Genomic DNA, 57504 nt, shown 5'->3' with positions numbered 1-57504 from the left:
CTCGGCCTGCAGTCCCCCGCGCCGGTCACGCCGCTGACCCTCGCGCCCCATGGTATGGCCAGCTGACGACAACGGAGCCGACAGCCGATTCACGGCGGCAACTGTCACCGTGGATCGGGTAAGCTGAGCGTTCCCCGTCACGAGTTCGTCTGCCATGTTGACCCTCGGCAACCTGTTCATCCTGATGCTGCTCGGCGCTGGCGCTGCCTGGCTTTGGCACGGCCACGGCATTCGTGAGCGCGCGCTGACGCGGGTCAAGCAGCACTGTGCCAAGCTGGATATCGAACTGCTCGATGGCAACGTGGCCTTTCAGCGCTTCGGCCTGGTCCGCGACGGCCGCGGCAACCGCCGCTTCGCGAGGGTCTATGGGTTCGAATTCACCGTTACCGGTGAGCAGCGCCACAGCGGCCGCATCGTCATGTTCGGCGGGCATCTGGGCACTATCGAGCTCGACCCCTACCCGTTCCGCGAACCACCAGCGGCCCTGCCGCCGATTGTCGAAGCGGCCCCGGCACCGGCACCACGCAAGGCCGCCCAGGTGATCGAACTGCAGCAATGGCGCCGCGACCACCCCGCCTCACGGGACTGAAACAAGCCTGAGGCTCAGCGAGCCCGGCAGGCTGCCATGCCGGCCTGCAACGCTGCCTGATCCTGAGCATGGGTAAAGATCAATTCCAGCCGCGAATCCTTACGCCACTCGCTGTTCTGCCAGTGCAGCACCTGGCCTTCCAGGGCATTGGCCGACAGCCAGCCGGCGTTGCTGTGCAAGACCAGCTTGGCGCGCCGCCAGGGCAGTGTCGCCAACCATTGCTGAATGGCCAACAGGTCGAAATGCTGGCTGGGGTGCCAGCGCCAACCGATGCTCCAGCCTTCGGGCTGATCCTGGATCAGGCAGATCGGCTGATCGGCATTGCGCCACACCATGGCCGGCGGTGCCGGGCCGTCCGGCAGAGCGCTACCGGCCGTCACCACAGCTGGCGCGGAAACCCTCGGCAACTGGCTGAACGGCAACGTGCCCTGGCTCGTCCAGTAACAGGCCTGCTGAATCTCGGATTCGAGCCGCGCGCGTGTCATCTCATCGAGCCCTTCGCTCTTGTTCAGCACCAGCAGCCCGGCGTGGGCCAAAGCGTCACGCTGGGTGTCGGCGAGCGGTTGATCGGCAGCCAGCGCCGCGGCATCGAGCACCATCAGCAGCGGCTGCACGGCGAGCACACCCTCCCAGGGCGGCTGGCGCAGTTGCTCCAGCAGCGCCAGGGGGTGGCCCAAGCCGGACGGTTCGATAAACAGCCGATCCGCCTTGGCCTTGCGCAGCAGCCGGCCCAGGCCGACCTGGAACGGCACGCCATTGACGCAGCACAGGCAGCCACCGGCCACCTCGCTGAAACTCAGGCCCTCTTCGTCGCGGGCCAGCAGGGCGGCGTCCAGGCCGATCTGGCCGAACTCGTTGATCAGCACCGCCCAGCGCTCGTCCGCGGGCCGCTGCGCCAGCAAGTGGCGGATCAGGCTGGTCTTGCCGGCGCCCAGGGGCCCGGCGATCAGGTGGGTGGGTATCTGTTTGAGCATGGCGCTATGGTGAAGGCTTGGCGACGCGGGGAAAAGCCCGGCTTGCGCCGATCGAGCGGCAGACGAAGGACCTGTTGGCGTTTCAAGGCGAGCCGCGTTGCCGCGAAACCTCAACAGCCCCTAAAATCGCTGCACCTTTTCTGGAGTTGGATCGATGCGCCGTCTGCTGCCCCTGCTGTTGTGTGGATTGTCCGGCTTGGCCTGGGGCGAAGCCTGCGTGGTGCATAGCCAGGCCGAGCGGCTGGACGTGAAGGTCTGCCAGCAGAACCGCAGCATTCCGCCGAACCTGTTCCGCAGCGGCTTCTGCCAGCCCCAGCTCAAGGGCCAGAAGGTCGATGTCAGCTTCGTCGAGCAGTGCCCGGTCGGCGCCTTTGGCGTGTGCCGCAACGCCAGGGTCGGCGGCACCCCGTACCAGCAGGACATCCACTACTACGGCGTGGCCGATGACGCCGCCTACCTCAAGCCCTTCTGCGAAAGCCAGAGCAAGGGCGTGTGGATGGCCTACTGAAAGCCTGTTCATGATCTTTCCGCCCAGGTTCGTCGATTTTGGCGGCTAAGTGGGCGATACCCGCTGTTCGCGATCTCGTGGGAGGAGCTTTAGCCCCGAGCTCTTTGCGCCTAGGCTGGCACAATCGAGGCTAAAGCCTCTCCCACAGAAGCTCCGCCCCCGTCCGTTTTTGCCTTGTAGTTCGTAGGGTGGACGACGCTTCACCTACGCGGCCCGAACCGTCCACCGCGCTGCGATCGCAATGGTGGACAAAAAGAGCGTTGTCCACCCTACGGTGGGAGCGTGCGTTTTTGCCTTGTAGCTGCTCCTTCGTGCACATGCAGGTCGTGAACAGGTTAAGCCGTCATTCAATCGTCATCTCTATCGGCGTAAATACAGTCTCTCTTGGCTGCCGGACAGGCCCGGTGGCGATGTTGCTGCGCTCAGGCGCAGCATTTTTTTGCCTGCCGTTCAGGCCAGCCAGTCCAGGGTCAGTAGCAGGCGGCGCTCACCGGCAGGCAAGGCGGGCGAGCGGTGGATCAGGCCACGCCCTTCATTACCCTCCCAGCGCTCGCCCTTGACCAGCGCCACATGACCATAGCCGATCTGTTCGACCCGCGCGCCCTCCCCGGGCTGCGCCTGCGCGCTGCCCAACAGCTGGCGCGGCAACTCGCCTTCGGCCAGCCACTGGCTGCCGGGGCCGGCGTAGCTGGTGATCAGCCGCAGCGGCACATGGTCGACGTGAAAGCGCGGGCACATGGCGCCATCCAGTGCCCGCAGGCGCAAGCCGATGCGCCGGGCATCGAGCAGGCAGGCATAGGCGCGCACCAGCCAGGCCACATCGGCAAGAAACGCTGCCTGGCCAGGCAGGTCGCTGTAGCCACTCAACAGCCCGTGCAGCTCAGGCTCGGCGTCGCTATCGGCCAGCTCGATGCTCAGCGATTCGGCCAGCGGCTCGCCCTGGGCCAGCAGGCTGCTGGCGAACGCCGCCAGGTGCTCGGGCAGGCTGCGCTGCCAGACCGCCAGGTTGACGTCATCACGCAGCGCATCGCCGAGCACGTCAATCCGTTCGCTGCTGATCTGTAGCGGCTGCGCCGGTGTCTTCAATGCCAGCATCAGGCGGCCTCCTGCCAGGGGCCGAACGGGTCGGGCAGACGCAGCCAGGCCTCGGTGCCGGCGGCCATTTCCGCATCGCTGAGCAGGCAGGCGTCCAGCTCGGCGTGCAGCCGGGCGAAGTCGATGTGCTGGCCGATGAACACCAGCTCCTGGCGGCAATCACCACTGGCCTTGTCCCACTGGCGGATGATGCCCTTGAGTTCATCGTCATCCTGGGGCCACTGGCTTTTCGGCACGAAACGCCACCAGCGCCCGGCCAGCCCATGGCGCATCAGGCCACCAGCCTGGGACCAGCTGCCGGCTTCCTGGTACTTGCTGGCCAGCCAGAAGAAGCCCTTGGAGCGCAGCAGCCGGCCGTTGCTCCACTCGCGGCTGAGAAAGTCGAAGAAGCGCTGCGGGTGAAACGGCCGCCGCGCCCGGTAGGCGCTGGAGGCGATACCGTACTCCTCGGTTTCCGGCACGTGCTCGCCACGCAGCTCCTTGAGCCAGCCGGGCGACGCGGCGGCGCGTTCGAAGTCGAACAGGCCAGTGTTGAGAATGGCGTCCAGCGGCGCCGCGCCCATGCTCATCGGCAGGATCCTGGCGCGGCTATTGAGGCGCCGCAGGATGGCACTCAGCTCTTCGCGCTCGGCCCTGCTGATCAGGTCGATCTTGCTGATCAGCAGCACATCGGCGAACTCGATCTGCTCGATCAACAGATCGGTGATCGAGCGCTCGTCCTCCTCACCGAGGGTTTCGCCACGGCTGGCGAGGCTCTGCGCGGCCTGGAAGTCGGGCAGGAAATTCACTCCGTCGACCACCGTGACCAGGGTGTCCAGCCGCGCCAGGTCGGCCAGGCTCTGGCCTTGCTCGTCGCGAAAGGTAAAGGTCTCGGCCACCGGCAACGGCTCGGAAATGCCGGTGGACTCGATCAGCAGGTAGTCGAAGCGCCCATCGCGGGCCAGCTTGCCGACCTCTTCGAGCAGGTCCTCGCGCAGGGTGCAGCAGATGCAGCCGTTGCTCATCTCCACCAGCTTCTCTTCGGCGCGGTTGAGGCTGACGCCCTTCTGCACCTCGCTGCCGTCGATGTTGATTTCACTCATGTCATTGACGATCACCGCGACACGCAGGCCGTCGCGGTTCTTCAGCACATGATTGAGCAAGGTGCTCTTGCCGGCACCGAGAAAGCCGGAAAGCACGGTTACGGGAAGGCGGTCGGGCATGGCGGGATCCTCATCGGCATCAGGGTCTACAGGTCACGTTGGTGGCGTTCGCGCTGTTCTTCGCGCTCTTTCGCTTCGATACACAGGGTGGCGGTGGGCCTCAGCAGCAGGCGCTGCAAACCGATCGGCTCGCCGGTTTCCCGACACCAGCCGTACTCGCCACGGGCCAGGCGCTCGAGGGCCTGATCGATCTTGTCGAGCAGCTTCTTTTCCCGCTCCAGCAGGCGCAGTTGCCACTGGCGCTGCTCTTCGCGGCTGGCGATGTCGGCTTCGTCGGCGGGCCGTTCCTGCTCGCGCAACTCGCCGAACTCGGCATCGATGCGCTGCTGCAGTTCCTCGCGCTGACCAACCAGCAGGTCGCGAAAGAACGCCTGCTGGGCATCGTTCATGTAGGCCTCGACGGGCTGGGCCAGCAATTCATCGGACGTCATGGTGGGCTCACGGACAATTCAATTGTTATAACATAACATTTAATTGTCAATGCGACGATCTCCGCAGGATCAACCGGCGGACCAGGCTGCCCGATATCGCTGCAGGTGCTGCAAGGCGAGGAGCCGATCAGGATGCAGGTAAACCCCTGCTGTCCGCGGAAACGGAGGTTCCGCGATCTACTCTGGGCGCGGCCGGCGAGGCCTGGTCAGGCGCGCCGATCACGGGTGTCGAGCAGGCCCGGCACTGGCCCACCCCCACTGCCGTCTTGGCGCAAAAAAACCCCGATCAGCCGGGCGAGCTCGGCTTGCCCTGCTGCACCATCGCCGCGGCCGCGGCTTTCCCGGCAACCCGGGGCTTGAGCTGCCAGATGCCGAACATCACCAGCGCCAGCCCGGCCATCTGGTACGGCGAGATGGCTTCGCCGAGCAGCGCCCAGGCAGCGAAGATGGTCAGCACCGGGCCGAGATTGCCGACGGCGGCGGTATGGGTGGTGCCGATGCGCTGGATCGCCAGGGCCATCCAGTACACCGGCAGCACGGTGGAAATCAGCGCCATCAGCGCAGCGCACAGCCATACCTGGGCCGGTTGCGCGAGCAGGCTGTCGAGCGGCTCGGTAACGGCGAAGTGCGCCAGCACCATCAGCGACGATGCGCTGCCGGCCAGCCCGGCCAGGCGCATCGAACCGAGGCGCTTCACCATCACTCCGGTGCCCAGGTAGTACAGCGCGTAGGTCACCGCGCTGGCGAACACCCAGAGCGAGCCGATGATCACCTGGCTGCCCATGTCAGTGGCACCGATGTCGTGTATCAGCGCCACGCCCAGGCCCAGGTAACAGACCGCCATTGCCAGCAGCGTGCGGCGGCTGGGGCGTTCGCGAAAGGCGATCATCTGGAACACCAGCACCAGGGTCGGGTAGGTGAACAGGATCAGCCGCTCCAGGCCGGCACTGATGTACTGCAAGCCGTAGAAATCGAACAGGCTCGACAGGTAATAGCCGAACAGCGCCAGCACCACCACGCGGGCGCCATCGGCCAGCGTGAAGCGCCCACCGACGCCGCTGCGGCTCAACCAGACCAGCCACAGGAACAGCGGCAGGGCGAGGGTCATACGCATCGCCAACAGAGTGATCGCCTCCACCGGGGCGGCGTCGTAGGCCAGTTTGACGAAGATCGCCTTCATGCTGAAACCGGCAGCAGCAAGGATGGCGAACAGGCTGCCGTTCCCGGCGCAGCGCTGAAAAAACGCAGTTGGATTCATGACAGTCTGGATCAGGGGCAGGGAACGGTTATTCTGATCCGCATGGCGCCAGTCAAGAATCGGTATTTCCCTAAGGCTGCCTTCTGTTTTGGAGAACCCTGTGCATTTCGATCTTGTGGACGTGCGCCTCTTCGTCGCGATCGCCTCGACTGGCAGTCTCAGCAAGGCCGCGGCCAGCTTTCCGGTGGCGGTGTCGGCGGCCAGCACCCGGCTGCGGCAATTCGAGCAGCGCTGCCAAGTCACCCTGTTCACCCGCAACGCCAGCGGCATGACAGCGACCCCGGCCGGGCGCCTGGTGCTCGAAGCCTGCCAGCGGATCCTCAACGAAACCCAGCGGCTGACGGACAACCTGCAGGAGTTGTCCGGCCAGCAGCGGGTGGTGCTCAAGCTGTGCGCCTCCACCGTGGCCAACAGCACCTTTCTGCCGGCGGCACTGGGCCCCTTCCTGGCCGACTACCCGGAGGTGGACCTGCAACTGACCGAAGGCACCAGCCGCGCCATTCTGCGCAGCGTACAGGCGGGCGAGATCGACCTGGGCGTGTTCGACGGCAACCAGCCAACCGGCGGGCTGCTGTCCCTGCCGTTTCGCCATGATCGCCTGGTGCTGCTGGTGCCCCGCGGGCATGCCCTGGCCGACCGCCGACAGGCCAAGCTGGTGGAAGCGTTGGGCTTTCCCTATATCGGCCTGCCCGGCGAACGGGCCATGCAGCGCTTCATCGAAGACAAGGCGATCGCCGCCGGCATCGCCCTGCGCGTGCGGGTGCGCGCGCCGAGCTTCGACGCCATCGCCCAACTGGTCGCCCAGGGCGCCGGCATCGCCATGCTGCCCGAGGCTGCTGCATCACGGCTGGCCCAGGAGCTGCCGCTGACCCTGGTCGACATCGCCGACAGCTGGGCCAGCCGTGAACTGCGCCTGTGCATCCGGGACTGGCAAAGCCTGCCCTCCCACGCCCGCCAACTGGTCAGCCACCTTTCCGGCGTCGCCCACCCGGGCTGAAAGGCCTGACGCGAGGCCCGCGGGCACCTGCCAGGCACTGCGAAACGCGCCTTTTACCGAAAAGCGCTTGCGAACGGAGCATTCTGCGGGTACTAATTTGTACATGATTAGACAGGTTCGATTCGACAAGAAAACCCGCGTGGTGCGTGCCCTGGCCGAACGCATCGAGCAGGGCGTGCTCGGCGCAGGCGAGCGACTGCCCGGCGAACACGAGCTGGCGGCGGCATTCGATGTCAGCCGCGGCACCCTGCGCGAAGCACTTTCCGAGCTCAAACGGCGCAACTACATCGGTACCCAGCCGGGCGTCGGCTCGGTGGTCACCTATGACGGCGTGCCCCTGCACCAGGGTGGCGGCTGGGCGCAGGCCCTCGCCGCCGGTGGCGTGCAGATCCAGACCGAGCTGCTGGGCATCGCCAGTGTGGAGCGCGAAGAGTTCGCCGAACGCTTTGGTCGCGCCCGCTTCATGCTCATCGAGCGCCGCCGGCGGGCCGCCGATGGCAGCCTGGTATCCCTGGAGCGCGCGCTGATTCCGGCCTGCGACGGCCTGGAAAACCTCGTCGAGGAAGGCCTGCTCGACGACTCCCTGACCGCCACGCTGGCCGCCCACGGCTATCGCGCCGGGCAGGGCAAGCAGTGGATCGGCGCCGCGCCGCTCGACGACGAAGCGGCCAGCCAGCTGCAACGCGCGCCGGGCAGCGTATTCCTCAGGGTGGTCAGGGAAACCTTCGATAGCCGCGGGCGTTTCATGGAGCGCGTCGAGAGCTACCTGGACCCGCTGCACTTTCAACTTCATCTCGAGTTCGGGGACGCCCAGTGAACCAGTTTTCCACCGCGCGCGACCGCGCCCTCGGCGCCTTCCACGGGCTGGCACTGGGCGATGCGCTCGGCATGCCGACCCAGTCGCTGTCACGCCAGCAGATTCGCGCACGCTACGGCCGTATCGACGGCCTGATCGCTGCCGACGCCGATCAACCCATTGCCCCCAACATGCCGGCCGGCGCCATCACCGACGACACCGAGCAGGCGATACTGGTGGGCGAGCTGCTGGTTGCCGGCCAGGGTCACATCGACCCCACCAGCCTGGCGCAACGTCTGATCGACTGGGAAGCGGCCATGCGCGCCAAAGGCTCCCAGGACCTGCTCGGCCCCTCGACCAAGCGCGCCATCGAGATGATTCTCGCCGGCGCCAGCCCGGAACAGGCCGGGCGCTTCGGCACCACCAATGGTGCGGCGATGCGCATCACACCGGTGGGCATCGCCGCCGATGTGCGTGACCCCGAGCGTTTCATGCAGCAGGTGCTGCAGGCCTGCCAGGTGACCCACAACACCGGCCTGGGCATCGCCAGCGCGGCCGCCGTGGCGGCGGTCGTATCGGCGGGTATCAATGGCGACAGCCTGGCCAAGGCCCTGGATAGCGGCGTCGAGGCGGCGCGCCAAGGCCAGCAGCTCGGCCATTGGGTGGCCGGCGGCACTATCGCCGCCCGCATCGAGTGGACAGCGCGACTCTGCGCCGAAGCCACCCCCGAAGCGCTGCCCGACTTGATCTACGAGGTGATCGGCACCTCGGTGGCCTCCCAGGAATCGGTGGTCGCTGCCTTCGCCCTGGCACGCACTGTGGCCAACGGCCAGCTGGCGCCCTACCAGGCCCTGTGCATGGCCGCCAGCCTGGGCGGCGACACCGACACCATTGCCGCCGTGCTCGGCGCCATGCTCGGCGCCACCTTTGGCCTGGACGCCTGGCCGAACGAGGCGCTGGCGCAGGTCTGCGCGGTCAGCCAGATCGACCTGGCGCCCCTGACCGACCAGCTGCTGGCCTTGCGAACGCCCTGAAAACCCATGGATGGCCGCCCGTGCGGTCATTCAGCCCTGCCAACAACAACTAACGCAGGAGTCACGCCATGCGCGCATCCGAACAGGTGGGCCAGCTGGAAACCCGCGGCATCGAGCCGGTGCCCGAACATGAATGCAACGGGCACCCGTTGCAGCTGTTCTGGGTCTGGTTCGCGGCCAATATCAGCATCCTCGGCTTGCCGCTGGGCGCCACCCTGATCGCCTTCCAGGGCCTGTCGATCTGGCAGGCGCTGATCGTCGCCATCCTCGGTGCCGGCGGCTCCTTCGCCATCGTCGGCCTGCTGTCGATTGCCGGCCGCCGCGGTCGCGCGCCGAGCCTGACGCTGTCACGGGCGATCTTCGGCATGCGCGGCAATATCGGCCCGACCCTGGTGTCGCTCGGCTCGCGCCTGGGCTGGGAGACGGTCAACACCACCACGGCGGCCTTCGTGCTGCTGTCGTTGGTGTCGATCATCCAGGGCACGCCCGTCGAAGCCAAGTCCGCGCCCTTCCTCACCCTGCTGTTCATCGGCCTGTTCGTGCTGCTGACCCTGTGCGTATCCGGCCTCGGCCATGCCACCCTGCTGGTGATCCAGAAGTGGGCCACCTGGGTGTTCGGCGCGCTGAACCTGGTGGTCGGTGGCTTTCTCGCCCTGCATATCGACTGGGCCCTGGTGTGGGCGGCCACCCCGGCGCCGCTGTCCGCCGTGCTGATCGGCGTCGGCACCATGGCCGCCGGTACGGGTATCGGCTGGGCCAATGCCGGCGCCGACATGTCGCGCTACCAGCACAAGAGCGTGCGGGCCGCCGGGTTGGTGGCTTCCGCCGCCTTTGGCGCAGGGATTCCGCTGGTGCTGCTGATCACCCTCGGCGGCCTGATCTCGGTGGGCAATGACCACCTGGCCTCGGCGACCGACCCCATCGTGGCGATTCGCGAACTGCTGCCGACCTGGATGGCCGTGCCCTACCTGATCACCGCGTTCGGCGGCCTGCTGCTGTCCAACAACCTGTCGGTGTACTCCGCGGGCCTGACTACCCTGACCCTCGGCCTCAAGGTCAAGCGGGTCTACGCCGTGGTGGTCGATATCGTGGTGATCTTCATCGGCTCGATCTACTTCATGCTGATCGCCGAGAGCTTCTACGGCCCGTTCATCACCTTCATCTCCATGCTGGCCGTGCCGATCACCGCCTGGGTGGGCATCTTCCTGGTCGACCTGCGCCATCGCCAGCGCTATGAGCCGGCCGACCTGATGAACGTCAGCCCGAGCAGCGCCTACTGGTACAGCGCCGGCGTGGAGTGGCGCGCGCTGGGCGCCTGGGCGCTGGCGATCGTGCTGGGCTTCAGCTTCACCACCGTGAAGATCGGCGCCGACAACGTGCTGTTCCAGGGCTGGCTGGCCGACTCCTGGTTTGGCCAGAATGGCCTGGGCTGGATCGTCACCTTTATCGTCGCCGGTGGCCTGTATGGGCTGCTGGGCGGCTGCCGTGATCGTCGCGCTGCCGTGAATCACGAGGCTGCCCATGGCCGCTAGGTTGCTGTACACCGGCCAGGTGGTCGTCGACCTGGTGATGAGCGTCAGCGCCCTGCCCGCTGCGGGCCAGGATGTGCTGGCCAGCAGTGCCGCGTTCGAAGTGGGCGGCGGCTTCAACGTGATGGCGGCCGCCGCACGGCATGGCCTGCACACCTGCTATCTGGGCCGCCATGGGGTTGGCCGCTTTGGCGACATGGCGCGCCAGGCCATGCAGGCGGAAGGCATCGACTGCCGCCTGGCGCCAAGCACCGACGGCGATACCGGCCTCTGCGTTGCGCTGACCGATGCCAGCGCCGAGCGCTCGTTCATCACCCGGGTCGGCGCCGAAGGCGTGTTGCAGGCCGAAGATCTACACGGCGAAACCGCCACGGCGCAAGACTGGGTGATGGCCAGCGGCTACAGCCTGCTGCATGCCGACAAGGCCGGCCCGCTGCTCGGCTGGCTGCAGCAGGGCGGCGCTGCCGGCGCCCTGGTGTTCGACCCCGGCCCGTTGGCCTGCAACCCGCAGATTCCTGGCGCCGAGCAATTGCTGGAGCGGCTGGCGATCTGGAGCAGCAACCGTGAAGAAGCCCTGCAATTCACGGCGGCTGCAAGCCTGGAACAGGCGCTGCAACGGCTGACGGCGCGCTTGCCTGAAGGCGCGCTGGTGATTCTGCGCGACGGCCCCCAGGGCTGCTGGCTGGCCCGTGATGACTGGCGCCTGCAGGTGCCAGGTTTTGCCGTGAAGGCCGTGGATACCAATGGCGCCGGCGATGCCCATATCGGCGTGTTCCTGGCCAGCCTGGCGGCCGGGCTAACCGAGCAGGAGGCCGCCACGCGCGCCAATGCCGCAGCGGCCATCGCGGTCACCCGCCATGGCCCGGCGACCTGCCCGCCCGCCAGGGAGCTCGATGCCTTTGTGGCCGGGCAGAGCCTGACCTGAGGATTGACAGGCTGCACCTTCGGCCGCGCTACCTCGGCTGGTAGTCCCCTGAGGCCAGCGCATGGTTGCGGGCAGGCCGGCGACCGTCGCTGGCGGCTGGAAACCCCGTGTTTCACGTGAAACGCTGTCTATCGGTGACGACCCATCGATAGCGTGGTCTATGTTGGCACAGCAGCCAACAAGCGAACGGCAATGGAATTCGGCATCGAGCATTTCTTCGGTTATCTGATAGCAGCGATCCATGCGCTCGGTGCACTCGCCGCCGTGCACGCGATTCTCAGCGTACGCACCGCCCAGGGCGCCATCGCCTGGGCACTGTCGCTGTTCTTCATGCCCTACCTGACCTTGCTGCCCTATGTGGTCTTCGGGCGCAGCCGCTTCTATGCCTATATAGAGGCGCGTCGGCTGGTCGACAAGCAGATGCACAAGGCCATGGCCTCGCTGGACTGGCGGCCCTGGGTGCAGGAGGCCATCGCTGCGGGCGAGTCGGAAGCCTACGGCCAGCTACGCGCGCTGCCACGGCTGGGGCGCATGCCCTGCCTGGCCGGCAACCAGGTCAGCCTGCTGGTCGACGGCAAGGCCACCTTCGAGGCGATCTTCCAGGCGATTGGCGAAGCGCAGCAGGTGATCCTCATCCAGTTCTTCATCGTGCATGACGACAAGCTTGGCCGCCGCCTGCAGGAAGCCTTGCTGGAGCGCGCGGCGGCTGGCGTGCAGGTGTACTTTCTCTACGACGCGGTCGGCAGCCACGCCTTGCCACGCCGCTACATCAAGCGCCTGCGCGAAGGCGCTGTACACATGCACGCCTTCCCCACCGGCGGCGGCGTACTCAATCGCTTCCAGCTGAATTTCCGCAACCACCGCAAGATCGTGGTGGTCGATGGCGAGCGTGGCTTTCTCGGCGGCCATAACGTCGGTGACGAATACCTGGGCGAAAAACCGCGCCTGTCGCCGTGGCGCGATACCCATGTCGAGGTACATGGCCCGGCCGTGGCCTGCCTGCAGGAGTCCTTTGCCGAAGACTGGTTCTGGGCGACCCGCAAGTTGCCACCGCTGCTGCTGCCCGAGCGCTACCCGGACGAAGGCATGCTCTGCCAGGTAATCACCAGCGGCCCGGCCGACGCCCAGGAAACCTGCTCGCTGCTGTTCGTGGAAATGCTCAACGCCGCCCGCGAACGCATCTGGCTGACCAGCCCCTACTTCATCCCCGACGAGGCGCTGTTCGCCGCCCTGCGCCTGGCGGTGCTGCGTGGCGTCGACGTACGCATCCTGCTGCCCTCACGGCCGGATCACCGCATCGTCTATGCGGCCTCCAACCTGTTCGCCCTGGAAGCACTGCGCGCCGGCGTGCGGATCTTCCGCTACCTGCCGGGTTTCCTGCACCAGAAGGTCGCGCTGATCGACGGAGACATCGGCGTGGTCGGCAGCGCCAATCTGGACAACCGCTCGTTCCGCCTGAACTTCGAAATCACCTTGGTAACGGTCGATACGGAATTCGCCCGCCAGGTCGAAGCGATGCTGGAGAACGACTTCAGCCAGTCCCGCGAACTGATCGGCGCCGACCGCCGCGAAGTGCATCGCCTGCAGCAACTGGGCATGCGCGTGGCGCGGCTGATCTCGCCGATTCTCTGAGCGTTAAGAAGGCGTCCACCAGTCCGAGAAATTGCCCAGAAAAGCGATTTGGTTCACAGGATGGTTCCCTTTACCCGACGAACTGCATGCCAAATGCGCAACTTTTCTTTTCTCGGTCTATCTCAGCAAACGTCGAGCCAAGCGAAGCGGCTAGTTAACCACTGTGCCCGCTCGCTCGCCTCATCGTCCCGTTGTCGGCCCACAAGGATGTGCCATGCAGTCACTCATTTCCTGTCGAGCCCGGTTTCGCCTGGCGCCCCTCGCCAGCGTTCGCCTGACGCTCTCCTGTCTATTGCTGACCGCCGTTGCAACGGTGCAGATCGCGAACGCCGCCACCCCTGAAGAGGAGCTGTTACGCCAGCGTGAGCGTGATCGTGTGCTACGCGATCAACTGGAGGCACGACCAGACGTACGCCTCGAGGCCCTACCGCAGGAAGAAGGATCGGCAACCCTGCCACGCGAGGAAACGCCCTGCTTCCGCATCGATAGAATCGAACTGGTGGGCGAGTCGGCCGAGCGATTTCAATGGGCTCTACAGGCGGCCAATCCCGCGGAGGATCCCGCCGTCGGTCGCTGCCTGGGGTCGCGCGGCATCAACCTGACGATGAAGCGAATCCAGAACGCCGTCATTGCCAAAGGCTATGTCACCACCCGCGTGCTGGCTGGCGCACAGGACCTGAACAGCGGCGTGCTGACATTGACCCTGCTGCCCGGGCGCATCAGCGGCATCCGCTTCGACGAGCAAACCAGCAGCCGCGCCAATGCCTTCAATGCACTGCCAGCGAGCCCCGGCGACCTGCTCAACCTGCGTGACATCGAACAGGCGCTGGAGAACTTCAAGCGCGTTCCGACCGTGGAAGCCGATATCCGTATCGTACCAGCCGCCGCCAGCAACGCCGGCCCGGGCGAAAGCGACGTAGTGATCGCCTGGCGCCAGCGCTTCCCTGCGCGCCTGAGCCTGTCGGTGGACAACGGCGGCAGTAAAAGCACTGGCAAGTATCAGGGCAGCGTAGCGCTGTCGCTGGACAACCCGCTGACACTCAACGACTTGTTCTACGCCAGCTTCAACCATGACCTGGGTGGTGGCGAGGACGGCGACCGTGGTTCCAAGGGCCATACGCTGCATTACTCGGTGCCTTATGGCTACTGGCAACTGGCGCTTACCAGCAGCGAATACGACTACCACCAGACCGTTGCCGGTGCGATTGCAGATTTCCGGTATCGAGGCGAGAGCCGCAACAACGAAATGCGCCTCTCGCGCCTGGTGTACCGCGACGCGGTGCGCAAGACCACGCTCTGGGGCAGCCTGTGGACGCGCAGTTCGGACAACTTCATCGACGATGCCGAAATCGAGCAACAACGTCGGCGCATGGCCGGCTGGCAGGCGGGTATCGGCCATCGCGAGTTCATCGGCCCGGCCACGCTCGACCTGGGTTTGAGCTACCGCCGGGGCACCGGTGCGCACGATGCCCTGAAAGCGATCGAGGAGAACTTCGACGATGGCACCTCGCGCTCGAAAATCATCCAGGCCGACGCGCAATGGCAAATCCCTTTCAATGCCTACGACCAGCGCCTGCGTTATATCGGCGCCTGGCGCGCGCAGTGGAACCGCACCAACCTGGTACCGCAGGACCGCTTCAGCATTGGCGGGCGCTACACGGTACGTGGCTTCGACGGTGAGAACATCCTCTCGGCCGACCGTGGCTGGACCTTGAGCAATGAGCTGGGCCTGGGTCTGGGCACCAGCGGGCAAGAACTGTATGCCGGCGTGGACTATGGCGAGGTTGGCGGCAACTCCGCCGACTACCTGATCGGCCGCCGCCTGGCCGGCGCCGTGGTCGGCCTGCGCGGCGGCTATCGGAACCTGTCCTATGACTGGTCATGGGGCACTCCGCTGAAGAAACCGGATGGTTTCGAAACCGCCAATTTCACCAGTGCCTTTACCGTCGTCCTGTCGTTCTGAGGATCGCCCATGCGCTTCGATACTTTCGAGATCACCGCCCCGGCCGTCTTCGACGAGCCATGGAACGAGGCCAATGTTCTGGGCGCCGCCACCTGGCTGTGGATGCACTCCGAGGCCCACCGCGACGCCCCCCTTCATAGCCTGTCGAGGCTGTTGCTGCCGGCCCTCAAACATCGCCAGTTCGTGCTCGGCAGCGAAAACGGCAAGCCGGTGTTCTACCTGGCCTGGCTGAGCCTGGACGAAGCCACCGAGCGGCGCTACCTGAGCCATTCACCTCTGGAAATGGACGAGGCCGACTGGCGCAGCGGCGAGCGCCTGTGGGTCAACGACTGGGTAGCCCCCTTCGGCCACACCGCCGCGCTCAGCCGCTTGCTGCTCAGCCACGTGTTCCCCAATAGCTGCGCGCGTGCGCTTTACCACCGCGGTGAAGCACGCGGCCTGAAGATCAAGACCTTTCATGGCATTGGCGTGATCCCGGAGCAGGCCAAGGCCTGGTTTGCCGCTCATCCAATCGCCACTGAGGGCTGATTCTCCAAACGTTATCTGCGGTCCGGTACCGCAAAGGGAATTGCACATGAACAAGCACCTGCATCGAGTCATCTTCAACAAGGCACGCGGCCTGCTCATGGTAGTGGCCGAAAACGTCAGCAGCCAGGGCAAGGCGCCCGGTACACGCGAAGCGAGCGGCACCAGTGGCAGCTGGGTGGCGACCCTGGCGCCCTTGCGTTTCGCCCTGATGGGCGCGCTGGGCCTGGTCAGCCTCGCGACCATACCTGCCTGGGCCAACGGTATCGTCGCTGATCCCAATGCGCCTGGTGGCCAACGGCCGAACGTTATGGAGAGTGCCAACGGCACGCCGCAGGTGAACATCGCCGCGCCCAGCGCCGCAGGGGTTTCACGCAACAATTACAGTCAGTTCGACGTGGATGGCCGCGGCGCGATCCTCAACAATTCCCCTACCAACAGCCAGACCCAGCTCGGTGGCTGGATCGAGGGCAATCCCAATCTCAGCGGTAGCGCCCGGGTGATCCTCAACGAGGTCAATTCCAGCAACCCAAGCCAACTGCGTGGCTACGTCGAAGTGGCGGGTCGCCGCGCCGAGGTGGTCATCGCCAACCCTGCCGGGATCACGTGCGACGGCTGCGGCTTCATCAACGCCGACCGCTCCACCCTGACCACTGGCCGCGTGCAGATGGAGGATGGGCGCATCACCGGCTACAAGGTCGAGGGCGGCACCCTGAACATCACCGGGCGGGGCCTGGATAGCCGCGACAGCGACTACACCGACCTGATCGCCCGCAGCGTGGAAGTCAACGCCGGTATCTGGGCCAAGGACCTCAAGGTCACTGCCGGGCGCAACCAGGTCAGCGCCGATAACAGCCAGGCCAGCGCCCTTGCCGATGACGGCAGCGACAAGCCGGAGGTGGCCATCGATGTCGCCCAGTTGGGCGGCATGTACGCGGGCAAGATCAAGCTGGTCGGCACCGAGGCCGGGGTCGGCGTACGCAACGCCGGGCAGATCGGCGCCATGGCCGGCGATGTGGTGATCGGAGCGGATGGCAAGCTGCAAAACCTGGGTGCCATCAGCAGTGCCGGCGATACTCGGGTGGCCAGCAACCAGTCGATCGACAACAGCGGCAGCCTGTACGCCAAGGGCGACACGCGCCTGAGCAGCCAAACCACTATCGACAACACTGGCGTAGTGGCCGCTCAGGGCAAGACGAGCCTGGAGGCTGACCGCGTGCGCAGCAGTGGCGAATCCCTGCTGGCTTCCGGCATCGACGCACAAGGCAACTCCGGCGCCGCCGCCGACCTGGAAATCAAGGCGCGTCACGTAGCAGCCAACGGCCAGAACCATGCCAGCGGCAAGCTCGATATCGAGGCCGATAACCTTGACCTGAGCCACAGTCGTACTCGTTCCACTGACCTCAGCCTGAATGCCCGCAATGGCGACCTCGACCTCAGCGCCAGCCAGATCGACAGCACCGGCACCCTCCAGGCCAGCGCCAGCGGCACCCTGCGCAGCGATGCCGCCAGCGTCAGCGCCGAGCAGCTGACGCTGAGCGCCAGGCACCTGTCCAACGTTGGCGGCGAACTGCTGCAAACCGGCACCGCCGCCAGCACGCTGAAGGCCACCGACAGCCTCGACAACAGCGCCGGACGCATCGCCAGCAACGCCCAGACACTCAGCCTCGAGGCGCAGACCCTGAGCAACCGGGGCGGCAAGGTCGAGCATGCCGGCGACGGCCGCCTGGCACTGAACGCCCAGCGCATCGAGGGCAGTGGTGGCAGCCTGCTGAGCAATGGCGAATTGCAGCTGAACGCCCAGCAGGTCGTGCTCGCTGACGGCCACAGCCAGGGGCGCCAGGTGCTGATCGACAGTCGTGAGCTGGACAACCGCGGCGGTACCCTCCTCGCCACCGATGGTGGTTTGCTGGAGGTGCGCGGTGCTCAGCGCCTCGACAACAGCGGCGGCAGCATCGCCAGCAACGGCGAGGTCAGGCTGACGGCCCAGGAGCTGCTCAACGGGGGCGGCGAACTGCTCTCAGGGCGCCTGCTCTCGCTCAACGCCGCCTACCTGCGTGGCAATGGCCGCGCCCTTAGCCTGGGCGATCTACTGCTGCGCCAGCAAGGCGACATGAGCCTCGCCGGCCAGATGCAGGCCAACGGTAAGCTGGACATCGAGGCCGGCGGTACCCTGAACAACGCCGGCCAACTGCAGGCCGGGCAATCCCTGCTGCTACGCAGCGCTGCGCTGAACAATTCCAGCGGTGCCGAGCTGAGCGCCAACCAGGTGGATCTGCGTGTCACCGGGCAGTTGCTCAACCGCGGCCTGGTCGATGGCCAGCTGGTACGCGTCCAGGCTGATGAAGTGCACAACCTCGGCACCGGCCAGCTCTACGGTGATCGCCTGGCCATCGCCAGCCGCCTGCTGTCCAACCGCGACGAAGGGGGCCGCGCCGCCACCCTGGCCGCCCGCGAACGCCTGGACATCGGCACTCAGACCCTGGAAAACCGCGAGCAGGCACTGATCTTCAGCGCGGGCGACCTGGCCATCGGCGGTGCGCTGGACGCGAACGACCGCGCCAGCGGCCGCGCCGACCTGCTGAGCAATGCAAGCGCCACCATCGAATCACTCGGCAACCTCGACCTGGCCGTGGGCGAACTGCGCAACACCAACGAGCATTTCAGCACCGCGCAGGTGGAGGTCAGCCGCGAGCAATTGCAGGAATACCAGATCAGCGGCTCGCCGAATCGCTACCGTCCCGACCAGGTCTCCGTACACAACGACGAGGTCGACCACCTGACCACGCCCGATGGCCGACGCGACAACTTCAACCGCTACGACTACGAACGGACCGTCACCGAAACCCGTGTACTCACTTCGGCCCCCGGGCAGATCCTGGCGGGAGGCAACCTGTCGTTCAGCGGTGACAGCGTGCTCAACGACAAGAGCCGCATCATCGCCGGAGGCCTGCTGCAGGTTGGCGCCACCCAGGTGACCAACGTCGAGGCGGACGGTCAACGCGTCATCAGCGACGCCGGCACCGCCACCAACTTCTACCGCATCCAGCGCAAGGGCCGCGACCGCCAGGGCACCAATGTCACGGCCTATACCCCGGCACCCCTGATCCAGGACATCGATATCTCCCCCACCGAATTCCGCGCCCAAACGGCCGTGAACGGTAGCAACACCCAACTGGCCGCACACCAGAGCGTGCAAATCGACCCAGGCGTCGAGGTGCAGCTCAACAACGGCCAGGGTGTTGCCGACCTGGTACGCACTGGCGGCCTCAACCTGACCTTGCCGAGCAATAACCTCTTTCAAACCAACCCGGAAGGTACCCGTGGCTACCTGATCGAGACCGACCCGCGCTTTGCCAGCTACCGACAGTGGCTGTCATCGGACTACATGCTGCAACGCCTGAACGTGGATCCGGCCCTGACCCAGCAGCGCCTGGGCGATGGCTTCTACGAGCAGAAACTGATCCGCGAGCAGATCGCCCTGCTCACCGGGCGCCGCTTCCTCGACGGTTACGCCGATGACGAAGCGCAATACCGCGCCCTGATCGACAATGCGGTCACCCTGGCCAGCGAATGGAACCTGGTGCCTGGCGTGGCCCTGACCGCCGAGCAGATGGCCCAGCTGACCAGCGACGTGGTGTGGCTGGTGGAGCGTTCGGTGACCCTGGCCAACGGCGAGTCACGCAAGGTACTGGTGCCACAGGTCTATGTGCGGGTACGCGATGGCGACCTCAACGGCAACGGCGCGCTGATCGCCGGCCAACAGCTCAAGCTCGACCTCTCCGGTGACCTGCTCAACAGCGGCAGCATTGGTGGGCGCAGCATCGTCTCGTTGAATGCGCGGAACATCGAAAACCTCGGAGGGCGCATTCAGGCCGACCGTGCGGCACTGATCGCGCGCGACGACCTGAACAACACCGGCGGCGTTATCGGTGCGCGTGACAGCTTGCTGGTCCAGGCCGGTAACGACGTCAACCTGAACGCCGTGACCCAGGACAGCAGTAGCGTGCAAGGCTCGCGCACCAGCCTCTCGCGTGTCGCTGGGCTGTTTGTCAGCGGCGACGCGGGCACCCTGCAGGTGAGCGCTGGCAACGACATCAATTTGAACGCCGCACAGCTGCTCAACGCCGGCCGGGGCGGAGTCACCCGGCTAGAGGCTGGGCGCGACCTAAACCTGGGCACCGCCAGCGAAAGCCATCAGCAGATGGTGCGCTGGAACGACAGCAACTGGCGCAACGAATCCAGCCACACGGAGGTGGGCAGCACGATACAAGGCACCGGCAACCTGCTACTGAGCGCAGGGCAGGATATCAACGCCCGGGGTGCCACGGTGCGCAGCGAACAAGGCATGCTGCTGGCCGAGGCAAGTCGCGACATTCGTATCGAGGCAGCCGAGCAACAGCAGTTCGTTGACGAGGCACATCGTTTCAAAGGACGCAGTGGCATGTTCTCCAGCAAGACCACGACCTTGCGTGACACGGTAGATCGTACTCAGGCACAAGGCAGCACTTTCAGCGCCGATCAGCTCTACCTGAACGCTGACCGTGACATCGGCGTACGTGGCAGTGACCTCGTTTCCAGCCGCCAGACCCAGCTGCAGGCCGGGCGCGACGTCGACCTGACAGCAGCCAGTGAATACAACCAGGAACGCCATGATCAGTCGGTGAAAAAGAGCGGGCTGTTCAGTGGCGGCGGCCTGTCGCTGACCATCGGTACCCAACGTCAGAGCGTCAGCGACCGCAGCGACGGCCAGAGCGCCCGCGCCAGCACGCTCGGCAGTACCGCAGGCAACGTGATTATCGAGGCTGGTAACAGCTATCGTCAGTCCGGCAGCCACGTGATGACACCAACCGGCGACGTAAACGTGCTGGCCGAACAGATCGCGATCACGGAGGCTCGGGAGATCGGTCGCCAGGAGCAGGAAACTAAGTTCAAACAAAGCGGCTTGTCGGTTGGCCTGAACGTGCCGGTGATCAACGCGCTGCAGTCGACCCATCGCTTGGTCAAGGCCACCTCGGAAGTAAAGGATGACCGCATGAAAGCCCTTGGCGGTGCCATGGCGGCGCTCACTGCCTACAATACCGGCTCGGGTATTTCAGCAGCGGTCAAAGAGGGCGACCCGAGCAAGGCCGGCGGTTTCGGTATCAACATCTCCATAGGCAGTAGCAGCAGTCAGAGCAACACCACCTACACCAGCGACAGTGCGGCAGGCTCCAGCATCAAAGCCGGGGGTAACGTTACCCTGGTGGCTACCGGTGCGGGCGAGGACAGCAACATCCTGGTGCGTGGCAGCGAAATCGCTGCCGGCCGTGATGCCACGCTGATCGCCGATAATCGAATTGATCTTGTCGCCGCACAGAATCAGCTGAGCCAGCACACCACCGAGAGCAGCCGCTCGGCCAGCCTCGGCGTAGGCCTGAACTTCGGCGGCCAGCAAAACGGCCTGAGCTTCAATGCCGCCGTTTCGCGTGGCCGTGGTCAGGCAGACGGCGAGGATCTGACCCACACCAACAGCTTGGTCAGCGCTGGAGATACGGCTTTGCTGATCAGTGGCGGCGACACCAGCATCCGCGGCGCCCAAGTCGCTGGTCAGAGTGTCAAAGCTCAAGTGGGCGGTGATCTGCTGGTCGAAAGCCTGCAGGACACCAGCACCTATGCCAGCCAGCAGAAGAACACAGGTGCGGGTCTTAGCCTGTGCATCCCGCCATTCTGTGTCGGTACCCCCGTAAGCGGTAATCTGAGCCTGGCCAAATCCAAATCCAATGGCGATTACGCCAGCGTGGTCGAACAGAGCGGCATCCGTGCTGGCGATGGCGGCTTCGAGCTTGAAGTACAAGGCAATACCGACCTCAAGGGCGCAGTCATCGCCAGCACCCAAGCCGCTATTGATGCCGATGCCAATCGCCTAACGACAGGCACACTGACCACCAGCGACCTGGACAACCGCGCCAGCGCCAGCGCCCGCAGCAGCGGCGTCGACCTCAGCAGCGACATGCTCACCCAAGGCAAATATGGCTTGAGCAAAGCGGTCATCGGCACAGCACTGAACAAGGGCGACGCTCGTGAAAGCGACAGCGGGCGCACGCTCGCGGCAGTCAGTGGGGGCGCCATCGAGATTCGCGACGAACAGGGGCAGCTCGACAAGACCGGGAAGAGCACCGAAGAGACCATCGCCACCCTCAACCGTGACGTCGCGGGTAGCCACATTGGTGTAGAGCGCCTCGATCCCAAGGAGCTGGAAAAGCAGGCCGAGGCCGAACGCATCATCAAAAATGCCGTGGCAGTGGAAGCCTTCAAGTTCAGCGACGACGCCTACCGCACCATGTTCGTCAAGGAACACCCGATGTACGAGGTGATGCTGAATGAAGACGGCAGCGTCAAGATGGAGAATGAAAAGCCCGTACTACGCCTGCTTAGCAATGAGGAGAAACTCGCGCTCAAAGCTGGTCCGGACGGACGGATTCGCATTGGTGTCAACGGCATCTTCAATGACGAGAATGCCGCCGCCGGCTACGCAGCTCAACATAATGAGGGTCGTGCCGCACCGCTCTATATCGTGTCCTTCCCCCAAGCCTCTAATGCTGTGGCCGAGCTGATGGTGGCAGGCTATCAAAAACACCTGGAGAACGAGTTCTGGGGCCTGAGCAGATCCACCGCGGAGATTACGGATTTGCTCAGACACTATGGCACGCAAGGCTTGGAGCTGGACGCCCACAGCCGTGGTTCGATGACAGTCGGAAACGCGTTGGAAGCTCTCAAGAATGGCAATGCCGCGGCGGGCACATTGAGCGAGACATACTTGAAGTTCTTCGGGCCTGCTTACAACGCTGAAAAAGCTGCCAGCTTGCTCTACCAGCTCAGTGGCGGTGCTCAGGACACTGTCAGCCTGCAGAACCATCGCGACGACTTTGTCGGCTCAATCATTGGTGGAAACCCAGCCACGCATGACCAAGTCGGCGCTGGCAGCACCAAGGTCAAGGAATGGCTCAACATGTTCGGCGGCACGGCTACCGTACACAACTGCTACGGAGCCTCGTCGACCCGCAACGGCTGCGGTGCCTATGGCACACCGAATACGTTGGACATTAAGGCCAAAACACGACCATAAGATAGTAGATGCTGCTCGCCGTATACAGCGAGCAGCATCCCAGAACTATCGCTACCGACTAAAGAACTACGTTTCGCCATGGATAAAAGGTATCCATCCACAAAACCAATATGACCATCCTCAGCGAGAGGCTCGTTATGCGACTTCTATTTGCAGGCCTATTCTGCGCCCTCAGCCTGACAGCCTGCGGCAGTACTCTACCCTTCCAACCTGTACCGGACTCTTATCTGCTCTGGGCAAAGCCGGGCGCCTCCCAACTCGAAGTGAAGAAAGCCCTGCTGGAGTGCGGCATGGCCAGCCCCAGCTCACCGGCACGACCACCACTGGATCCGCGCTCACCCGATCAATTAGCAGCAGCAGAGAATTGCATGCAGGCAGCAGGCTTCAAGGCCCCCCAGCCGAGCCATCGTATGTGCGCAGCACAACCTCATCTGGCTACTTGCCAAGCCGATGCGGCTCCCACCTCGCGAAGCGTCGAGCGGCGCCTGAATAGCAATTATTGCCAGGCCAAGAAGGACGTTGAGTTCTGCCGCCGCACGGCAAGTAACCCCTCTGCATGCGAAGAAGGCCCGGTGGTCCCCGAATGCCTGCCTTGAACCTAGAAGTACTTACTGAGAAATCCCAGTTCATCTGACCGACGAGCACGCAACTGGTACGTCCTCTCCCATATCAACAGTCCAGCCCTAAAGAGAGCTGCCAACACATGCGCAATAAAAACAAATCGTCTTCTTTTTGAAGATCCTCTTGCGGGGCGCGAGTCTGGGTTAAACGCCAATACAAGCAACGTTTAGCCTCAGAAATGGCTGCAAGGGACAACCCAAGGGGCAGGTTGCGATGTATCCCTTCAAACGCATAGTGGCATCCTTCACCCTCTGCCCGGCGCTGGTGGGCGTGTTCATATTTGGGTATTTCTGCACACTTGAGCTGATGGCCCGAACCACCAGCATGAGCGTCGTGGAAACCGTGATAGGTACGTTCTGGTTCGGCATTCTTTCAGCCGTGACGAGCCTGTTTTTCTATGGAATCCCAGCGTTCGGCCTGGCAATGCTTTACGCATACTTCCAGCTTCGTCGGTGCGTTCTGCACATGCTGATCGTTTGCCTGGCCGGCGGTACGGGCGCACTCGTGTGGGGTGAGGTGCTGCCGATGGAAACCCATCACGCGGGCAACTTCTGCCTGGGCGCAGCAACGTCGTTTCTGATGGCGCTCTATTCGCTGCCGAGACAGAAGCCAGGCAGCCAGAACCTCATGACCGCGCCCTAGCGAGCCGCTTCCTCATCCTGCTGGCGAACACCGGCTGAGCAGCAACTTCGGCCGAGCCCAGGCCAGAGGGAGCGCCCTCAAACATGGGACTCAGAGCCGATCCGCGTCGACGGCAGGCTGATGCAACCTCAACGCTGGCGAGGCTTCAACCCGCCGCAGTCGGCCGACACCCAGCGCGCCTCGGACTCCATGCTGCCCTGCTGGCGACCGGCGCCGCTGTCGAAGTCACCGCTGACCTGGGTGGTGAACGACTTGTCGTCGAGAAAGTGCGCCTCGCCCTGACCGCGGCCTTGTGGGCAGGTGAAGTTGAATACCCAGCGGTCGTTGTCACGCGAGGTGATCTGCTGGCTGCAGTTGGGGTCCTGCAGGGGGATGTTCTGGGCATCGACCTGGGCCTGGCTGATGCAGTACTGCACGCCCTTTTCGCCGAGCTGGATGCCCTGCTGGGCCATGGCCCGCTCCATCATTTCACGCTGGGCCTGGGGCAGGCTCTTGAACTGCTGCAGCATCACGTCGCTGCTCGGCAGGGTCTTGCCGCCGAGCTGCATGTTCTTCGAGGTGATCTCCCAGAGACCGGGCTGGATCTGCTGCTCGGCAGACGCCACGAAGGGCAGCGCCAGCAGGCAGAGAGGCAGTAACTTCACACTAAGCTTTGGCATAGGAAACTCCGTTCAGTGACCGCGACGCGGCTCGCTCGATATCTGACAGCGCAGCCGCCGGGATGTCTCGACGCAATGCCGCTTTAGTCCTCGCGTTCCTGGCGATAGAGCTCGAGCCCCCGCGCCTGATAATTGGCCAGCGCGCTGGGGTGGTCGAGGGTGCAGGTGTGCACCCACACCCGCTTGGTGCCGGGCCAGGCCCAGGCGCTCTGCAGCGCGTGGGTCAGCAACGGGCCACCGAAACCCTGGCCGAAGAAGGCCGGGGCCAGGCCGAAATAGAGAATCTCCACCGCACCCTCGGCGTCGCGCTGCAGCTCGTAGTAACCGGCGATGGCGCCCTGGTGATAAGCCACCCAGGTGCGGTGATCGTGGCGCTCGATCGCGTCGCGCCATTGGGCGTCCGACCAGGCCAGCTTGTCCGTCCACTGCCAGGGCTCGCCGATCAACTGGTAGAGAAAGCGGTTGAGCTGGAACTGCTTGATTCGGCACTCGACCACCTGCAGGTCGTCGGGCATGGGCTTGCCGCGCACCTGCTCGGGGCTGTGCATTTCCAGATAGAAGGTGATGTTGCTGCCCTGCTCGCTCATGCCGTGATCCGTCGTGTTGGTCAGGGCCATTTGGCCCAGGCAAAGAGCGCAGGCTAATGATCGGCGCCGCGTTCGGCAATGCCGTTACCGGGCTAATGAGCACCCCTGACGACATCCCGCCCGTACGCCGCCTACACATTTAGCGAAAATCGCCTTGCTTGCCGCGCTATCTTCCAGCAACCCGCTTATTTACTCTCGGCAGCCTCCACTACAACCATCGATACCATCATGACCCCTATCGTCACCTCGAATGCTCCCAGCGCCTGGCGCCAGCAACTGGCCCGGTTCATGGACGGCAAGCCCGTCCAGCGCCTGGTCACCACGCTGATCCTGATCAATGCGGCGATCCTCGGCATGCTCACGTCCAGCGAGCTGGCCAACGACTGGGGCTGGCTGCTGGTGCCTGTGGATATGTTCATCCTGGCGGTATTCGTGATCGAGCTGGGGCTGCGTTTTACCGCACGGGGCATCGGCCTGCTGCGCGATCCCTGGGCGGTGTTCGATTGCCTGGTGGTCGGTATCGCCCTGGTGCCCGCCAGCGGGCCGTTCAGCGTGCTGCGAACCCTGCGCGTATTGCGGGTGCTACGCCTGGTGTCGATCAACCCGAGCATGCGCAAGGTGGTGCAGGCGCTGCTGGCGTCGCTGCCGGGCATGGGCAGCATCGTGATGTTGATGGGGCTGTTGTTCTATGTCGCCGCAGTGATGGCGACCCAGCTGTTCGGGCAGGACTTTCCCGAGTGGTTCGGCAGCATCGGCGCCAGCCTCTACACACTGTTCCAGGTGATGACGCTGGAGAGCTGGTCGATGGGCATCGTGCGGCCGGTGATGGAGCAGTATCCGCTGGCCTGGGTGTTCTTCGTGCCCTACATCCTGATCGCCACCTTCATGATGCTCAACCTGTTCATCGCGGTGATCGTCAACGCCATGCAGGATGCTCAGGGGCCGGATCCCGAGGTTGCCGCGCGGGCGGAGCGCGAGGAGATGATCCTTCAAGAGCTGAAGGCGCTGCGGGCGGAGCTGGGTGAGATGCGGCGGGGTCGTGGATCACCTTGAGCGCAGCCAGGGCGGCAGTCTCAACGCGAAAGCGGGCATGAGTGCATTACCTGTGGGAGCGGGCGGGGACACCGAGTCCATGCCCGTGATTTTTCGCGCGCATGGCGCGCTCCCACAAAAGCGAGCGGGTGAACGCTTCTGCAAATTCAGCCCTCCTGCATCTCGCAGCTCCATAACTCCACCTCCGGCTGACCTGCCGTCGGCGGCCCGAGCCACTCGCTGAAAGGCTTGCAACCCTTGCCATCACACAGCTGGTAGTCGCCGGCCTCGGGCGTTCGCCCCAGGCGTAGCGGTTGCAGCGGCGGCATCTGCCGCTGGTAATGCCAGGCGCCGTCACGCAGCACGGCGCCATCGGGAATCTCCATACCGGCGCCGCTACCCCGCACCCGCGCCTCGCCGAGCAGCAGCCCGTCCGCCGTGACGCGGTAGTCCTCTTCCCAGCGGATCTTCTCGATCGTGTGGTTCCAGGCCAGGGTGAAGGACGGCACGGGCACCTGGGCCCATACCGCCCCCGCCAGCCCCAGGCACAAGCCGATCAAGCCGCCGCCACAGCAACGCGGCGCGCGCGCCACAGGTGTTGAGCGATCAGCAGGGCGCCCAGCGCATAGCCGATTTCGTCACTGATCGGCAGGGCCAGAATCAGCGCGACCCCGGCCGCGAATGCCCAGATGCGCTCCCACCAGGCCAGGCGCATGTTCAGGTAGCCGACCACCGCCATGCCCCACAGCCCGACGGCGAATACACTCTTGATGAACATGTACAAGGTCGCGCCCCAGCTGTCGCCCTGCATCATCAGCGCCGGGTCGTAGACCGCCATGAACGGCACCACGAAGCCAGCGGCAGCGATGCGTACTGCCCACAGGCTGATCTTGAAGCCGTTCTCCTTGGCGATCGGTGCGGCCGCGAAACAGGCCAGCGCCACCGGCGGCGTCAGGTCGGCCATCAGGCCGAAATAGAACACGAACATGTGCGAGACGATCAGCGGTACGCCCAGATCCAGCAGCGCCGGCGCGGCAATCGCGCTGGTGATGATGTAGTTGGGAATGGTCGGGATGCCCATGCCGAGAATCAGGCAGGTGATCATCGTCAGCACCAGCGACAGGAACAGGTTGTTCTGGCCGATGGCGAGGATGTAGCCGGCGAAGGTGGTGGCAATACCGGTCAGCGAGACCACGCCGATGATCACCCCTACCAGGGCGCAGGCGATACCGACCGGAATCGCATGCCGTGCGCCTTCCGCCAGCGCATGCACGCAGGCCTGCAGGGTTTCCCGGCCGCCCTTGATGAACCAGCAGACCGCCACCAGCGCGCCGATCACCCCGAACACCACGCCGATACCGAGCTGGAAGAAGCCCGCGCAGAGAATGCCCAGGGCAATCCAGAACACCATGCGCATGATCTTCGACGACACCTTGAGGATGATCGCCGAACCGAGAATCACGATCGCGGTGAGCGCCAGGCCAACGGTGCCGGAAAACATCGGTGTACGGCCCGAGAAGAGCAGATAGACCAGCACCAGCAGGGGAATCAACAGGAACCAGCGCTGCTTGACCGCCGCCCAGGCGCTGGGGCACTGATCTTTCGGCAGGCCGCGCAGGTTGGCGCTCTTGGCCTCCAGATGAACCATCCAGAACACCGAACCGAAATACAGCAGCGCGGGAATCAGTGCCGCCTTGGCCACTTCCACGTACGGCACGTTGATGGTTTCGGCCATGATGAACGCCACGGCGCCCATCACCGGCGGCATGATCTGGCTGCCCATGCTCGATGTCGCTTCCACCGCACCGGCAAACGCCGGGCGATAGCCGAAACGCTTCATCAGCGGAATGGTGAATTGCCCGGTGGTCACCACGTTGGCCACGCCGGAGCCGGTGATGGTGCCCATCAGCGCCGAGGACGCCACCGAGACCTTGGCCGGGCCGCCAAGCTTGTGGCCGAACAGGCCCATGGCGAAATCGGTGAACAGCTTGATCATGCCAGCCTGCTCGAGAAACGCACCGAACAGGATGAACAGGAAGATGTAGGTCGCCGACACATAGGTTGGTGTGCCGTAGAAACCCTCGGTACCGAACGCCAGCTGGTTGATGATCTGGTCGAAGCCGTAACCGCGGTGCGCCAGGTCGCCCGGCAGGTATTCACCGAACAGGCCGTAGAGCAGGAATAACCCGCAGATCAGCGGCAGGGCGATGCCCATGACCCGTCGTGCGGCCTCGAAGATCAGCAACGTCAGGCCGACGCCGATGATCATGTCCGACGTGGTGAGGTCGCCTGAACGCTGAATCAGGTCACCTTCGAAAACCCACTGGTAGGCGAAGGTCGCCATGCCGGCAAGGCCCAACAACCAGGCCAGCGGCTGCCAGGGCCGGCCGGTGCCACGGGCCGGGTAGCAGAGGAAGACCATCAGCAACAGGAAGCCGACGTGGCCGGCGCGCAGCACCTGGCTGGACACCGGGTGAAAGGCCGCCGTGATGATCTGGTATGTGGAGAACAGCAAGGCGGTGTAGAACAACGCCTTCGGCCATTCGCTCGGGCTGGCGTTCAGCCCCTGATGTTCACTCATGCTGGTCACACCTTCGCTGACGCCCAGAGGGCGAAGAATCGGACTGCGAGTGAATGCCGACCATCAGCTGACAGCCTGCATCCACCCGGCGAAGCGGGAAGTGTGCCGAGCGCCGTGGCGGCGCTCGGCCAGGGCGATTACTTGAGTACGCCCGCTTCCTTGTAGAAGCGCTCGGCGCCCGGGTGCAGCGGAATCGGCAGGCCTTCGGTGGCGGTTTCCAGCTTGATGTCCTTGGCGGCCGAGTGCGAATTGACCAGGCGCGGCAGGTTGTCGAACATCAGCTTGGTCATCTGGTAGGCCACTTCGTCGTCGACGCCTTCATGGCTGACCAGAATGTTGATGATGGCTGCGGTCGGTACGTCCTGATCCTGACCGTCATAGGTGCCGGCTGGAATCACGCGGGCCTGATAGGCACTGCTGCCGATCTTGGTGACCACCTCTTCCGGGATCGCCACGAAGGTGATTGGCACCATCGACGCCAGGTCACGAATCGCCGCCATGCCCAGGCCGGACGACTGCAGGGTGGCGTCCAGCTGGCGGTTCTTGATCAGCTCGACCGACTCGGCATAGGGCATGAACTCGACCCGACCCATGTCCTTGTAGCTCAGGCCGGCGGCCTTGAAGATCGCCCGGGCATTGAGCTCGGTACCGGACTTCGGTGCACCGACGGAGATGCGCTTGCCCTTGAGGTCTTCCAGGGTCTTGATCCCGGATTCCTTGCTGGCGACGATCTGGATGTAGTTCGGGTAGGTGGCGGCGATCGCGCGGATTTTCTTCAGCGGCGCCTTGAAGCCGGCATCCTCGACACCCTTCCAGGCATCGTCCACCGAGTCGCCGAGGGCAAAGGCCAGCTCACCGCGCCCTGCCTGCAACAGGTTGAGGTTTTCCACCGAGGCCTTGGTAGCCTGCACCGACGTCTTCGACCCCTCGATGCCGTTGCCATAAACCTGCGAGAGCGCCACGCCAATCGGGTAGTAAACCCCGCTGGTACCACCGGTCAGGACGTTGATGAAGGTAGGTGCGGCGAACACCGCCGTGCTGGCGGTAATGGCCGCGGCAGCGGCGAGAAGGCTGAAACGCTTGGTCAGTCGCATGGGTGTTTCTCCGTGCTTATTATTGTCAGAGAGCCGGTTCGGGATCGATGACCAGAAAAACACGGAGAACGCCGCTACATGACGGCTGTTGTCTTTATTGGTCACCGGTCGACGAATGCCGGTTGCCAAATGACTATTGCAGATGCCGTGCCAGGCCTTGTAACCACCGTGTTAGAGCGGCCGCGTTGTCCGGGACCGGCGAAAACCAGCGAAACCTCGCCGATTGCCGCTCAGGCAACCGGCAAGATTCCGCTCATTCTTCGTCGGGACTACCCGCAGGCCGGTAGGCGCTGCGCTGCAAGCCATGGCGCTGCATCTTCTCGTTCAGGGTGCGCCGCGGCAGCTGCAGCAGCTCCATGGTCTGCAGGATGCTGCCACGGCAGCGCAGCAAGGCGTTGTGCAGACATTGCGCCTCGAAGGCTTCCATCTGCTGGGCCAGCGATTGCTCGGCGTCTTCCTGGTTGGAGCCGCTCAGGCCCAGGGCGTGGCGCTCGGCAGCGTTGATCAGCTCCCGCACGTTGCCTGGCCAGTCATGGCCCAACAGGTTGGCCAGTTCGGCCGGCGTCAACGGCTCCAGGCTGCGGCCATGCCGCTGCGCAGCCTGGGCGGCGAAATGTTCGAAGAGCAGCGAGATGTCCTCGCGGCGCTCACGCAGCGGGGGAATCTGCAAGGTCGCGACGTTCAGGCGGTAGAGCAAATCCTCCCGGAAACGCCCGGCGCGCACTTCGTCGAGCAGATCGGGCTTGACCGCGCTGATCACCCGCAGGTCGACCCGAATGCTGCGGTTCGAGCCCAGTCGTTCCAGGGTCTTTTCCTGCAACACGCGCAGCAGCTTGACCTGTTGCGCCAGTGGCAGGCTTTCCACCTCGTCGAGAAACAGGGTACCGCCGTCGGCATGCTCGATCCGGCCGATGCGCTTGCTCTGGGCGCCGGTAAAGGCACCGCTCTCGTGGCCGAACAGTTCGCTCTCGAACAGGTGCTCGGGAATCGCCGCGCAGTTGAGGGCCACGAATGGCTTGTCGGCGCGCTCGCTGAAGTCGTGCAGGCAGCGCGCCACGCGCTCCTTGCCGGAACCGGTCTCGCCGCGAATCAGCACATTCACCGAGGTACCGGCCAGGTCGAGAATCTGCCGGCGCAGACGCTCCATGGGCCGCGATACACCGAGCAGCTGTGCAGCGATGCCGTCCTTGAGCCCGAACTGCTGACGCAGGGCGCGGTTCTCGCAGACCAGCCGGCGCTTCTCCAGGGCGCGGCGCACGACGTCGAGCAGCCGATCCGGGGTGAAGGGTTTTTCGATGAAGTCGTAGGCGCCCTGCTGGATCGCCTGCACGGCCATCGGCACGTCGCCATGCCCGGTGATCATGATCACCGGCAGATCGCGATCACACTCGACCACCTTGCCCAGCAACTGCAGGCCATCGGTACCGGGCATGCGTACATCGCTGATCAGCACGCCGGGAAAATCGACATCGATCAATGCCAACGCTTGTGCGGCGTTGGAGCAGACCTGCACGCTGAAGCCGGACAATTCCAGCCATTGTTGTGCCGCCTCGCGAATCGCGGCTTCATCATCGACGACGATTACCTGACCACCCATATCACCTCCTGGCTCGACGCCGCAGTGTAACGCCACCGCCGCACCCGCGTGACAGCGAGCACCGTGCCACGCTCCAGCGAGGCAGCGCGGCTGCGATCATTCATGCTTGGGCAGCCGCAGGGTGAAGACCGCCCCGGTGGCGCTGTTGGCAGCCTCCAGGTTGCCGCCCAGATCGCGCACGATCCCATAGGAAATCGCCAGCCCTAGGCCGAGGCCCTCGCCCACCGGTTTGGTGGTGAAGAAGGGCTCGAACACGCGGCCCAGGTTCGCGTCGGCAATACCGCCGCCGCTGTCGCTGACCCGCATCACGCACTGCCCGTCCTCAACGTCTATCTGCACGCCGAGCCGCCGCGTGGGGCGCTCGAGCATGGCATCCAGGGCGTTGTTGAGCAGATTGAGGATCACCTGCTCCAGGCGGATGGCATCGCCACACACCCAGGCTTCGCTGCGCACTTCGCGCACCAGCTCGACCTGTTCGCTGCGCAGCCGCGGCGCCAGCAGCAACAGTGCCTGCTCCAGCACGTCGCTGAGCAACAGCCGCTCACTGAGCCCGGCCGGGCTCTTGCGGGCGAAGGTTTTCAGGTGGCCGGTGAGGCTGGCCATGCGCTGCAGCAGACCGTCGATGCGTGCCAGCCCGCTGCGTACATCGCCCTCACGGCCGTTGTCGAGCAACAGGCCAAGGCTGCTCAGGTGCATCTGGATGGCGGTCAGGGGCTGGTTGATCTCATGGGCCATGGCCGCCGACATCTGCCCCAGCGCCGCCATCTTTGCCGCATGCACCAGGCCCTCCTGGGCCTCGCGAAGTTCGGCGGTACGCAGCGTCACCTCACGCTCGAGGTTTTCCCGGATACTGGCCTGCAGCCGCTGGTTCTTGCGCCGCTGCAGCAGGAACAGCACCAGAAACACCAACGTCAGCCAGATACCGGCCGCCGCCAGGCGATAGCTGCGAGCGGTGTCGCCGAGGCTGTCTTCTTCGATCAGCAGGTGCAGGGTCCAGGCCTCGCTGGGCAGATCCTGGCGTTGCCACAGATAGCTGTGCCGGCCATCGGGGCCATCGATGATCATCCAGTCGGCATCACCATCGAAACTGCGTCCCGGCTGCCTGGCCAGTTGCTCGAGGGGGCGCTCCGCATACTTGCGCACCTCCACCAGCTCGGCCTGATCCAGCGCGTCGAGCTCTTCCAGCGCCCGGAACCGCCAGGCCGGGCGGCTGCTGAGAATCACCACGCCATAGCTGTCGGCCACCAGCAGCACGCCAGGCTGGCCGACCCATTCACGCTGCAATTCCTCGAGTTCGAGCTTGACCACCAGCACGCCGATTACCGCGCCGTTGTCGTCGTACACCGCGTGGGAGAGGAAATAACCCGGCACCCCGGTGGTTACCCCGACCGCGAAATAACGGCCCGAGGTGTGGTGCAGGGCATCTTGGAAGTAGGGGCGAAAGCCGTAGTTGTTGCCAACGAAACTGCTCCACTCGTTCCAGTTGCTGGCCGCCAGAGTCGAGCCCTGCCGGTCGATCAGGTACAGCACGCTGGCACCTGCCGCGGCGTTGAGCAGTTCGAAGCGGCGGTTGAGCTTGTCACGCAACTGCGGGTCATCCGGCGCGTGCAGGAGTGCCTGGATGTCGCTGTCCATCGCCAGCAATTGCGGCACCGAGCGAAAGCGATCGACCAGGGTCTGGATCGATTGCGCATACAGCTGCAGCTGGCCATGGGCCTCGCTGCTGCGGTCCGCCCAGGCGCGCTGCTCGGCATACCGGCTGGCCAGCCACAGGCTGGCGGCCAGACCGATGGCGATCAGCAGTACGATGGCGACGGTGCGATAACGCAGAAACAGGGCGGTCATGCATGACTCGAATTCTTATGATGCCGGCATGTTAGCCCGAAACGCGCGCAGGGCGAGTAGCCGATGCCAACGGCCGTAGCCGCAGGCGTAACCCGGGGCAACCAATCCAGGATGCCCAGGCTACGGGCAATACCGCTCAGGGCCGCGGCATCATCAACTCGGGTACCGCACGGCCCGCGACAAACTGCTCGTCGACCAGGCGGATCAACTCTTCTTCGCTACGCACCCGGTACCAATGGCCCTGTGGATAAACCGTCAGGGTCGGGCCCTGATCGCAGGGGAACTGGCACTGCGTGCGGGTGATATGCACACCGCCCTCGCACTCCAGCTTGCCGGCTGCCTTGACCTTCTCGCGCAACATTTTCCACAGCGGCAGCGCGCCACGGCGGGTGCAGCGTGGGCCGTTGCAGAGCAGCACACGGTAGTCGTGGGCGGGAATCTTCGACCAGGCATGGCTGCCGGGCAGCGCCGGCACCTCGACACAGCTCAGGTGCAGTTCAGGGCGCTCGATCAGCGCACAGGCAGCGCCGGCGGCATCGGCATCCAGCTGGCCGAACAGGCTGGTGACGAATACCCGCTCGGGATCGGTCTTGGCAGCGAGTTCAGCGCGTAGCCAGTCGACATGCTGGCTGCTGCTCTGTGGCTCCAGGTCGATCACCAGCAGCGGGCCGCTGCCCTCGCCCACACGTTGCCAGAGGCCGTCGTAGCCAGCGCCGGTGTCGACGATATCGGCCAGCGCCACCGCGCCGCGCAGCTCGACCAAGCGGCCACGAAACAGCTCGGCGAACGAGCCGTCTAGCAAGTCCGGGCCAGCGAATAGCACCTGGGCATAAGGCGTTGCGTTCATGGTCGAGCTCCGCAAAAAGTGCGGCAGTTTAACAGCGTGGTCATTACGTAGCCTGGATTGAGCGCAGCTTCGTAGCCTGGGTCGAGCGCAGCGATACCCAGGATGACCTTTGGATTCGCCTACATCTGGCAGAGCGTTCCCGGGTTTCGCTGCGCTCTACCGCGGGCTACGGCTAGAGGCCAAGCCCCTGCAACGCCTGCCAGAGCGCTTCGGGCTCACTGAACTCGCGGTCCACCGCGGGTAACGACGGCCGCTGCAGCACCAACACCGGCACGCCACGTTCGCGGGCGACCTGCAGCTTGTGCTCGGTGGCGGCGCTGCCGCTGTTCTTGCTGACCAGCACGTCGCAGTTCAGCCGCGCGAACAGCGCGCGCTCGCCCTCCAGGCTGAAGGGCCCGCGCGCCCCAATCACCTCGGCCCGCTCGCTGGCCGGCTGGGTTTGCAGGCAGCGCACCGTCCAGTGCTGATGGGCAGGAATCTCCTGCAGATGCTCCAGGGGCTCGCGGCCCAGGGTGAACAGCGGCCGCTGGAAATCTCCCAGCGCGGCGATCAGCGACGGCCAGTCGAACACCTCACGCCAGTCATCACCCGGCGACGCCGTCCAGCCCGGGCGACGCAGCGCCCAGCAGGGGATGCCTGCCTGCCCGGCGGCGCGGGCGGCGTTGCGGCTGATCTGCGCCGCGTAGGGGTGAGTGGCGTCGACCAGCAGTTCGATGCCTTCCCTGTGGATAAACTCGGCCAGCCCCTCGGCACCGCCAAAGCCGCCGACCCGCAGCCGACAAACAAGGTCGTCAGGCACCTTGCCCAATCCAGCCAGGCTGTAGATATGTTCGGGGCCAAGGCGGCGGGCGAGATTCAGCGCTTCACCGATGCCACCGAGCAACAGGATGCGGCTCATCGCGGTTTGCGGACCTCGAGCAGGGTGATCGGCAGGGCGCCGCGCCAGGTGTCGAAGCCGCCCAGGGGTTTGGCCTGGGCGACTTCGATGCGCGTCAGCTCGCCGCCCTGCTCGCCGCGAAAGGCGACCAGTGCGGCCTCGCTCTGCAGGGTCACGGCGTTGGCGACCAGCCGCCCACCGGGTTTGAGCGCCTGCCAGCAACCGTGCAGCACGCCCGGCACGGTGACGCCGCCACCGATAAAGATCGCGTCAGGCGCGGCCAACCCCTCCAGCGCCTCGGGCGCCCGCCCGGCCACCAGCTGCAGGCCGGGCACGCCGAGGGCATCACGGTTGTGGGCGATATGCGCCTGGCGCCCCTCATCGGCCTCGATGGCGATGGCGCGGCAGCTGGGGTGCGCGCGCAGCCACTCGATGCCGATGGAGCCGCAGCCGGCGCCGACGTCCCAGAGCAGCTCGCCGGGCGATGGCGCCAGGCGCGACAGGGTGATGGCCCGCACGTCGCGCTTGGTCAGCTGGCCGTCGTGGCGGTAGGCGTCGTCCGGCAGGCCGGGGGTCAACGGCAGGTAGCGGGCGTCCTCACCGGCCAGGCACTCGATGGCCACCAGATTGAGATCCGCCGCACGCGCCAGCGACCAGCCGTCGGCCAGCCCATCGATACGCCGCTCATGCTCGCCGCCCAGGTGCTCGAACACGCTTAGCCGGCTGGGGCCGAAGCCCCGTTCACGCAGCAGCTCGGCGATGGCTGCGGGGCTCTGACCATCGTTGCTCAACACCAGCAGACGCACGCCAGGGTGAACCTGCGCCTGCAACGCTGCCAGCGGCCGAGCCACCAGCGACACCACCGGCGTGCTCTGCAGCGGCCAACCCAAGCGCGCCGCGGCCAGGGACACGGACGACGGTGCCGGCAGGATGCGCAGCTCCCCCGGGGCCAGCTCGCGGGCCAGGCTGACGCCGACACCGAAGAACATGGGGTCACCGCTGGCCAGCACACAGACCGGCGTACCGCGCTTCTCGAGTACCGGTGCCAGGGAAAATGGCTTCGGCCAGGGCAGGCGCGTGGCACGGATGCAATGCGGCAACAGCGCCAGCTGGCGCTCGCTGCCGACCACCTGCTCGGCCGCCAGCAGCGCATGCCGCGCCGCCTTGCCGAGGCCGGCGTAGCCGTCTTCACCAATGCCCACGACGGTCAGCCAGGGGGTCATGCGTTTTTCCTCATTAATCAGAACTACCCGTACTCATTCGCCATAAAGAACCAGCGTGCTTTCCGTAGGGTGGACAATGCTCTTCTTGTCCACCTTTGCAATGCTGGAACGGTGGACGGATGGAGCGTCGGCCACCCTACGTCTGCGTGGGAATGCCGCTCAGGACGCTTCGCGTCCGCTGCTGAACCTGTGCACCTGGTGGACAAAAACAGCGTTGTCCACCCTGCTCAGGCCCGCGATTCGTAGGGCATGGCTAGCATCCGACGAGGCGGCTTTTCATCCCGGCGGGCAAAGCGGGCATAATAGCGCCTCTGTCGGTGCCCAGCGGCTACATGTGAGCAAAAGCGGGCCTAAGAGGGAACACGAGAAAACCTGTTCAATAGCTAGCGAGCTAGCGCCCTGCAACGCGGCAGGGCTGACGCGCAGCAGATATTGGCCAGGCTTTCCGCCGTGGCTGCCCCCGCAACTGTAGCAGCGAGTGCCTTGCCAATCGCCACTGGGAAACCGGGAAGGCCGGCCAGGCGCGATGACCTGCGAGCCAGGAGACCTGCCGACCGATTCAGTCGCATGAGCCCACACCGGGCGGGGTGTCCCGGTGATAGAAGCTGACCCTTCTCTGGCCTATCCTCGAACGGATGCCCATGTGACCCGACCCCGGTGATCCGTTGAAACAGGCTTTTTGCATTCCATCCCCTGCTGTTCGCCCCTCGGCCTGTCCGGGGTTGCTGCGTATCGCGCAGGCGAAGGATGGCGGCATCTGCCGCATCAAGCTGCCCTGCGGGCGCCTCGAAGCCGGTCAGGCCGAGCGTATCGCCAGGGCGGCGCTGCAGCATGCCGGCGGGGTGATCGAAGCCACCAACCGCGGCAATTTGCAGATTCGCGGTATCCGCACAGGCAGTGAAGAGGCCTTGATCGGCGAGCTGCTGGATGCCGGCCTCGGCCCCAGCACGCCCGGCGCCGATGACGTGCGCAACCTGATGGTCAGCCCGGCCGCTGGGGTCGATCCGCAGGCGCTTGTGGATATCTCGCCGCTGGCCGCCGAGCTGCTGGCCACGCTGGAAAACACCCCACGCCTGCATGCCCTGTCGCCAAAGTTCGCCCTGCTGCTCGACGGCGGCGAACGCCTGGCGATGCTCGCACACCCCCACGATATCTGGCTCAGCGCCCTGCCCCTCGGAAGTGGAATCGGCTACGCCTTCGGCCTGGCCGGTTGCCCGCCGGTTTCGGCAAACGATGCGCCGGCGCTGGCTGTCGTGCCACAAGCCCAGGCCCATAAGCTGATCATCGCCCTGCTCGACCTGTTCCTGGAGCTGGCCACGCCCGAGCAGACACGCATGCGCCACCTGCTGGAAAACCATTCGCCTGCCGATCTGCTGCAGCGCCTGCAGGCGCGGCTGGGAGATGCGCTGCTGCCGGCAGGCGAGTGGCGCCGTGCCCCGGCGCACGCCAATGCCCATCTTGGCGTCCATGCCCAGCGCCAGCCGGGTCTGGTGCATATCGGCGCCGCCACCGTGCTGGGTCGGCTGGATGCCGAACAGTTACTCGGCCTGGCGGATCTCGCCCGCCGCTACGGCGATGGCAACCTGCGCCTGACGCCCTGGCAAGGCGTGCTGCTAGCCAATATTGCCGAGACGGCCGCCGACGCAGTTATCCACAACCTGCACGCGCTCGGCCTGCTGACCGATGCCAGCGCGCCGCTGACCCGTATCATCGCCTGCACCGGCGCCAGCGGCTGCGCCAAGGGCCAGGCCGACACCAAGGCCGATGCGCTGCATCTGGCCGAACGGCTACCCGCTGGCAGCGAGCAGCCGGGCATTCACCTCACCGGTTGCAGCCGCTCCTGCGCTGCCGCCCACTGCGCGCCCTTCACCTTGCTGGCCGTGGCCGAGGGTCGTTACCAGCTGTTCGCGCGCCAGCCGCTCGGCAACGGCTTCGGCCAGCTGCTGGGCCACCACCTGACACCTGACGACGCCGCCGAACTGCTGGCCTCGCTCACCGCTACCCGGAGTTTCACCCGATGACCGATTACATCCGCGATGGTCAGGAGATCTATCGCAACTCCTTCGCCATCATCCGTGCCGAGGCCGACCTGAGCGCCATTCCGGCTGATCTGGAGAAGCTCGCGGTGCGGGTCATCCATGCCTGCGGCATGGTCGATGTGGTGCAGGATCTGCGTTTCTCGCCGGGCGCCGGCACGGCTGGGCGTGAAGCGCTGGCCAGGGGCGCGGCGATTCTTTGCGATGCACGCATGGTCGCCGAAGGCGTGACCCGCGCGCGCCTGCAGGGCGCCAACCCGGTGATCTGCACCCTCAACGATGCCGGCGTGCCGGAGCTGGCCAAGAAGCTCGGCAACACCCGCTCGGCGGTGGCCCTGGAGCACTGGCGCGAGCACCTCGAAGGTTCGGTGGTGGTGATCGGCAATGCGCCGACGGCGCTGTTCTACCTGCTCGATATGCTCGCCGCCGGTGCCCCCAAACCAGCGTTGATTCTCGGCTTCCCGGTCGGCTTCGTCGGCGCCGCCGAATCCAAGGATCTGCTCGCCGCCACCTACGCCGAACACGGCGTGCCCTACGTGATCGTCCAGGGCCGCCGCGGTGGTAGCGCCATGGCCGCCGCGGCGATCAACGCCCTGGCCACGGAGGTCGAGTGATGACCGGTATGCACCGCCCCGGTATGCACCACCCCGGCAAAGGCCGCCTGCTCGGCCTGGGCGTAGGCCCGGGCGACCCGGAACTGATCACCCTCAAAGCCCTGCGTTTGCTGAAATCGGCGCCGGTGGTCGGCTACTTCGTGGCCAAGGCCAAGGCCAGCGTCGGCCAGGGCGGCAATGCCTTCGGCATCATCGAAGCGCACCTGGAAGACGGCCAGCAGCGCCTGCCGCTGGTCTACCCGGTCACCACCGAAAAACTCGAGCCGCCACTGACCTACGAAGGCGTGATCAGCGACTTCTACGACACCTGCGCGGTGCAGATTGCCGCGCACCTGGACGCCGGCCGCGACGTGGCGGTGATCTGCGAAGGCGACCCGTTCTTCTACGGCTCCTACATGTACCTGCACGACCGCCTGGCCGAGCGCTACGAGGCCGAGGTGATCCCCGGCGTGTGCTCGATGCTCGGCAGCGCCGCGGTGCTCGGCGTGCCGCTGGTGTACCGCAACCAGAGCCTGTCGGTGCTCTCCGGCGTGCTGCCCGAAGAGGAGCTGCGCGAGCGCCTGCAGGGCGCCGAAGCCGCCGTGGTGATGAAGCTCGGGCGCAACTTCGAGAAGGTGCGCCGGGTGCTGCAGAGCCTCGGCCTGCACGACCGCGCCCATTACGTGGAGCGCGCGACCATGGCCAACCAGCGCATCGTGCCGCTCGATGAAGTCGAGCCGATGGCCTCGCCGTATTTTTCGATGATCGTGGTGCCGGGCGAGAAGTGGCGCGGTTGAGCTGCGCCCTCTCCTGCACATTGAATCTGGAATCCCAATGACTGCTTCCCCCGCCATCGTCATCCTCGGCCCCTCTGCACTGGCCACCGCCCGGCGCATCCAGGCACTTTATCCACAGGCCGTTATCCATGGCCTGAGTGGACGAGTCGAGGCCGATCAGGCCTATGACGACTTCGGCGATACCCTGCGCAGCCTGTACCGTAGCGACACGCCGATCATTGCCCTGTGCGCTGCCGGTATCGTGATCCGCAGCCTGGCGCCGCTGCTCGCCAACAAGGGCGCCGAGCCGCCGGTGCTGGCGGTGGCCGAAGATGGCAGCGCCGTGGTGCCGCTGCTCGGTGGCCTGGGTGGGGTCAACCGCATGGCCCGGGAGATCGCCGCTGCGCTGCAGGTCAGCGCGGCCATCACCACCAGTGGTGAGCTGCGCTTCGGCACCTGCCTGCTCGACCCGCCGAGCGGCTACGTGCTGGCCGATATCGAGCAGGGCAAACGCTTCGTCTCCGACCTGCTCGGCGGCGAAAGCCTGCGCATCGAGGGTGACGCGCCATGGCTGGAGCAGAGCAAACTGCCGCTGGCCGAGAATGCCGGGCGCACCCTGCATATCACCACAGAGCAGCGCGTGGCCCAGGCAGACGAACTGCTGATTCATCCACGCACGCTGCTGGCCCTGGTCGGCAGCGCCGACGATCTCGCCGCGCGAATCGGCCGGGCCTTCGAGCAGGCTGGCCTGGCGCAACAATGCCTCGCCGCCCTGCTCGCGCCCCAGGCGCTGATGACCGACAAACAGCTGGCCCAGGCGGCGGCCGATCTCGGCGTGCCGCTACGCTTTATCGGCGCTGACGAAGCACTGCCGCCGCAGCTGCAGCACGGCGAAAACCTGCAGCTGCTGCAGGCCGCCTCGCCCGACGCTGCGCAAACCATCGGCTGCCCGCGCGGGCGCCTGAGCGTGATCGGCCTGGGCCCCGGCGCCGCCGAACATATGACCCCGGCGGTACGCCGCGCCCTGGATGAAGCCCAGGACCTGCTCGGCTACGAAACCTACGTGAAGATGGCCGAGCCGCTGCGAGATGATCAGGTGCGCCACAGCAGCGACAACCGCGAGGAGCTGCAGCGCGCCCGTCACGCCTTCGAGCTGGCTGCCAGTGGCCGCCGCGTGGTGGTGATTTCCTCCGGCGACCCCGGCGTATTCGCCATGGCCGCGGCGGTGCTGGAGGCTCTCGAAGAGAGCGCTGCACCCGCCGAGTGGCACGCCGTCGAGCTGGAAGTGCTGCCCGGCGTCTCCGCTGCCCTGGCCACCGCCGCCAAGGCCGGCGCGCCGCTGGGCCACGACTTCTGCCTGATCTCCCTATCGGACAACCTCAAGCCCTGGGCAGTGATCGAAAACCGCCTCGACCACGCCGGCGCGGCCGACCTGGCCATGGCCTTCTACAACCCGATCTCCAAGGCCCGCCCCTGGCAGCTCGGCCGCGCCCTGGACATCGTCCGCACCCATCGCACGCCCGACACCGTGGTGGTGCTTGGCCGCGATATCGGTCGCCCGGCCGAGGCGCTGCGCGTGCTCAGCCTCGGCGAGCTGACGGCGGAGATGGTCGACATGCGCACCCTGGTGATCATCGGCTCCAGCCAGACCCGGCGCTTCCCGCGGGGCGATGGCGGTAAGTGGGTGTACACGCCGCGCAGTTATCCACAACCCTGAGCGGGCGCGGCTAACGCGTCAGCCGAGTAGCGCGTTGAGGTCGTCGTAGAGCGCCTGGGGGATCTGCACGCCGTCGACCAGGCTATGGGCACGGGCGTCGTAGCGGCGCTGCGAAGGCAGCCGCGCGCCCTGCCCTTCGATGCCCTCGAACAGTGCCTCGGCCCGGGCCAGGTGCGCGTCGGCCGCGGCGCCGAGAAAGCGCTGTGGGTCGAGGGCGATGATCAGCTCGCCGTGGTACGGCGATGACTTGCTGCCGGCGTCATAGGCCAGCGACTCGGCGCTGGTCAGGTCGCCGATCAGCGGCCCGGCGATCAGCTCCACCATGGCCGCCAGCGCCGAGCCCTTGTGGCCGCCGAAGGTCAGCATGGCACCGTTCATCACCGCCTCGGCGCTGGTGCTCGGCTGGCCACTGGCATCGATACCCCAGCCTTCGGGAATCGGTTTGCCGGCGCGGCGGTGCAGCTCGATATCGCCCCGGGCGATGGCGCTGGTGGCGAAGTCGAAAATGAACGGATGCTGGCCGGCACGCGGCCAGCCAAAGGCGATCGGGTTGGTGCCGAAGATCGGCTTGCTGCCACCGGCCGGTGCGACCCAGGCATGGCTGGGGTTGCAGGCCAGGGCGACGAGGCCGAGTTCGGTGAGCTGCTCGATCTCCACCCATAATGCGGAAAAGTGCACACAGCGGTTGATCGCCAGGGCCGCGATGCCGTTGGCCTTGGTCTTTTCGGCCAGCACCGGCAAGCCCGCCTGGAAGGCCAGCTGCGAGAAGCCGCCACGGGCATCCACGCGCACGATGGCTGGCGCCTGGTCGATCACCTCGGGCTCGGCATCAGCCACCACCTTGCCGGCCTTCAGCGAGCTGACGCAGCCCAGTACCCGATACAGGCCGTGGGACGCGCAGCCATCGCGCTCGCCGGCCACCACGGTGGCGGTTACCGCTTGGGCCTGGGCTTCGCTGAAACCGGCATGGCGCAGGATGGACAGGGACAAGCTGCGGGCTTCGTCCAGGGTCAGTCGAATCATCGTGGGCTCCTGTGGCGGCGATAAGGTCAGTGGCGTATGCCGACCTTATACCTTGGCGTCACGGCCGCCGGCTGGCTTGATCGCTTTGCCCCACGGTGATGACGAATTCGGCATAACCGTACGGCGCGATCAGCCTGCCGCCAGTTGCCGGCGCAGTTCGGCCAGCACCGGTGCGCTGTCCGGGCGTACGCCGCGCCACAGGTGGAAGGCTTCCACGGCCTGTTCGACCAGCATGCCGAGACCGTCCAGGGTGCGCGCGGCGCCCTGCTCTGCCGCCCAGCGGTTGAACGCCGTGGGGCCGGCGCCGTACATCATGTCGTAGCAGCAGGTGTGGCCGGGCTGGATCAGGCTGGCGGAGATCGGCGGCAACTCGCCGGCCAGACTGGCCGAGGTGCCGTTGATGATCAGATCCACCGGGGCGTCGATCCAGTCGAAACCGCTGGCCACCACCGGGCCGAGGTCGGCGAACTGGCGGGCCAGCTGCTCGGCCTTGTCCACCGTGCGGTTGGCGATCACCAGGCTCTGCGGCTGCTCGGCCAGAAAGGGTTCGAGAATGCCGCGTACCGCGCCACCGGCGCCGAGCAGCAGGATGCGTTTGCCACGCAGCTCGATGCCGGCGTTCACCGTGAGGTCGCGCACCAGGCCGGCGCCGTCGGTGTTGTCACCGAGCAGGCTGCCGTCGTCGAGTTTCTTCAGGGTGTTCACCGCACCGGCACGGCGGGCGCGCTCGGTGAGGCTGTCGACCAGGGCGAAGGCCTGCTCCTTGAACGGCACGGTGACGTTGGCGCCGCGGCCCTCGGCGAAAAAGGCGCGGGCGTACCCTTCGAAATCGTCCAGCGGCGCCAGCAGCGTGTCGTAGCTCAGCTGCTGCGCGGTCTGCTCGGCGAACAGCCGGTGGATCAGCGGCGATTTGCTGTGGCCGATGGGGTTACCGAAGACACCGTAGCGATCCATGAACATTTCCGCGCGTAAAAGCCAAAGGCGGCAAGCCTGAAGCTTTTGCCGCCGCGCTTCAAGCCTCCTGCAGGCCGAGCCAATCGCGGTCGGTGAGGTAGTACTCGGTCAGGCGCGCTTCCTCGCTGCCCGGCTGCGGCTTCCAGTCGTAGCCCCAGCGCACCTGAGGCGGCAGCGACATGAGGATCGACTCGGTGCGCCCGCCCGACTGCAGGCCGAACAGGGTGCCACGGTCGAATACCAGGTTGAATTCCACGTAGCGGCCGCGGCGGTACTCCTGGAATTCGCGCTGCGCCGGCGTGTAGGGCATGGCCTTGCGACGTTGCACGATGGGCAGGTAGGCGTCGATATAGGCGTCGCCGATGGCGCGGATAAAGGCGAAACAGGTGTCGAAGCCCCACTCGTTCAGATCGTCGAAGAACAGCCCGCCGATGCCGCGCGGTTCACCGCGGTGCTTGAGGTGGAAATAGCGGTCGCACCAGGCCTTGTAGCGCGGGTAGACGTCGGCACCAAACGGCGCACAGGCCTGTTCGGCGACGCGGTGCCAGTGCACGCAGTCCTCTTCGTTGCCGTAGTAAGGCGTGAGGTCGAAACCGCCACCGAACCACCAGACCGGCTCCTCGCCTTCCTTCTCGGCGCTGAAGAAGCGCACGTTGGCGTGGGAGGTCGGCACATGCGGGTTGTGCGGGTGGATCACCAGCGACACGCCAAGGGCCTGGAAGCCGCGCCCGGCCAGCTCCGGGCGATGAGCACTGGCCGATGGCGGCAGGTTTTCGCCGAACACGTGGGAGAAGTTGACGCCGCCCTTCTCGATCACCGCGCCATCACCGATCACCCGCGTGCGCCCACCGCCACCACCGGGACGCTGCCAGGCGTCTTCGGCGAAGCTGGCCTGGCCATCTTCGCGTTGCAGCGCGGCGCAGATACGGTCTTGCAGGTCGAGCAGGTAGGCCTTCACGGCCTCGGCTTGGTTACTCACAGGGGGCACCTTGTGTGGCGAGCGACAGCTGAAATCGGCGGCTAGCATAGCACCGGCCATTCGCGCTTCGCTGTTGACGCCGGTCAACGGCAGATGCGACGTTCCGCTGCTGAGCAAAATCGTTTCAACCCCGCGAGGCACTCGGGGTCTATTGCATTCACTCTTCAAGCAGGAGCAAGACGATGGCCAAACGCATCCAGTTCAGCCGCCACGGTGGCCCCGAGGTTCTCGAATACGTCGACTACCAGCCTGCCGCGCCCGGCCCCCACGAGGTGCGTGTGCACAACCAGGCCATCGGTCTCAATTTCATCGACACCTATTTCCGCAGCGGCCTGTATTCCCCGCCCTCGCTGCCATCGAGCCTGGGTACCGAAGGTGCCGGCTTCGTCGATGCCATCGGCTCGGAGGTCAAGGGCCTGCAGGTTGGCGACCGCGTCGCCTACGCCACCGGCCCCCTGGGCGGCTACAGCGAGCTGCACGTGCTGCCAGCCGACAAGCTGGTCAAGCTGCCCGATGCGATCAGCTTCGAGCAGGCCGCCGCGGTGATGCTCAAGGGCCTGACCGTGCAATACCTTCTGCGCCAGACCGCCGACCTGAAGAGCGGCGACATCATCCTGTTCCATGCGGCCGCAGGCGGCGTCGGCTCGTTCGCCTGCCAGTGGGCCAAGGCCCTGGGCGTCAAGCTGATCGGCACCGTGAGTTCGCCGAAAAAGGCCGAGTACGCCAAGCAGCAGGGCGCCTGGGCGACCATCGACTACAGCCACGAAAACGTCGCCCAGCGCGTGCTGGAGCTGACCGACGGCAAGAAGTGCCCGGTGGTCTACGACGGCGTCGGCAAGGACACCTGGGAAACCTCGCTCGACTGCGTGGCGCCGCGTGGCCTGCTGGTCAGCTTCGGCAATGCTTCCGGTGCGGTAACCGGCGTTAACCTCGGCATCCTCTCGCAAAAGGGCTCGCTGTACGTTACCCGCCCGACCCTGGCCAGCTATGCCGACACCTCGGAGCGCCTGCAGAAGATGGCCGACGAGCTGTTCGGCATGATCGCCAAGGGCAAGCTCAGCGTGGAAATCGCCCAACGTTATCCACTGAGCGAAGCGGCCACCGCACAGACGCTGCTGAGCGACCGCAAGACCACGGGCTCGACGATTCTGGTGCCGTAGGCTGGGGCGCTATCCGCTGCCTTTCATGTTACCTAGCGCGAAAGGCGGCGGGATTTTTAGGGCCGATACGTTGCAATGGTGGACCGGTGAAGCGGGATCCACCCTACGTCTAAAGCCGTGCGCGTATGTGGGAACGGGCGGGGACGCCTAGTCCATGCCCGCGAAAGTCATGGGCATAGGCTAGACTTCCCGCCTGGCCCCATATCCGCCACTGCGCTTTGTTTCGCGGTGGTGGATCGGTAGAGCGTGATCCACCCTACGGCTGCCTTCGTTTTGTAGAGGTTTGCCTCTATGGCCGGAAAGTGGCGCTAGCGGCCGTTCGATTTGGTGGGCTGAAGCCCACCCTACAGCCGCGCATCTCACCGTAGGGTGGGCTTCAGCCCACCAATTGGCGCCCCACAACGAACGGCGGCTATCGCCTTCAAGCCTCAGGCCGGCCGGCGCACGTCGCCGGTGACGAGATCCCTAATCACGCTCGGATTGCGCCGCCCACCCAGGGCACCACCCAGCACTGCATCCAGCTGCCGCGGAAAGTACTGTTCCACCCGCAACCGCGAACGCGCCGCCGGCCGACCGGCGGGGTTGGCCGAGGTCGACACCAGCGGCCCGGTCAACGCACAGAGCTCGCGCACCCGCGGGTGGTCGCTGACCCGCAGGGCCACGGTGTCGTGCTGGCCGGTGATCCACTGCGGCAAGCGATCCTGGTGCGGCACCAGCCAGGTGTTGGGCCCGGGCCAGGTGCTGGCCAGGCGGTCTTGCCAGACTTCGGGCAGGTCTTCGAGGAGAAAGTCGAACTGGCGAATGGTGTCGGCCACCAGGATCAGCCCCTTGTGTACCGGCCGTTCCTTCAAGGCCAGCAACCGGTCCACGGCCATCTCGTCCCACGGGTCGCACCCCAGCCCCCAGACCGCCTCGGTCGGGTAGGCGATCACGCCACCGGCGCGCACCACGCGCGCTGCCTGCTGAACCTGCCAACTGGTGACCATGCATACCTCCGCCGAAAAACACTCGGGCGCAGTGTATTACGGCTTGCGGCCCACCCAAAGCCCGGCTTCGCAGGCGACCAGGCCGTCGAGCTCCAGCTCGGTCAACGCCGCCAGCACCTCGGGCAACGGCCTGCCGGCGGCGTGAGCGAGCGCCTCGCTGCTGTGCGGAGCGGCGTACAGCAGCGCCAGCAATGGGTGAGTCGCGCCCGGCGATGCCGTACTTGCATGCTCGGCAAAAGGCACCTGCTGCCAGCCACGCAGGGCTTCGAGAATATGCTCGATGCTTTCCACCAGCGTGGCGCCATCACGGATCAACTGGTGGCAGCCCTTGGCACCGGGATGATGAATGGAGCCGGGGATCGCATATACCTCGCGGCCCTGCTCGGCGGCCAGCCGCGCGGTGATCAGCGAGCCGCTCGACGGGCTGGCCTCGACCACCAGCACGCCGAGCGACAGGCCGGAAATGATGCGGTTGCGGCGGGGGAAGTTGGCGGCCTGAGGCGGGCTGTCCAGCGGCAGCTCGGAAACCAGCGCCCCGCCGCGCTCGACGATGTCCCGGGCCAGGCGCTTGTGGCGCGCCGGGTACAGGCATTGCAGACCGGTGCCGAGCACCGCCACGGTGTGCCCGTCGGCATCCAGGGCGCCCTGATGCGCCGCGCCGTCGATGCCCAGGGCCAGCCCGCTGGTGACCACGAAACCACCCCGCGCCAGGCTGCGGGCGAAGCTGTGCGCGGTATCCAACCCAGGCCTGGAGGCGCGCCGACTGCCGACCATGGCCAACTGCGGGCGCTCCAGCAGCGTCGGGTCGCCCGCCACGAACAGCAGCGGCGGCGCGTCGGCAAGCTCCGCCAGCAAGGCCGGATAACTCGGCTCGTCCCACATCATCAGGTGCTGGCCGGGCACCTGCAGCCATTCGAGGGCCAGCCGCGCCCGCTCACGAATCTCGGGGCTGCGTCGTGCCTCGCTGCAGGCCAGCGGCAAACCGAGCGAACGCCAGGCGCTGGCGGGTGCACTCAGGGCAGCAGAAGCGCTGTCGAAGGCACTGAGCAATTTACGGAAACGCCTGGGTCCCAGCTCCGGCAGACAATGCAGGCGCAGGCGGGCTTCGAGTTCGGCGGGAGAAAGCGCGGGCGACATGGCGGATCATCCTTGATCGTGGGCCCTATCGAATAGCACAAGCCCCGCATCGGCGGGGCTTGCAGGTGTTACGGATTGCGTACCTTGTCCATCACCGCCAACTGCCGGGAGGCGTTGAGGATCATGCCGTAGCTGAGCTTCTCGTAGGTGCGGAACACCATCAGCAGGCCGGCGCGTTCGTCGGGGATCTTCACCGACTCGCCGGTAACCCGGTCGCGTACGGTTTCGCCGGTCTTGTAGACCGCCAGCACATTGCCGATCTCCAGGCCGTCGCGGATACCCTTGTTCAGGGTGACCACGTCGAACTGACCGATCTGGCTGACGCCACGCGGCACATCGAGGATCAGGCCCTTGATCTCGGTCTTCGGCTCGCTGGGCATGAAGGTCGAGTTGATCGCGCGCTCTTCGGTGGGGAACAGGCGATCGCCGTTGCGCACTTCCTGGGTGGTACGGGTCAGGTTGAGGGTACCGATCCCCTCTTCCTCGGCGACGATCTCGCCACCACCGATGTCATCGGCGTTAATGCCGAGAAATTCCTTGGTCACCGGGTCGGTGTAGGTCTTGCCCTGGCGGAAGATACCGTACACCGGCGCGGCCGGGTCGAAGCTGCCGCGCGCGTACACCCGGTCGCCAGCGCCGCTGACCACCCGCTCGGCATTGCCGGCGACGATGTAAGGCGCGCCCTGGAACTGCTCCGGGGAATCGACGATGCGGTTCTTGAGCAGGAAGCTGTTGATGGCCTCCAGCGGAATGGTCGGAATGGCTTCGGCCATCGGCGTGCTGCGCACCTTCGGCGACAGCTTGATGGTGCCGCGCGAATCACCTCGGCCCAGCATCAGGCGGGGCTGGCCGTCGATATAGACCAGGCTGAGCACATCACCGGGGTAGATCAGGTGCGGGTTCTGCACCTGGGGGTTGGCATGCCAGATTTCCGGCCACTTCCAGGGCTGACGCAGGAACTTGCCAGAGATATCCCAGAGGGTATCGCCCTTCACGACCGTGTAGCGCTCCGGGTGGCCTTCCTTGAGCTGCACCTCGGCCAGGGCCATCCCGGTCTGCGCCAGGCTGCTCGCGCCGACCAGTAGCAGGGCGAGTAGTGATTTCCTCATGCGGTGAATCCCTTTATGATGTGCCTTCGCGTGAAGCGCCCTAGCGCTGCGACAGAGCCCAGTAAATCCGCGGCTTGACGCCGTTTTTGAATGCTTGCGTCATCTTAGCAGCGGATTTTGAATTTATTCCACAAGTGCATCACAAACGTATTATGGCGATTTTAAACATTCTCGAATTTCCCGATCCGCGCCTGCGGACCATCGCCAAGCCGGTGGACGTGGTCGATGACGCCCTGCGTCAGCTGATCGACGACATGTTCGAAACCATGTACGACGCCCCCGGGATCGGCCTCGCCGCCACCCAGGTGAATGTGCACAAGCGCGTGGTGGTGATGGACCTGTCCGAAGACAAGAGCGAGCCGCTGGTGTTCATCAACCCGCAATTCGAATCGCTCACCGAAGAAATGGATCAGTACCAGGAAGGCTGCCTTTCGGTGCCCGGCTTCTACGAGAACGTCGACCGCCCGCAGAAGGTCAAGATCAACGCCCTGGATCGCGACGGCAAGCCGTTCGAGATGATCGCCGAAGGCCTGCTCGCGGTGTGCATCCAGCATGAATGCGATCACCTCAACGGCAAGCTGTTCGTCGACTACCTGTCCACGCTCAAGCGCGACCGCATCAAGAAGAAGCTCGAAAAGCAGCACCGCCAGCAGGCCTGATCGGGCCCACAGCAAAGGCTTGCCGCGGCAAGCCTTTTGTTTTTCCAGCCCCCCAGTCAAAGCGAGACTCCATGACCGAAGCTCTGCGTATCGTATTCGCCGGCACCCCCGAATTCGCCGCCGCCCACCTCAAGGCCCTGCTCGACACGCCGCACCAGATCGTCGCGGTGTACACCCAGCCGGATCGCCCGGCGGGCCGTGGCCAGAAACTGATGCCCAGCCCGGTCAAGCAGCTCGCCGTGGACAACGCCATTGCCGTACTGCAGCCGCCGAGCCTCAAGGATGCCGCTGCGCAAGCCGAACTGGCGGCGCTCAAACCGGATCTGCTGGTGGTGGTCGCCTATGGGCTGATCCTGCCCCAGGCGGTGTTGGACATCCCGCGCTTCGGCTGCATCAACAGCCACGCCTCGCTGCTGCCACGCTGGCGCGGTGCGGCGCCGATCCAGCGCGCCGTGCAGGCCGGTGACGCCGAGAGCGGCGTCACCGTGATGCAGATGGAAGCCGGCCTGGATACCGGGCCGATGCTGCTCAAGGTACGCACGCCAATCACGGCCGACGATACCGGCGGCAGCCTGCACGACCGCCTGGCCGAGCTCGGCCCACCGGCGGTGATCGAAGCCATCGCCGGCCTGGCCAGCGGCACGCTGATGGGCGAAGTGCAGGACGACGCCCTGGCCAACTACGCCCACAAGCTCAACAAGGAAGAGGCGCGTATCGACTGGAGCCGCCCGGCCATCGAGCTGGAGCGGCTGATCCGTGCCTTCAACCCCTGGCCGATCTGCCACAGCACCCTGAACGACGCGCCGCTCAAGGTGCTGGCCGGCCGGATCGGTGAAGGCCAGGGCCAGCCCGGGGAAATTCTCGCCGCCAGCAAGGACGGCCTGACCGTCGCCTGTGGCAGCGGCGCCCTGCTGCTCACCCGCCTGCAACTGCCTGGCGGCAAGGCGCTGAACTTCAGTGACCTGTACAACAGCCGCCGCGAGCAGTTCGCCGTCGGCACGGTGCTGGCATGAACCCCAGGCTGGCAGCCGCCCGCGCCCTGGCCGCGGTGCTCGAAGGCAAGGCGTCGCTGGGCACCAGCCTGCCGCCGCTGCTCGACAAGGTCGAAGCCCGCGACCGTGGCCTCGCCCAGGATCTGGCCTTCGGCGCCGCCCGCTGGCAACCGCGCCTGGCGCTGATCGCCGAGAAGCTGCTGCGCAAGCCTTTCAAGGATGGCGACCGCGATCTCGAAGCCCTGCTGCTGGTCGGCCTCTACCAACTGTTCTATACCCGCATTCCCGCCCACGCGGCGATCGGCGAGACGGTGGGCTGCGTCGACAAGCTGAAGAAGACCTCGGCCAAGGGCCTGCTCAACGCCGTGCTGCGCAACGCCCAGCGCGACAGCGAAAGCATTCTGGCCGAACTGGACCGCGACCCGGTGCTGCACACCGCCCATCCGCGTTGGCTGCAGAAGCAGCTCAAGGCCTTCTGGCCCGAGCACTGGCAGGCCATCTGCGCCGCCAACAATGCCCACCCGCCGCTGATCCTGCGGGTCAACCGCCGCCACGGCAGCCGCGATGCGTATCTGGCGCGGCTGCGCCAGGTCGGCTTTGACGCCGAGCCCTGCACCTTCAGCCGTGACGGCATCCGCCTGCTGCAAGCCTGCGACGTCACCTTGCTGCCCGGCTTCGCCGAGGGCCACGTCAGCGTGCAGGACGAGGCTGCGCAACTGGCCGCCGAGCTGCTGCAGCTGGCCCCCGGCCAGCGCGTGCTCGACGCCTGCGCGGCACCCGGCGGCAAGACCTGCCACCTGCTCGAAACCGAGCCGGGCTTGGTCGAAGTGCTCGCCGTGGATCTGGAAGCCAAGCGCCTGGCACGGGTGCGTGAGAACCTCGACCGCCTGGGCCTCGACGCCAAACTGATCGCCGCCGATGGCCGCGATACCGCTGCCTGGTGGGACGGCAAGCCGTTCCAGCGCATCCTCCTCGACGCGCCCTGCTCGGCCACCGGGGTGATCCGCCGCCACCCGGACATCAAGCTGACCCGCAAGGCCGATGACATTCCCGCCCTGGCCACATTGCAGGGCGAGCTGCTCGACGCCCTGTGGCTGACCCTGGAGGTTGGCGGCATCCTGCTCTACGCCACCTGCTCGACCCTGCCGACGGAAAACACCGAGGTGATCGAAGCGTTTCTGGCCCGCACCTCGGGGGCCCGCGAACTGGAGATCAGCGGCCCGTTCGGCCTCAAGCAACCCCACGGCCGCCAGTTGCTCGCCCAGCAGGACGGCCATGACGGCTTCTACTATGCCAAGCTGATCAAGATCGCAGCCGCTGGAGCAACCCGATGAAGATCATCATCCTTGGTGCCGGCCAGGTCGGCGGCACCCTGGCCGAGCACCTGGCCGGCGAAGCCAACGACATTACCGTGGTCGACACCGATGGCGACCGCCTGCGTGCCCTGAGTGATCGCCTGGACATCCGCACCGTGCAGGGCAAGGGTTCGTTCCCGACCGTGCTGCGCCAGGCCGGCGCCGACGATGCCGACATGCTGGTGGCGGTGACCAACAGTGACGAAGTCAACATGATCGCCTGCCAGGTGGCCTACACCCTCTACCACACGCCAACCAAGATCGCCCGGGTGCGCGAGCCGGCCTACCTGACCCGCACCGGGCTGTTCGACAACGAAGCCATCCCCATCGACGTGCTGATCAGCCCCGAGCAGGTGGTCACCAACTACATCAAGCGCCTGATCGAATACCCCGGCGCCCTGCAGGTCATCGACTTCGCCGAGGGCAAGGCGCAACTGGTGGCGGTGCGCGCCTATTACGGTGGCCCGCTGGTCGGCCAGCAGCTGCGCCAGCTGCGTGAGCACATGCCCAACGTCGACACCCGGGTGGCGGCGATCTTTCGCCGTGACCGGGCGATCATGCCCCAGGGCGATACCGTCATCGAGGCCGACGACGAGGTGTTCTTCATCGCCGCCAAGGCCGACATCCGCGCGGTGATGAGCGAGATGCGCCGCCTCGAGGAAGGCTACAAGCGGGTGGTCATCGCTGGCGGTGGCAACATCGGCGAGCGCCTGGCCGAAGCCATCGAAAGCCGTTACCAGGTGAAGATCATCGAGATGAACCCGGCACGCTGCCGCTACCTCTCGGAAAACCTGGAAAGCACCATCGTGCTGCACGGCAGCTCGTCCGACCGCGACCTGCTGGTGGAAGAGAACATCAAGGACGCCGACATCTTCCTGGCCCTGACCAACGACGACGAGGCCAACATCATGTCGTCGCTGCTGGCCAAGCGCCTGGGCGCGCGCAAGGTGATGACACTTATCAACAACCCTGCCTACGTCGACCTGATCCAGGGCGGCGAGATCGATATCGCCATCAGCCCGCAGCTGGCCACCATCGGCAGCCTGCTGGCCCACGTGCGGCGTGGCGATATCGAGAGCGTGCACTCGCTGCGCCGGGGCGTCGCCGAGGCCCTGGAAGTCATCGCCCACGGTGATGCACGCTCGAGCAAGGTGGTCGGCAAGGCGATCAAGGACATCTCCCTGCCGTCGGGCACCACCATCGGCGCGATCATCCGCGATGAACAGGTGCTGATCGCCCATGACGTCACGGTGATCGAATCGGGCGACCATGTGATCCTGTTCCTGATGGACAAGAAACACATCCGCGACGTGGAACGACTGTTCCAGGTCGGCCTGACCTTCTTCTAGGGAGCCCCCATGAGTACCGACGCACTGGAAAAGATGCTCGCCAAGGGTGTGGATAACTCGCTGCTGCGCTTCGGCCTGGGCAAGGCTTACCTGGACGCCGGCGATGCCGCCAGGGCCGCCGAACACTTGCAGCGCTGCGTCGAGCACGACCCGCACTACTCGGCGGCGTGGAAGCTGCTCGGCAAGGCCCAGCAAACTGCCGGCAACCCGGACGCCGCCCGCAGCGCCTGGCAACAGGGTATCCAGGCGGCGCAGGCGAAAGGTGACAAACAGGCGGAAAAGGAAATGAGCGTGTTCTTGCGCAAGCTGGATAAAGCCGCTCAATAGGCCGCTACAAAAATCCCCTCGGCTACTTGAGCGCCTGCACCTCGCGGGTCAGCAGGTCGATGAAGGCCTGGGCCAGGGGCGAGCGTTCCTGGCGACGCTTGACCAGCCACACCGCAGTGGTGGCATCGGCGTCCACCAGGGTGCGGAACACCACGCCATCGATGCGGATGCGCCGGAACGATGCCGGCAGTACCGAAACCCCAAGCCCCGCCGCCACCAGGCCGATGATGGTCAGCGCCTCGTTAGCCTCCTGGGTGACCCGCGGCGTGAATCCGGCCTGCCGGGCCAGGTTGAAGAACTGGCCATACAGGCCCGAGCCGTAATTGCGCGGAAAATAAACGAAGGGCTGATCGGCCAGTTCGGCCATGGCCAGCCCTCGATCCTGTTCGCCGGCCAATGGGTGGCCGGCATGCAGCAAGGCCACCAGCGGCTCGCTGAGCAGCTCCACCGCATCCAGCTCGGCGGGCAGTTCCAGCGGGCGGATCATGCCGATTTGCAGCTTCTTTTCGAGCAGCGCCTGGCAGACCTGGCGGCTGGTCATTTCCTGCAGGTCGAGGTGCACGGCCGGAAACGCCTGGCGAAAGGCGAACACCGCGCGCGGGATGATCGACACGAAGGGTGCCGAGGCGGTGAAGCCGATCTGCAGCTCGCCGATCTCGCCCTGTTCGGCGCGGCGCACCACGTCCACCGACTTGCTGACCTGGGCCAGGGTCTGCCGGGTTTCCTCGAGAAACAAGCGCCCGGCGTCGGTGAGCGCCACATGGCGATTGCTGCGCTCGAACAGGCGCACCCCGAGTTCCTGTTCCAGCGCCTGGATCTGCTGGCTCAGCGGCGGCTGGGAGATGCCCAGCAGGTCGGCGGCGCGGCCAAAGTGCAGCTCTTCGGCAACCGCCACGAAATAGCGCAGGTGGCGCAGTTCCATGCTCACTCCAATAGGTCGAAAAACATATCGATCATGTCGAATATTATATTGGAAAGAACTTGCCCGCCTATTTATCCTGACCCCATTCCCAATAACAACAACCACCCGTGCTGGCCGGCTCCAGCGCATGCGGCGGCGTTTTGCCTGGGAAAAGTACAGCCAAGAGGACGTAATGAGTCAGCCCGTTCCACACGCACCCAACGAGTGTGTCAGCCCCCAAACCGAGGAACCTGCCCCCCGCAGCGCTCCACTGCAGCCCGTTTACATCCAGAAAGGTACCCGCGCCTTTCTGCGCACCATTCTCGCCATGTGCAGCGGCGGCTTCGCCACCTTCGCGCTGCTCTACTGCGTACAGCCGATGATGCCGATGCTGGCGCAGCAGTTCGCGCTCAGCGCGGCGCAGAGCAGCCTGATCCTCTCCGTGTCCACCATTACCCTGGCCGTTGGCCTGTTGATAACCGGGCCGCTGTCCGATGCGCTCGGCCGCAAGCCGGTCATGGTGGTGTCGCTGTTCGCCGCCGCCGTGTTCACCCTTGGCAGTGCGCTGATGCCGACCTGGGAAGGCGTGCTGGTGATGCGTGCACTGGTAGGCCTGGCACTCAGCGGCCTGGCCGCCGTGGCCATGAGCTACCTGAGCGAGGAAATCGACCCGCTGCACCTGGGCCTGGCCATGGGCGTGTATATCGGTGGTAACGCCATCGGTGGCATGAGCGGGCGCCTGCTCAGCGGCGTGCTGGTGGACTTCATGTCCTGGCACGCGGTGCTCGGCACCCTCGGTGGCCTCGGCCTGCTGGCCGGCGCCGCGTTCTGGCGCCTGCTGCCCGAATCGCGCAACTTCCGCGCCCGTTCGCTGCGCCCGCGCAGCCTGCTGCAGGGCTACACCCTGCAATTGCGTGATGCCGGCCTGCCGTGGCTGTTCCTGCAGGGCTTCCTGCTGATGGGCGCCTTCGTGACGCTGTTCAACTACATCGGCTACCGGCTGATCGAAGCGCCCTTCAAGCTCGACCAGACCAGCATCGGCCTGCTGTCGATCGTCTACCTGTCGGGCATTTACAGCTCCGCCCAGGTCGGCGCGTTGGCCGACAAGCTGGGTCGCCGCAAGGTGCTCTGGGCGGTGATCGGCCTGATGCTCGCTGGCCTGGTATTGACCCTCTTCGACGTGCTGCCGGTGATCCTGGTCGGCATGCTGCTGTTCACCTTCGGCTTCTTCGGTGCCCATTCGGTGTCAAGCAGCTGGATCGGCCGCCGCGCCACCCAGGCCAAGGGCCAGGCATCGTCGCTGTACCTGTTCTGCTACTACCTGGGCTCCAGCGTTGCCGGCACCCTCGGTGGGGTGTTCTGGCAGGCCGGCGGCTGGGATGGCCTGGGCCTGTTCATCGGCTCGCTGCTGTTGATCTCCCTGGCCGTGGCCCTGCACCTGTCGCGCCTGCAGGCCTTGCCGGTAGCTTCCGCGTCGCGCTAAACCCGCCAATCGCCAATGAAAAACGCCGGATACCCGCGAGGGAATCCGGCGTTTTCGTTCAACGCCGCGTCAGTTCGGCACGGGGCGCTGCGGCAAGCGCCGCACGATGGCCCCGAGCAGCATGCCGTACAGCGGTACGAAGAGGATCAGGCTGATCGTCAGCTTGATCACGTAGTCCACGGTGGCGATTTCCACCCAGTTAGCCGCCATGAAGGGATCGTCGCTGTGCCAGAAGGCCACCGAAAAGAAGGCGAAGGTATCCAGCAGGTTGCCAAAGATGGTCGAGGCGGTCGGGGCGATCCACCACTGCTTGAGCTGACGCAGGCGATCGAACACCTGGATGTCGAGCAACTGGCCGAGCACGTAGGCCAGGAAGCTGGCCAGGGCGATGCGGAACACGAACAGGTTGAACTCGCCGAGCGCCGCCAGGCCGCCAAAGGCGCCTTCGTGGAACAGTACCGAGACGATATAGGAAGCGACCAGTGCCGGCAGCATGACGCGGGCAATGACCACGCGCGCCGCCTGTTTGCCGATCAGCCGCACGGTGAGGTCGGTGGCCAGGAAGATGAACGGGAAGCTGAACGCGCCCCAGGTGGTGTGCCAGCCGAACAGGGTGATCGGCAGTTGCACCAGGTAGTTGCTGGCAATGATGATGAGGATGTGGAACGCGATCAGCGCAGCCAATACGCTGCGGCTGACCGAGGCGGGAAGCAGGGTCATGGGACGTCCTTTTTCGTGAAATGGGGTTAGGGAACCCATTGCCGCGACCGACATGGTCACGAGCGGCGCGCAGTGTACTGCCTGGGCTGTGCTTGCGACAGCCCGCCCGGCGGATGACCAGCCTCTTTGCTTGGCGACGCTTAGAAGGCAGAAGCGGCCGTTCACGTAACGCGTAGGAGTGGCTTTAGCCGCGAGCTTCTACAACTGATTGTTCCGCACGCTATGCGCTTGAGTGTCTCGTTGGAGACTTTGCGTCCGCTGCGGTTTTCCAGAGCTATCGCGTTGCTCGTAAGTTCGGTTCCGCTCTGACGAGCGGGTTTCTTTTGGCATCGCCCCAAAAGAAACCAAAAGGTCTAGCCCCGACATACGGCCCCGGCTTCGCCGGGGTTCCCTCGCTCCATCATTGTTCCGAGGGCCCGCCGCGAAGGGCCATCCCTGGCCCATCGAGGCTCTCGCGACATCCATGTCGCTCAACCCTCTCCACAACGATTCCGCTCGGCCTCCTGAAGGGGCAGATTGGTGTCGCCTGCTAATTTTGTGGCATGAGGAGCACCAAAAAGCGAAAGCGGCCGAATGGCCGCTTTCGCCACACAACAGTCGCGTCGCCGCTCCCGTCAGCCGTTGCTGGCCAACTGCGCGCCTTCGGGCATTACCCGACGGGCCAGCTGAAAGTGCTTTTTCCAGTAGCCGTCGCTGAGTTTGTCGATGCGCACGTTGGTGCCACGGCGCGGTGCGTGAATGAAGCGGTCGTTACCCAGGTAGATGGCCACATGATCGACGCCGCGCCCGCGAATGCGGAAGAACAGCAGGTCACCTGGCTCGAGATCGCTCTTGGACACCTTGGGGCCGTCAAAACGGGCGAGGCCACGGGAGGTGCGCGGCAGCTCGAGGTCATCCACCTGCTTGAAGGCGTATTTGACCAGGCCGCTGCAGTCGAAGCCGCGCTCGGGGCTGGTGCCGCCCCAGCGATAGGGCGTGCCGAGTGCGCTCAATGCGCGGTTGACGACAGCCTGGGAGGAGTTCGGATCGGGCTTGGCGGGGGCGACGACACGGCTGCTGCCGTCCTGCAGGTGAACC

49 protein-coding genes, 1 pseudogene and 1 riboswitch (2 of these 51 only partly in view) are annotated in these 57504 nt (G+C 65.5%); of the genes and pseudogenes, 25 read left to right on the top strand and 25 right to left on the bottom strand.

The window, feature by feature from the left end:
- Both ybaL and QYS36_RS09380 read left to right on the top strand, forming a co-directional pair.
- Positions 1-66: the 3' portion of a YbaL family putative K(+) efflux transporter gene (gene ybaL / locus QYS36_RS09385; protein ID WP_308839216.1), read on the top strand. The gene continues 1659 nt to the left of window position 1, outside the view; 66 of the gene's 1725 nt are visible here — the last part of the coding sequence; its start codon lies off the left edge, out of view; its stop codon occupies positions 64-66.
- An 88-nt stretch (positions 67-154) separates the two neighbouring features.
- Complete coding sequence (locus QYS36_RS09380) at positions 155-589, top strand: DUF3301 domain-containing protein (protein ID WP_308839215.1); 435 nt, start codon at positions 155-157, stop codon at positions 587-589.
- Between the two features lie 14 nt (positions 590-603).
- Here QYS36_RS09380 and QYS36_RS09375 read toward each other — a convergent pair whose 3' ends face one another.
- On the bottom strand, positions 604-1563 hold the full coding sequence (locus QYS36_RS09375) for a CobW-like GTP-binding protein (RefSeq protein WP_308839214.1): 960 nt from the start codon (positions 1561-1563) through the stop codon (positions 604-606).
- A 154-nt stretch (positions 1564-1717) separates the two neighbouring features.
- Here QYS36_RS09375 and QYS36_RS09370 point away from each other — a divergent pair, with 154 nt between their 5' ends.
- Positions 1718-2071, top strand: coding sequence for an NADH:ubiquinone oxidoreductase (locus tag QYS36_RS09370; protein WP_308839213.1), 354 nt, complete (start codon positions 1718-1720; stop codon positions 2069-2071).
- Between the two features lie 450 nt (positions 2072-2521).
- On the opposite strand, the gene QYS36_RS09365 is transcribed toward QYS36_RS09370, so the two are convergent.
- The 4 genes from QYS36_RS09365 to QYS36_RS09350 form a co-directional block, all read right to left on the bottom strand.
- Positions 2522-3166, bottom strand: a complete 645-nt coding sequence (locus tag QYS36_RS09365; RefSeq protein ID WP_308839212.1) for a DUF1826 domain-containing protein — start codon at positions 3164-3166, stop codon at positions 2522-2524.
- Positions 3166-4368, bottom strand: a complete 1203-nt coding sequence (zigA, locus tag QYS36_RS09360) for a zinc metallochaperone GTPase ZigA (protein ID WP_308839211.1) — start codon at positions 4366-4368, stop codon at positions 3166-3168. The genes QYS36_RS09365 and zigA overlap by 1 nt, the downstream gene beginning before the upstream one ends.
- Positions 4369-4394: 26 nt before the next feature.
- Positions 4395-4799, bottom strand: coding sequence for an RNA polymerase-binding protein DksA (gene dksA / locus QYS36_RS09355; protein ID WP_308839210.1), 405 nt, complete (start codon positions 4797-4799; stop codon positions 4395-4397).
- A gap of 286 nt (positions 4800-5085) precedes the next feature.
- Positions 5086-6057, bottom strand: coding sequence for a DMT family transporter (locus QYS36_RS09350; protein WP_308839209.1), 972 nt, complete (start codon positions 6055-6057; stop codon positions 5086-5088).
- Positions 6058-6157: 100 nt separating this feature from the next.
- On the opposite strand from QYS36_RS09350, the gene QYS36_RS09345 reads away from it, so the two are divergent.
- The 10 genes from QYS36_RS09345 (at position 6158) to QYS36_RS09300 (ending at position 23829) form a co-directional block, all read left to right on the top strand.
- Positions 6158-7054, top strand: coding sequence for a LysR family transcriptional regulator (locus QYS36_RS09345; RefSeq protein WP_308839208.1), 897 nt, complete (start codon positions 6158-6160; stop codon positions 7052-7054).
- 103 nt (positions 7055-7157) lie between these two features.
- Complete coding sequence (locus QYS36_RS09340) at positions 7158-7871, top strand: GntR family transcriptional regulator (RefSeq protein ID WP_308839207.1); 714 nt, start codon at positions 7158-7160, stop codon at positions 7869-7871.
- The gene (locus QYS36_RS09335) at positions 7868-8884 is read left to right on the top strand and encodes an ADP-ribosylglycohydrolase family protein (protein WP_308839206.1); all 1017 of its coding nucleotides are present in this window, start codon (positions 7868-7870) and stop codon (positions 8882-8884) included. Before QYS36_RS09340 ends, QYS36_RS09335 begins: the two co-directional genes overlap by 4 nt.
- A 68-nt stretch (positions 8885-8952) precedes the next feature.
- Positions 8953-10416, top strand: coding sequence for a cytosine permease (locus QYS36_RS09330; protein WP_308839205.1), 1464 nt, complete (start codon positions 8953-8955; stop codon positions 10414-10416).
- The gene (locus tag QYS36_RS09325) at positions 10406-11338 is read left to right on the top strand and encodes a PfkB family carbohydrate kinase (RefSeq protein WP_308839204.1); all 933 of its coding nucleotides are present in this window, start codon (positions 10406-10408) and stop codon (positions 11336-11338) included. Before QYS36_RS09330 ends, QYS36_RS09325 begins: the two co-directional genes overlap by 11 nt.
- A 192-nt stretch (positions 11339-11530) precedes the next feature.
- Positions 11531-12970: a cardiolipin synthase gene (gene cls / locus QYS36_RS09320; RefSeq protein ID WP_308839203.1), complete on the top strand. Its 1440-nt coding sequence runs from the start codon at positions 11531-11533 to the stop codon at positions 12968-12970.
- Positions 12971-13184: 214 nt separating this feature from the next.
- Positions 13185-14933: a ShlB/FhaC/HecB family hemolysin secretion/activation protein gene (locus tag QYS36_RS09315; RefSeq protein WP_308839202.1), complete on the top strand. Its 1749-nt coding sequence runs from the start codon at positions 13185-13187 to the stop codon at positions 14931-14933.
- A gap of 9 nt (positions 14934-14942) precedes the next feature.
- Positions 14943-15461 (top strand): toxin-activating lysine-acyltransferase, encoded by a 519-nt coding sequence (locus QYS36_RS09310; RefSeq protein ID WP_308839201.1) that lies wholly within the window; start codon positions 14943-14945, stop codon positions 15459-15461.
- A gap of 46 nt (positions 15462-15507) precedes the next feature.
- Positions 15508-22566, top strand: coding sequence for a hemagglutinin repeat-containing protein (locus tag QYS36_RS09305; RefSeq protein WP_308839200.1), 7059 nt, complete (start codon positions 15508-15510; stop codon positions 22564-22566).
- Between the two features lie 834 nt (positions 22567-23400).
- Positions 23401-23829 carry a hypothetical protein gene (locus tag QYS36_RS09300; protein ID WP_308839199.1) on the top strand — a complete coding sequence of 143 codons (429 nt, stop codon included), beginning with the start codon at positions 23401-23403 and terminating at the stop codon, positions 23827-23829.
- Positions 23830-23957: 128 nt separating this feature from the next.
- Here QYS36_RS09300 and QYS36_RS09295 read toward each other — a convergent pair whose 3' ends face one another.
- Together QYS36_RS09295 and QYS36_RS09290 are read right to left on the bottom strand one after the other, a co-directional pair.
- Positions 23958-24488, bottom strand: a complete 531-nt coding sequence (locus tag QYS36_RS09295; protein ID WP_308839198.1) for a DUF3617 domain-containing protein — start codon at positions 24486-24488, stop codon at positions 23958-23960.
- A gap of 83 nt (positions 24489-24571) precedes the next feature.
- Positions 24572-25075 (bottom strand): GNAT family N-acetyltransferase, encoded by a 504-nt coding sequence (locus tag QYS36_RS09290; protein WP_308839197.1) that lies wholly within the window; start codon positions 25073-25075, stop codon positions 24572-24574.
- A 228-nt stretch (positions 25076-25303) separates the two neighbouring features.
- Here QYS36_RS09290 and QYS36_RS09285 point away from each other — a divergent pair, with 228 nt between their 5' ends.
- Positions 25304-26128, top strand: coding sequence for an ion transporter (locus tag QYS36_RS09285; protein WP_308839196.1), 825 nt, complete (start codon positions 25304-25306; stop codon positions 26126-26128).
- 146 nt (positions 26129-26274) lie between these two features.
- On the opposite strand, the gene QYS36_RS09280 is transcribed toward QYS36_RS09285, so the two are convergent.
- From QYS36_RS09280 to cbiE, 9 genes and pseudogenes are all read right to left on the bottom strand, one after another.
- Positions 26275-26667 carry a DUF1850 domain-containing protein gene (locus tag QYS36_RS09280; protein WP_308839195.1) on the bottom strand — a complete coding sequence of 131 codons (393 nt, stop codon included), beginning with the start codon at positions 26665-26667 and terminating at the stop codon, positions 26275-26277.
- Positions 26664-28688, bottom strand: coding sequence for a TRAP transporter permease (locus tag QYS36_RS09275; RefSeq protein WP_308839194.1), 2025 nt, complete (start codon positions 28686-28688; stop codon positions 26664-26666). Before QYS36_RS09275 ends, QYS36_RS09280 begins: the two co-directional genes overlap by 4 nt.
- Before the next feature lie 137 nt (positions 28689-28825).
- A complete protein-coding gene (locus QYS36_RS09270; RefSeq protein ID WP_070884817.1) occupies positions 28826-29782 on the bottom strand; it encodes a TAXI family TRAP transporter solute-binding subunit in 957 nt (318 codons plus the stop codon).
- A gap of 253 nt (positions 29783-30035) precedes the next feature.
- Entirely contained in the window at positions 30036-31379 is a 1344-nt protein-coding gene (locus QYS36_RS09265) for a sigma-54 dependent transcriptional regulator (protein ID WP_308839193.1), read from the bottom strand.
- Positions 31380-31475: 96 nt separating this feature from the next.
- The gene (locus tag QYS36_RS23935) at positions 31476-31961 is read right to left on the bottom strand and encodes a sensor histidine kinase (RefSeq protein ID WP_374990435.1); all 486 of its coding nucleotides are present in this window, start codon (positions 31959-31961) and stop codon (positions 31476-31478) included.
- Positions 31953-33224, bottom strand: a pseudogene (locus QYS36_RS09260) (cache domain-containing protein); the annotation flags it as partial. The gene QYS36_RS23935 and the pseudogene QYS36_RS09260, both read right to left, overlap by 9 nt.
- A gap of 136 nt (positions 33225-33360) precedes the next feature.
- The gene (locus tag QYS36_RS09255) at positions 33361-34071 is read right to left on the bottom strand and encodes a (2Fe-2S) ferredoxin domain-containing protein (RefSeq protein ID WP_308839191.1); all 711 of its coding nucleotides are present in this window, start codon (positions 34069-34071) and stop codon (positions 33361-33363) included.
- 172 nt (positions 34072-34243) lie between these two features.
- Positions 34244-34969, bottom strand: coding sequence for a cobalt-precorrin-6A reductase (locus QYS36_RS09250; protein ID WP_308839190.1), 726 nt, complete (start codon positions 34967-34969; stop codon positions 34244-34246).
- Positions 34966-36171 carry a precorrin-6y C5,15-methyltransferase (decarboxylating) subunit CbiE gene (cbiE, locus tag QYS36_RS09245; protein ID WP_308839189.1) on the bottom strand — a complete coding sequence of 402 codons (1206 nt, stop codon included), beginning with the start codon at positions 36169-36171 and terminating at the stop codon, positions 34966-34968. The genes QYS36_RS09250 and cbiE overlap by 4 nt, the downstream gene beginning before the upstream one ends.
- Positions 36172-36469: 298 nt before the next feature.
- Positions 36470-36741, top strand: a riboswitch (cobalamin riboswitch).
- Positions 36742-36836: 95 nt separating this feature from the next.
- Between cbiE and cobG the strand changes: the two genes are divergently transcribed.
- The 4 genes from cobG to cobJ are packed head-to-tail and all read left to right on the top strand — an operon-like array spanning position 36837 to position 41293.
- Positions 36837-38192, top strand: coding sequence for a precorrin-3B synthase (gene cobG / locus QYS36_RS09240; protein ID WP_308839188.1), 1356 nt, complete (start codon positions 36837-36839; stop codon positions 38190-38192).
- Complete coding sequence (locus QYS36_RS09235) at positions 38189-38821, top strand: precorrin-8X methylmutase (protein ID WP_308839187.1); 633 nt, start codon at positions 38189-38191, stop codon at positions 38819-38821. Before cobG ends, QYS36_RS09235 begins: the two co-directional genes overlap by 4 nt.
- Before the next feature lie 23 nt (positions 38822-38844).
- Positions 38845-39597: a precorrin-2 C(20)-methyltransferase gene (locus tag QYS36_RS09230; protein ID WP_308839266.1), complete on the top strand. Its 753-nt coding sequence runs from the start codon at positions 38845-38847 to the stop codon at positions 39595-39597.
- 37 nt (positions 39598-39634) lie between these two features.
- The gene (cobJ, locus tag QYS36_RS09225) at positions 39635-41293 is read left to right on the top strand and encodes a precorrin-3B C(17)-methyltransferase (protein WP_308839186.1); all 1659 of its coding nucleotides are present in this window, start codon (positions 39635-39637) and stop codon (positions 41291-41293) included.
- 18 nt (positions 41294-41311) lie between these two features.
- Here the strand turns inward: cobJ and QYS36_RS09220 are convergent, their stop codons facing one another.
- The 3 genes from QYS36_RS09220 to hemF form a co-directional block, all read right to left on the bottom strand.
- A complete protein-coding gene (locus tag QYS36_RS09220) occupies positions 41312-42316 on the bottom strand; it encodes an Ldh family oxidoreductase (RefSeq protein WP_308839185.1) in 1005 nt (334 codons plus the stop codon).
- A 129-nt stretch (positions 42317-42445) separates the two neighbouring features.
- Complete coding sequence (gene aroE / locus QYS36_RS09215; RefSeq protein WP_308839183.1) at positions 42446-43270, bottom strand: shikimate dehydrogenase; 825 nt, start codon at positions 43268-43270, stop codon at positions 42446-42448.
- 58 nt (positions 43271-43328) lie between these two features.
- The gene (gene hemF / locus QYS36_RS09210) at positions 43329-44297 is read right to left on the bottom strand and encodes an oxygen-dependent coproporphyrinogen oxidase (protein WP_374990432.1); all 969 of its coding nucleotides are present in this window, start codon (positions 44295-44297) and stop codon (positions 43329-43331) included.
- Between the two features lie 134 nt (positions 44298-44431).
- On the opposite strand from hemF, the gene QYS36_RS09205 reads away from it, so the two are divergent.
- Positions 44432-45409, top strand: coding sequence for an NADPH:quinone reductase (locus tag QYS36_RS09205; protein ID WP_308839181.1), 978 nt, complete (start codon positions 44432-44434; stop codon positions 45407-45409).
- A 428-nt stretch (positions 45410-45837) separates the two neighbouring features.
- On the opposite strand, the gene QYS36_RS09200 is transcribed toward QYS36_RS09205, so the two are convergent.
- The 3 genes from QYS36_RS09200 to QYS36_RS09190 all read right to left on the bottom strand — a co-directional run bounded on the left by QYS36_RS09200 (position 45838) and on the right by QYS36_RS09190 (position 48641).
- Positions 45838-46395 carry an L-threonylcarbamoyladenylate synthase gene (locus QYS36_RS09200; RefSeq protein ID WP_070884831.1) on the bottom strand — a complete coding sequence of 186 codons (558 nt, stop codon included), beginning with the start codon at positions 46393-46395 and terminating at the stop codon, positions 45838-45840.
- 36 nt (positions 46396-46431) lie between these two features.
- The gene (dprA, locus tag QYS36_RS09195) at positions 46432-47532 is read right to left on the bottom strand and encodes a DNA-processing protein DprA (protein WP_308839180.1); all 1101 of its coding nucleotides are present in this window, start codon (positions 47530-47532) and stop codon (positions 46432-46434) included.
- Between the two features lie 68 nt (positions 47533-47600).
- Positions 47601-48641 (bottom strand): LysM peptidoglycan-binding domain-containing protein, encoded by a 1041-nt coding sequence (locus QYS36_RS09190; RefSeq protein WP_308839179.1) that lies wholly within the window; start codon positions 48639-48641, stop codon positions 47601-47603.
- Between the two features lie 152 nt (positions 48642-48793).
- On the opposite strand from QYS36_RS09190, the gene def reads away from it, so the two are divergent.
- The 5 genes from def to QYS36_RS09165 all read left to right on the top strand — a co-directional run bounded on the left by def (position 48794) and on the right by QYS36_RS09165 (position 53323).
- Positions 48794-49300, top strand: coding sequence for a peptide deformylase (gene def / locus QYS36_RS09185; RefSeq protein WP_073263704.1), 507 nt, complete (start codon positions 48794-48796; stop codon positions 49298-49300).
- 71 nt (positions 49301-49371) lie between these two features.
- Entirely contained in the window at positions 49372-50313 is a 942-nt protein-coding gene (fmt, locus tag QYS36_RS09180) for a methionyl-tRNA formyltransferase (RefSeq protein ID WP_308839178.1), read from the top strand.
- Complete coding sequence (rsmB, locus tag QYS36_RS09175; RefSeq protein WP_308839177.1) at positions 50310-51626, top strand: 16S rRNA (cytosine(967)-C(5))-methyltransferase RsmB; 1317 nt, start codon at positions 50310-50312, stop codon at positions 51624-51626. The genes fmt and rsmB overlap by 4 nt, the downstream gene beginning before the upstream one ends.
- On the top strand, positions 51623-52996 hold the full coding sequence (gene trkA, locus QYS36_RS09170; protein WP_308839176.1) for a Trk system potassium transporter TrkA: 1374 nt from the start codon (positions 51623-51625) through the stop codon (positions 52994-52996). Before rsmB ends, trkA begins: the two co-directional genes overlap by 4 nt.
- 9 nt (positions 52997-53005) lie before the next feature.
- Complete coding sequence (locus tag QYS36_RS09165; protein WP_308839175.1) at positions 53006-53323, top strand: tetratricopeptide repeat protein; 318 nt, start codon at positions 53006-53008, stop codon at positions 53321-53323.
- Positions 53324-53345: 22 nt separating this feature from the next.
- On the opposite strand, the gene QYS36_RS09160 is transcribed toward QYS36_RS09165, so the two are convergent.
- Complete coding sequence (locus QYS36_RS09160; protein ID WP_308839174.1) at positions 53346-54245, bottom strand: LysR family transcriptional regulator; 900 nt, start codon at positions 54243-54245, stop codon at positions 53346-53348.
- Positions 54246-54417: 172 nt separating this feature from the next.
- Between QYS36_RS09160 and QYS36_RS09155 the strand changes: the two genes are divergently transcribed.
- Entirely contained in the window at positions 54418-55707 is a 1290-nt protein-coding gene (locus tag QYS36_RS09155; RefSeq protein ID WP_308839172.1) for an MFS transporter, read from the top strand.
- 69 nt (positions 55708-55776) lie between these two features.
- Here QYS36_RS09155 and QYS36_RS09150 read toward each other — a convergent pair whose 3' ends face one another.
- Both QYS36_RS09150 and QYS36_RS09145 read right to left on the bottom strand, forming a co-directional pair.
- Positions 55777-56427: a 7-cyano-7-deazaguanine/7-aminomethyl-7-deazaguanine transporter gene (locus tag QYS36_RS09150; RefSeq protein ID WP_308839171.1), complete on the bottom strand. Its 651-nt coding sequence runs from the start codon at positions 56425-56427 to the stop codon at positions 55777-55779.
- Between the two features lie 614 nt (positions 56428-57041).
- Positions 57042-57504 carry the 3' portion of a C40 family peptidase gene (locus QYS36_RS09145; RefSeq protein ID WP_308839170.1) on the bottom strand. It continues 80 nt past the right edge of the window, so the window shows 463 of its 543 coding nt (coding positions 81-543); the start codon falls outside the window, past its right edge; it ends in the stop codon at positions 57042-57044.

This window comes from Pseudomonas sp. G34 (genome assembly GCF_031119625.1).
GTDB lineage: Bacteria > Pseudomonadota > Gammaproteobacteria > Pseudomonadales > Pseudomonadaceae > Aquipseudomonas.
This window is presented reverse-complemented; position numbering and strand designations above follow the sequence as displayed.

Coding starts and splice junctions, on each gene's coding strand:
- QYS36_RS09235 (WP_308839187.1), top strand. CDS start 38,189: ATGACCGATTACATCCGCGATGGTCAGGAGATCTATCGCAACTCCTTC.
- QYS36_RS09295 (WP_308839198.1), bottom strand. CDS start 24,488: ATGCCAAAGCTTAGTGTGAAGTTACTGCCTCTCTGCCTGCTGGCGCTG.
- QYS36_RS09370 (WP_308839213.1), top strand. CDS start 1,718: ATGCGCCGTCTGCTGCCCCTGCTGTTGTGTGGATTGTCCGGCTTGGCC.
- rsmB (WP_308839177.1), top strand. CDS start 50,310: ATGAACCCCAGGCTGGCAGCCGCCCGCGCCCTGGCCGCGGTGCTCGAA.
- QYS36_RS09375 (WP_308839214.1), bottom strand. CDS start 1,563: ATGCTCAAACAGATACCCACCCACCTGATCGCCGGGCCCCTGGGCGCC.
- cbiE (WP_308839189.1), bottom strand. CDS start 36,171: ATGACCCCCTGGCTGACCGTCGTGGGCATTGGTGAAGACGGCTACGCC.
- QYS36_RS09365 (WP_308839212.1), bottom strand. CDS start 3,166: ATGCTGGCATTGAAGACACCGGCGCAGCCGCTACAGATCAGCAGCGAA.
- zigA (WP_308839211.1), bottom strand. CDS start 4,368: ATGCCCGACCGCCTTCCCGTAACCGTGCTTTCCGGCTTTCTCGGTGCC.
- cls (WP_308839203.1), top strand. CDS start 11,531: ATGGAATTCGGCATCGAGCATTTCTTCGGTTATCTGATAGCAGCGATC.
- QYS36_RS09325 (WP_308839204.1), top strand. CDS start 10,406: ATGGCCGCTAGGTTGCTGTACACCGGCCAGGTGGTCGTCGACCTGGTG.
- QYS36_RS09200 (WP_070884831.1), bottom strand. CDS start 46,395: ATGGTCACCAGTTGGCAGGTTCAGCAGGCAGCGCGCGTGGTGCGCGCC.
- QYS36_RS09340 (WP_308839207.1), top strand. CDS start 7,158: ATGATTAGACAGGTTCGATTCGACAAGAAAACCCGCGTGGTGCGTGCC.
- QYS36_RS09305 (WP_308839200.1), top strand. CDS start 15,508: ATGAACAAGCACCTGCATCGAGTCATCTTCAACAAGGCACGCGGCCTG.
- QYS36_RS09205 (WP_308839181.1), top strand. CDS start 44,432: ATGGCCAAACGCATCCAGTTCAGCCGCCACGGTGGCCCCGAGGTTCTC.
- QYS36_RS09290 (WP_308839197.1), bottom strand. CDS start 25,075: ATGAGCGAGCAGGGCAGCAACATCACCTTCTATCTGGAAATGCACAGC.
- trkA (WP_308839176.1), top strand. CDS start 51,623: ATGAAGATCATCATCCTTGGTGCCGGCCAGGTCGGCGGCACCCTGGCC.
- QYS36_RS09380 (WP_308839215.1), top strand. CDS start 155: ATGTTGACCCTCGGCAACCTGTTCATCCTGATGCTGCTCGGCGCTGGC.
- QYS36_RS09255 (WP_308839191.1), bottom strand. CDS start 34,071: ATGAACGCAACGCCTTATGCCCAGGTGCTATTCGCTGGCCCGGACTTG.
- QYS36_RS09155 (WP_308839172.1), top strand. CDS start 54,418: ATGAGTCAGCCCGTTCCACACGCACCCAACGAGTGTGTCAGCCCCCAA.
- aroE (WP_308839183.1), bottom strand. CDS start 43,270: ATGGATCGCTACGGTGTCTTCGGTAACCCCATCGGCCACAGCAAATCG.
- QYS36_RS09250 (WP_308839190.1), bottom strand. CDS start 34,969: ATGAGCCGCATCCTGTTGCTCGGTGGCATCGGTGAAGCGCTGAATCTC.
- QYS36_RS09270 (WP_070884817.1), bottom strand. CDS start 29,782: ATGCGACTGACCAAGCGTTTCAGCCTTCTCGCCGCTGCCGCGGCCATT.
- QYS36_RS09275 (WP_308839194.1), bottom strand. CDS start 28,688: ATGAGTGAACATCAGGGGCTGAACGCCAGCCCGAGCGAATGGCCGAAG.
- def (WP_073263704.1), top strand. CDS start 48,794: ATGGCGATTTTAAACATTCTCGAATTTCCCGATCCGCGCCTGCGGACC.
- QYS36_RS09315 (WP_308839202.1), top strand. CDS start 13,185: ATGCAGTCACTCATTTCCTGTCGAGCCCGGTTTCGCCTGGCGCCCCTC.
- QYS36_RS09150 (WP_308839171.1), bottom strand. CDS start 56,427: ATGACCCTGCTTCCCGCCTCGGTCAGCCGCAGCGTATTGGCTGCGCTG.
- cobJ (WP_308839186.1), top strand. CDS start 39,635: ATGACTGCTTCCCCCGCCATCGTCATCCTCGGCCCCTCTGCACTGGCC.
- QYS36_RS09330 (WP_308839205.1), top strand. CDS start 8,953: ATGCGCGCATCCGAACAGGTGGGCCAGCTGGAAACCCGCGGCATCGAG.
- QYS36_RS09160 (WP_308839174.1), bottom strand. CDS start 54,245: ATGGAACTGCGCCACCTGCGCTATTTCGTGGCGGTTGCCGAAGAGCTG.
- QYS36_RS09220 (WP_308839185.1), bottom strand. CDS start 42,316: ATGATTCGACTGACCCTGGACGAAGCCCGCAGCTTGTCCCTGTCCATC.
- dksA (WP_308839210.1), bottom strand. CDS start 4,799: ATGACGTCCGATGAATTGCTGGCCCAGCCCGTCGAGGCCTACATGAAC.
- QYS36_RS09310 (WP_308839201.1), top strand. CDS start 14,943: ATGCGCTTCGATACTTTCGAGATCACCGCCCCGGCCGTCTTCGACGAG.
- QYS36_RS09230 (WP_308839266.1), top strand. CDS start 38,845: ATGCACCACCCCGGCAAAGGCCGCCTGCTCGGCCTGGGCGTAGGCCCG.
- dprA (WP_308839180.1), bottom strand. CDS start 47,532: ATGTCGCCCGCGCTTTCTCCCGCCGAACTCGAAGCCCGCCTGCGCCTG.
- fmt (WP_308839178.1), top strand. CDS start 49,372: ATGACCGAAGCTCTGCGTATCGTATTCGCCGGCACCCCCGAATTCGCC.
- QYS36_RS09265 (WP_308839193.1), bottom strand. CDS start 31,379: ATGGGTGGTCAGGTAATCGTCGTCGATGATGAAGCCGCGATTCGCGAG.
- QYS36_RS09285 (WP_308839196.1), top strand. CDS start 25,304: ATGACCCCTATCGTCACCTCGAATGCTCCCAGCGCCTGGCGCCAGCAA.
- QYS36_RS09300 (WP_308839199.1), top strand. CDS start 23,401: ATGTATCCCTTCAAACGCATAGTGGCATCCTTCACCCTCTGCCCGGCG.
- QYS36_RS09190 (WP_308839179.1), bottom strand. CDS start 48,641: ATGAGGAAATCACTACTCGCCCTGCTACTGGTCGGCGCGAGCAGCCTG.
- QYS36_RS09350 (WP_308839209.1), bottom strand. CDS start 6,057: ATGAATCCAACTGCGTTTTTTCAGCGCTGCGCCGGGAACGGCAGCCTG.
- QYS36_RS09165 (WP_308839175.1), top strand. CDS start 53,006: ATGAGTACCGACGCACTGGAAAAGATGCTCGCCAAGGGTGTGGATAAC.
- hemF (WP_374990432.1), bottom strand. CDS start 44,297: ATGCTAGCCGCCGATTTCAGCTGTCGCTCGCCACACAAGGTGCCCCCT.